Below are 55,304 nucleotides of genomic sequence, written 5' to 3'. Positions count from 1 at the left end.
GGCGTCTCGGCCGCGATCGCGCTCAGGGAAAAGCCGTTTCGAAAACCGCAGGAAGTCGCCGTTTCGACGCCGAAAGTGACTGCGGCGGCCGAGCCGACCGCGTCGTCTCCCGCATTGGCCCCGGCGGCGATGCCAAAAGTGGAGACGCCGGCGAAGACGGGCGGTCCGCAGATCATCCATGTGCAGACGCAAGAAGGCGACGGCCCGCCCAAGGCCGCAATCGTCATTCGCGATCCGTCGACCGTCGGCCAGAACCTCAAGATCGCGCATATTCCCGACAGGGCGCTGATAGAAACCAGTGAAACCGGACCCTTGCCGATGCGCTCCGCCGATGGCCGGCGGCCGTTCGACGTTTATGCGCGGCCATGGTCCGGCACACGCGGCGCACGTGTAGCAATCGTCATCGGCGGCCTCGCGGTTTCACAGACCGGCACCCAGGCGGCCATTGCCAAGCTGCCGGCGGAAGTGACGCTGGCCTTCGCGCCACAGGGCAACAGCATCGGCCGCTGGATGCAGGCAGCGAGGCAGAGCGGCCATGAGATCGTCATGCAGGTGCCGCTCGAACCGTTCGATTATCCCAACGTCAACCCCGGCCGCAACACGCTGACGGTGGCGGCGACTCCCGACGAGAATCTGAAAAACCTGCACTGGGCGCTGTCGCGGATGACGAACTATACCGGCGTCATGAACTATATGGGCGCGCGGTTTTCCTCCGACGCGGCGGCGATGCAGCCGTTCATGGCCGAGCTCGGCAAAAGGGGCCTCGCCTATATCGACGATGGCTCGTCGGCGCGCAGCCTGGCGCCAGACGTGGCGCTGAAGGATGGCGTGCCTTTCGTCGCCGGCGACACGGTGATCGACGCGGTGCAGGATCGCGGCGCCATCCTGAAGAAGCTCGACAGTCTCGAAGCGACCGCGCGTGCCAAGGGCACGGCCGTCGGCATCGGCTCGGCTTTCGACCTGACGGTCGACACGGTGTCGTCATGGGTGGCCGAGGCCAAGAAGCGCGGCATCGAGATCGTGCCGATTTCAGCGGTGGCCGTCGATCCACAAAAAGGCTAACAGCCGTCTTGATAATTCCACTCCGGCGGGCATCTGGCGGCGCTTTCTGCGCTTCCGGTGCTCGCGTACTTTAAGTACGCTCCGCTCCGGTTCTCGAAATCACTCGCCACCTGCCTCATCAGAGCGAATTCTCAAAACGGCTGGAACCTCACCTATGGCCAAAAAAGTCGACCGCGAAACGCTGCCCTATCGCCCGTGTGTCGGGTTGATGATCGTCAATGGCGAGGGGCTGGTCTGGGTCGGGCATCGCATTGCCGAACCCGACAGCGAATTCGCCGGTACGACGCAGCTCTGGCAGATGCCGCAAGGCGGCATCGACATGGGCGAGGAGCCGCTGCAGGCGGCGGAGCGGGAGCTCTATGAGGAGACCGGCATGCGCAGCGTCTCGATGCTGGCCGAAGCGCCGGACTGGATCAACTATGATCTGCCGGACCACCTCGTCGGCATCGCCTTCAAGGGCAGGTATCGCGGCCAGACGCAAAAATGGTTCGCCTTCCGCTTCCATGGCGATACCAGCGAGATCCAGATCAACCCGCCGCCGGGCGGCCACACCGCTGAATTCGACAAGTGGTCGTGGCGGCCGATGCAGGACCTTCCCGACCTTATCGTGCCGTTCAAGCGTCAGGTCTATGAAGATGTGGTGGCGGCGTTCCGGCATCTGGTTCCCTAGTATGTCGCGCGTCGGCCGTGGTTCGAGGGCCGCTGTTGCCGTGTCGGCCCAGCGGTCCTATTGATATCTTATCCGCTACAAGGAGGGTCGCCATGAACGACGCCCCCACAAGATTGCTGCCCGATGATGGCCCTGCCGTAAGCGAGGCGGCGGCCGGGGCCATTCTCACCATCGATCTCAGTGCGATCCGCGAAAACCACCGGCGGCTGAAGGCAAGGCTGGGCGGCGTGCGCTGCGCCGGCGTGGTCAAGGCCGATGGCTACGGTCTCGGCGCGAGCCAAGTGGCATCGGCGCTGGCGGAAGAAGGCTGCGACGTCTTCTTCGTCGCGCTGCTGGCCGAAGCCATCGCGCTCCGGAAGGCAATCGGGGCCGGACCTGAGATCTACGTGCTGAACGGACTGCCGCCGGGCTCCGAGCCGGAAGCGGTCGCGTCCGATCTCTGCGCGGTCGTCAACAGTGGCGCGCAGTTGAAAGCCTGGCGCGCGGCGGCACATCGCGTTGGCCGAAAACTTCCGGCCGCCATCCAGGTCGACAGCGGCATGTCGCGGCTTGGCATGGCACCAGCCGAAGTCGAGGCGATGGCCAGTGATGCCACCGCGTTTGACGGCATCGACGTCAGATATGTGATGAGCCACCTGGCCTGCGCCGACGAGCCTGACCATCCCGCCAATGAACAGCAGCGGTTAGCCTTTGAGCGGCTGCGCGCCATGCTGCCCGAGGCGCCCGCCTCGCTCGCCAATTCCTCCGGCATCTTTCTCGGGCCGTCCTACCATTATGATCTCGCCCGCCCTGGCGCCGCGTTCTACGGCATCAATCCGACGCCTGCCGAACCCAACCCGATGCTGCCCGTGGTGCGGCTGCAGGCCAAGGTGGCGCAGACGCGCAGCGTCGAACAGGGCACCGGCATCGGCTATAGCCACACCTATCACGCGGAAGGGCCGCTCAGCCTGGCGACGATCTCGTTCGGCTATGCTGATGGCTGGTTGCGGCGATCAGCGTCCGCCGCCTGGTTCGAGGGAGCGCGCCTGCCCTTCCTCGGGCGCGTGTCGATGGATTCGATCATTCTCGACATTTCCGCCCTGCCGCCCGGCAAGCTTCGCGAAGGAGATCTCGTCGAACTGCTCGGCCCTTCGCAAAGCGTCGACGACGCCGCCGGCCATGCCGGCACCATCGGCTATGAAATCCTGGCCAGTCTCGGCACGCGCTTCCACCGGCGCTATGTTGGCGGTTGAGCGGTTTGGCCGCGCTTGACAAGCGGACGCCTGTCGGCAAGGTTCGGCGCATGAGCAACCTCGCTTATATCAGAACCTTGTTCAGGGTCTGCCCGATCGCGGGATCGTAGCCCCGGCGCGGCCGCCTTCCGGCGTTCGTCCGTCCCGGGGCATCCATACATCCACCCATCGCCATCAAGCCGCACCGCTTTCCGCGGCTGCCGGCTTTCATCAGGCCGCCGTCAGCGCGGCGGCAAGCGCGCATCTGTTCGATGCGCCGATCCATGAGGTTTGTCATGCAACATGCAACGGGACTGCGTCCATCCGCACAGATTCTGATCAGCGACACCGACCATGACAGGTTGACCGGTCTGGCGAGCACCGTGCTCGACCGCGCCCCCGAGACGGCTGAAGAGTTGCTCGCGGAGCTGGACCGGGCGGTGATCACGGAAGCGGAGGCAATGCCGGCCGACGTAGTACGAATGGGATCGACGGTCACGGTTCGCGGCGAAAGCGGTGATATCAAGCACATCACGCTGGTCTATCCAGGCGACGCCGATATTGCCGAAAACCGGATTTCGGTGCTGACGCCGATGGGAACGGCGCTGGTCGGCGCCAGCATCGGGCAGGTGGTGTGCTGGAGCGGTCGAGGCGACCGCAAACTGTCGGCGACCGTGGAGGCCGTCGATACGCCCGTCTGCGGCGGCGAGCACTGATCGTGGAGGCGGTGATGAAAAACGGAAGCTGCCGCCTGACGACGAAGGATTACGCCGTCCTAGAAGTGATGCTTGAGCGCCGACGGGCCTTCGCGGATCCGATGGTCCGGATGATCGAAGAAAAGCTTTCCAATGCCGGCGTCGTGCCCATCGAGTCGATCGAAGCCGATATCGTGACGCTGAACAGCCGGGTGGTGTTTTGCGTCGATGCCGGTGTGGCCGAGACGCGCACCCTGGTGCAGAGCGAAATACGTGGACCAGTCGGCTCCAGCCTGTCGGTGGCAACCAGGCGCGGGCTGTGCATGCTTGGCATGGCGCAAGGCCAGACGGCTTCGCTCGAGCACCCCGACGGCAGGCGCGAATCGATCCGGATCAAGGCGGTGCTCTATCAGCCGGAAGCCGCGCGGCGGGCAGCCCGGGAAAGAGCCGCCGCTGGCGGACCGCGGCCGCACGGACTGACGCTCGTCTACAGCGCCGACATTTCTATCCGGCCTCTTGGCGGGACGGCAGGAATGCGGCAGACAGAGAGAGATGACGATCCCGGGCCGTCGGCGGCGTGAAAGCCAGGCGCAAGGTCGGGAAGATCGGCATCGATTTTCGCCGGCGATCGTGCGCGAATCGCAGGTGCGGCCGTGTTCATCGGCATGAAGGACATGGCGTAAGGAGTGAATGAATGAAGATCATGGTGCTGGGCAGTGGCGTCATCGGGGTGACCACGGCCTATTATCTCGCCGAGGCCGGCCACGAGGTGACGGTGATCGACCGCCAGAAAGGCCCGGCGCTGGAGACCAGCTTTGCCAATGCCGGCGAGATTTCTCCCGGCTATGCTTCGCCCTGGGCCGGCCCCGGCATTCCGCTCAAGGCGATCAAGTGGCTCTTGATGAAGCATGGCCCGCTGGTGGTGCGGCCGGCCTTCGACCCGCATATGTGGACATGGCTGGTCAAGATGCTGCGCAACTGCACCGCCGAGCGCTACGCCATCAACAAATCGCGCATGGTGCCGCTGGCGGAATACAGTCGCGACACGCTGAAGGCGCTACGCGAAGCAACGGGCATTGCCTATGACGAGCGGACCCAGGGCACGCTGCAGCTGTTTCGCACGCAAAAGCAGCTCGACGGCACGTCAGGCGATGTCGAGGTGCTGAAGAAATATGGCGTGCCCTATGAGATCCTCGATCCGAACGGCTGTATCGCGGCCGAGCCGGCGCTGGCCGGGGTGCGCGATAAGTTCATCGGCGGGTTGAGGCTGCCGCATGACGAGACCGGCGACTGCAAGATGTTCACCGACAGGCTGACCGAGCTCTGCGTGGCGCGCGGCGTCAAGTTCGAATACGACGTGACGATCTGGCGTGTCATCCGCAGCCGCAATCGCGTCGCCAATCTCAGCACGAGCAAGGGTTTCAAGACCGCCGATGCCTATGTGATGGCGCTGGGCAGCTACTCGGCGGACTTCATGCGCCGGATGAAGCGGCCGATCCCGGTCTATCCGGTCAAGGGCTATTCGATCACCGTGCCGATCAAGGACGCCGCCGCCGCACCGGTGTCGACGGTGATGGACGAAACCTACAAGGTCGCGATCACCCGGCTCGGCGACCGCATCCGCGTCGGCGGCACGGCCGAGATTTCCGGCTTCGATCTCAGGCTGCACGAATCGCGGCGCCGCACCCTCGAGCACTCGGTCGGCGATCTCTTTCCCGGCGCCGGCGCCATGCGCGAAGCGACGTTCTGGTGCGGGCTGCGGCCGATGACGCCGGACGGACCGCCGCTGATCGGCCGCACCGAACTGTCGAACCTCTTTCTCAACACCGGCCATGGCACGCTCGGCTGGACCATGGCCTGCGGCTCGGCCAAGGTGCTGGCCGACATCATGTCGAACCGGGTACCCGACATCGACGTGCGTGCCCTGGCGCAGGAGCGCTATCTGAAATAGCGGCCCGCGCGTCTGCCGACGCGCTTTGTTCTTTGCTTTGATGCATGTCGTTGCCCCAAAACCGGAGCCGCTTTTGGGCGACATGCATCAGAACGCCTGCCTGACCCACGCCTCGTCGAACAGCAGCCGGTAGGCCCACGGGATCGTCACCTTGGTGGAAACCGGGTTCGAGTGCGCGAGGTAGTCGTCATAGACCGGCTTCATTCTGGCGTAGAAGGCGGGGTCGAGCACCATCATGCCGTTCTCCGAATCGTGGAAGAAGCTGCGGTTGTTGAGGTTGACCGAGGAAATGGCGACCAGCCTTTCGTCGATCATCATGATCTTGGAATGCAGCACCACGTCAGGCGCCTTGAACTCGCGGATGTCGATGCGGTCGCCATATTTCTCGACGAACAGCTTGTTCAGCGCGGTGAGGAATTTGCCGCCGATGTCGCCCTTGAGGTCGATGCGGCCGACAATGTCGATCCTGACGCCGCGGGCGAGTGCCCGGTCAAAGGCCTCGGCGAGACTGGGGGTCAGATTAAGGTAAGGATTGACGATCTGGATACGGTGCTGGGCGGCATCGACAAGCTCGACGAAATAGGCCTCCAGCGCATGATCATCCTCATAGGGCACCGAGATGAAATGCCGGGCATTGCCCTGGGGGCGGCCATCTCCTTGGACCGGGACGGAGAAGGGGCGCGCCAGGTTGGTGTCGGCGTCGCGCAGCCATATCGTCGACAGATGGGCGGCCAGCGTCTCGACCGTCGCCCGGTCGGCGAACTCGATGTCGAAGTCGCTCCAGTTCGAATAGTAGTTCAGCGAAAATCCATCGGTCTTGCCATATTGCTCGAGGTCCGGATAGCGCGACAGGTCGATGGGCTGGCGGAACAGGAAGCCGTCATGGATGTTGCGGCCGCCGATGATGACGCGCGAACGCGCGGGGTCCTGCGCCAGCGTCGCCAGCATTTTGATATGATGGACCTTGTGCAATTGTGAAATCTGCTCGTCGATCGGCGCGCCATGGTCCGCCTGCCAGCGATATTCCTGCAATTCGACATTGGGGAATTCGGCCGCCAGGCCGTGCAGCACGGCGTCGTCCTTGTCGCGTTCCAGCACGTCGGTGATCATGATGCGCACCTTGGTGCCAAGCGCTGCATGATGGCGGATCAATCGTTCGACGATACGGCCGGAAAAGTCCGCCTTGAACTCGAGCGAGGACAGATAGATCAGCTTCAGCGTTGGCGCCTTCGAGAAATCGAGCGGCAGTTCGGGGTCACCCTTGTCTATTGCCGCATCGGACAGCGGCGCGCCCATCAGCGCCTCGACCTTGGCGTTGAAGCCGTCGCGCGACTTGCGCAGCAGTCTGGGCTCGCCGATCGGCATGGCGCAGGTCTGCGAGAGCCAGCGGCTGGCATAGAAAGCGCGCTCGAGGGCGTCGACGCCGGCGCCGCTGGGGGCCGGGCAGCGCTGGTAGCGGCTGTCCAAGCTGGCGAGCGCCGGATCGGCGATCTCTTCGCGCCGGATGGTGAGGGGCGCGCCGGTGGGCGCAAGGCTGGAGCGGATCCTTGCCGTGCACCGGTTCAGGCTGTCACCCGGAAACAGGCTTACCGTGTCGTCCTCGCCGGACAGGCGAAAGCCGAATGCCGCGCCGGCGGCGATGATGCGTGAGGCTCCGGCGGCGCGGATCGCCAATCCACCGTCGCAAGTGCCCTCGATGTCGGCCGGCTGCTTGCCTGCCTGCCGCACGACGATCTCGGTGCTGCGCGCCTGCAGGCCGGAGAAATCGAAGGTCTTGGGCGCCGAAGGACGCGCCGCCGCATCGATGTAGAGCGTCTGCCGCGACACCCGCCAGCGGCCGTCGAAACGGCCGTCGCCGCTGCCTATGCCGGCTGGGGGCAGATGTATGTTGGCGACCGGTCCGGCCAGTCGCCGTAGCGTCGAATATGTCGCCTGGAAATCGCGGTTCTGGACATCGCGGCGGTTGCGCCCGAAGGGGCCGGTGCCGTTGGCACGGTCCATGGCACCGAGCTGGTTGTTGGCAAGTAGCGCCAGGAACCGTCGTTCGTAGTCGCTGTCGCCGGTATCTCCGAGAAACTGCGCCGCCGCGACCTGCGCGCCGGGCGTGCTGGCCGATAGCGAGGGCCGCGCGCAAGCCTCCTGTCCCGCCAGGAGGTCGCAGGCATTGCCGCCTGCGCCGGCACAGCCGGCAAGGGCGGCCAGTCCGAACAGGACGAGGATGACGGCCCTGCGGACGTTCACCCGGCGGCTCCGGCCTTCATGGCGCTCAACTGCGCGGGGTCGCGCGGCGGCATGAAACCTTGCGGAAAAATCTTGCAGACAGGGATGGTGAAGGTGGCGATCAGCAGTTCCGCCTCGCTGCGCATCTTGCGGGGCGCCGTCTTGTCGTCGCGGATTGCGCTCGCCGAGGCAACAAGGGCGCCATCGCAGTCGCAATGGTTGCGGCGAGCGATGTAGCAGGCGTCATGGGTTCGGCAAACGGCGTCGAGACGGTCGACCGGCCGGGCCGACAGATCGCCGGTGCGGGTGCCGGGACCGCAGTAATTGCCGATGACGAAAGGCGAGGGGCGCGCCATGACGTAGCGGATCGGTTTGGGCAATTCGGCTTCCGGCACTTTTGTCCATGGGTTGGCACATGCGGTGACGAACAGCAGCAGCAGGATGGCAAGAACGGCTCGCATGTCTATCCGCGCCAGCTTTCTGAAAGATTTCCCCACCCGACACCCACCCCATGGCCGGCGACCGGTGATGCCACACTGTGCGGTTTTGTGGCAAGGAAAAGGCGGCGTGTGGAAACCTGGCTGTTTTGCCGTGACGACGCTTCTACAGGAAGAGGCCCCGCTCGCGCTCGACCGCCTTGGTGATGAAGCTGGCGACGATCTGGACGCGGCGCAGCGGCCTGACCGATTCGTGATAGACCAGCCAGTAGGCGCGGCGGATAGGCGCGACCACATCGACGGCCACCAACTCCGGCATCGAGCGGGCGACGAAGGTGTGCAGGATGCCGATGCCGGCGCCCGAGCGCACGGCTTCGGCCTGGCCGAGCGCCGAGGAGATGGCGAAGCTGGTGCGCCAGTCCGCGCTGAATTCTGCGGCATAGTCGAGCGAAGGGCTGACGATGAGATCAGGCACATAGCCGATCAGTGTATGCTGGCCGAGTTCGGCGGCGGTTTTGGGCAGGCCATGCACGTCGACATAGCCGCGGGAGGCGAACAGGCCGAGCGAATAGTCGACCAATTTTCCCGCCACCAGCCGGCCTTCGGTCGGCCGTTCGACGGTGATCGCGATATCGGCTTCGCGCCGCGACAGCGAGAAGGAGCGCGGCACCGGCACGAGCTGGATGGTGAGTTCGCGGTGAAGGGCGGTGAGTTCGCCCAGCCGCTTGGCCAGGAAGGCGACGCCGAAGCCGTCGGGTGCGCCGATGCGCACGGTTCCAGACACGTCATCTCCTTCGCCTGATATGGTCGAGCGCGCGGCGATCATGTCGCCCTCCATGCGCTCGGCGATATCGAGGAAGCGCTCGCCGGCCGGCGTCAACTCGCTGCCGGTGGTAAGCCGGCGAAAGAGTTTCGTCCTCAATGCTTCCTCAAGGGCCGCGATGCGGCGCGAGACGGTGGCATGGTTGAGCTCCAGCCGGCGCGCGGCGCCAAGTATCTGGCCGGCGCGCGCCACGGCGAGGAAGATGCGGACGTCATCCCAGTTCATGGGAATGCTCCGGGGGGCAATCGTCAACGCCGCGTTCCACAGAATTCAATATAACCATGCCAGTGATGTCGAGCACATCTTATCATTTGCGGCAATTGATGCACAGGTCTCGTTTGTTATCTATTTCCTGCACAACGGTTGCGTTCTCCCTCGCGTTGCCTTCACCGCCGCAAAGGCGGACAATGCGGCATCACAAACAAAGGGAGAGAAATCATGATCGATTACGGTCATTTCATCGGCGGCAAGCGTGTCGCCGGCACCAGCGGCCGCAAGCAGGACGTCATGCAGCCGATGGACGGTACGGTGCGCGGCACGGTGGCGCTGGCCTCGCAGGCGGAACTGCGCATGGCGGTCGAGAATGCCAAGGTGGCGCAGCCCAAATGGGCGGCGACCAATCCGCAGCGCCGCGTGCGCGTGCTGATGAAATTCCTCGAGCTGGTCGCCCGCGACTATGACGAACTGGCCGAAATCCTGGCGCGCGAACACGGCAAGACCATCGCCGACGCCAAGGGCGACATCCAGCGCGGCCTCGAAGTGGTCGAGGTCTGCATCGGCGCGCCGCATATGATGAAGGGCGAGTTCACCGACGGCGCCGGCCCCGGCATCGATGTCTATTCAATGCGCCAGCCGCTCGGCGTCGTCGCCGGCATCACGCCGTTCAATTTCCCGGCGATGATCCCGCTTTGGAAGATCGCACCGGCGATCGCCTGCGGCAACGCCTTCATCCTGAAGCCTTCGGAGCGTGATCCGGGCGTGCCGATGCGCATTGCCGAGCTGTTCATCGAGGCCGGCCTGCCGGCCGGTATCCTCAACGTCGTCAACGGCGACAAGGATGTCGTCGACGCTATCCTCGACGATCCCGACATCAAGGCCATCGGCTTTGTCGGCTCGACGCCGATCGCCCACTACATCTATTCGCGCGGCACGGCGGCCGGCAAGCGCGTGCAGTGCTTCGGCGGCGCCAAGAACCACATGATCATCATGCCCGACGCGGACATGGACCAGACCGTCGACGCGCTGATCGGCGCCGGTTACGGCTCGGCCGGCGAGCGCTGCATGGCGATCTCGGTGGCCGTGCCGGTCGGCAACGACACCGCCAACCGGCTGATGGAAAGGCTGATCCCGCGCGTCGAGAGCCTGAAGGTCGGCCCGTCGACGGACTCGGCCGCCGATTTCGGCCCGCTGGTCACCGCCCAGGCGCTGGAGCGCGTCAAGGGTTACGTCGATACCGGTGTCAAGGAAGGCGCCAAGCTCGTCGTCGACGGCCGCGGCTTCAAGATGCAGGGCTATGAGGACGGCTACTATATGGGCGGTTGCCTGTTCGACAACGTGACGGCGGACATGCGCATCTACAAGGAAGAGATCTTTGGACCGGTGCTCTCGGTGGTGCGCGCACCGACCTATGAGAACGCCATCAAGCTCGCCAACGATCACGAGATGGGCAACGGCGTCGCCATCTTCACCCGCGACGGCGACGCGGCGCGCGACTTCGCTAGCCGTGTTCAGGTCGGCATGGTCGGCGTCAACGTGCCGATCCCGGTGCCGATCGCCTACTACACTTTCGGCGGCTGGAAGGCGTCTTCCTTCGGCGACCTGAACCAGCACGGCCCGGACGCGTTCCGCTTCTATACCAAGACCAAGACGGTGACCTCGCGCTGGCCGTCCGGCATCAAGGATGGCGCCGAATTCGTCATCCCGACGATGAACTGACCGGACGAGAAGACGCGATTTTTACTCAAGGCCTAAGTCCCCGGACTTAGGCCTTTTGTTTTTGCAAACGCTAATGTGATGGAACCGGCGGGGGCTCGCGGGACTTAGGGCTGCAATCCTGCCGTGGAGGAGGCGCGGCAGACAACCAGGGCGCCGCACGGCGGGCCGGTGGCATTGCATCGTCCGGCGCAAGGAGGTGTCAGATGACACGACGACTTACGGCGACACTGTTCGTTGCGGCGATGGCGATGTGCACCGGCGCTGCTCAGGCAAATGCGGCCGGGCAATGCGCGGCACGCGCCGATATCGTGAAAGCGCTCGGTGAGAACTTCCACGAAAGCGAAGCCGGGCGCGGCCTGATCAATCCCAATGTGGTCCTCGAAGTGTTCGTTTCCGATCAAGGCAGCTGGACGGTTCTGGCTTCCGACACGAAGGGCCAGAGTTGCATCCTGTCGGTCGGCGAGGGCTGGGACAGCCCAACCATCAAGGCGGCCTTGCCGGGCGCTTGAACTATTTCTGCAGTTAGCGCGTCGCGGCCACCTCGGCATGGCCGCGCAGCAGAGCCATCAGTTTCTTGGCGTCCTTGGCGGCGCCTTCCTCGTCGCCGTCCAGGATGGAGCGGATCAACGCGACATGGTGCTCGGCGGATTCCGCTAGCCCGGTGTCCGCCTTGTAGCGGAACCAGAAGCGGCGGCTGTGGGTCTGCAGGGGGGCGGCCAGCCGGGCGGCGAACGGGTTGTCGGCGGCCAGCGCCAGCGCCTCGTCGAGCGCCTTGTCGGCCTGGATGAAGGCGAGCACGTTGCCTGATATCACTGCCTTCTGCATGGCGAGCGCCGCCTCGTGGAACAGGTCGGCGGCCTCGCGGGTGACGAAACGGGCGGCTGATCGTGCGAGCACCACCTCGACGCCGCGCCGGGCATCGAGCACACGCAGCCAGTCGCCGGGATGCAGCGGCGCGATCGCGATGCCGGCGCGAGGCCTGACGTCAAGCAGCCCTTCCCAGGCCAGCCGCTGGATCGCCTCGCGCACCGGCGTGCGGCCGAGCGCCAGCCGCTCGATCAAGGAACCCTCGGTGACAAAACTCGCCGGGGCCAGTTCGAGCGTGACGACCATGTGCTCAAGGACACGGTAAGCCTTGGTCGCCGCGGGCTCGGACAGGGTGGTTGCTTCCATGGATATCAAAGCCGGTCTCCTGATATATCTAGAATATATCATACCGAATTCTGCATTGACAGCGGCTTTCCTAACAGATATACGGCTGATATATCAGATGGAGAAATAGCCATGTGGACCGGAGTTTTCCCCGCCGTCACGACCAAATTCACCGCCGACGACCGGCTCGACCACGCCGAAATGGAGCGTTGCTTCAGCTTGCAGATGGAGGCCGGCTGCGACGGCATCATCGTCTGCGGCTCGCTCGGCGAAGGGCCGATGCTGTCGCCTGACGAGAAGATCGAGGTGCTGAAGACCGCGCAGAAGATCGCAGGCAAGAAGCCGGTGCTGCTGACCGTCAACGAGGCCGGCACCCGCGAGGCGACCAGCATCGCCAGGCGCGCCGCCAAGGAAGGCGCCAACGGACTGATGGTGGTGCCGAGCCCGATTTACCACACCAACGCGGAAGAGACGGTGGCGGCCCTGCGCGCCGTGGCCGAGGCCGGCGACCTGCCGGTCATGATCTATTCCAACCGGCTTGCCTACCGCGTCGACGTCACCGTCGACCAGATGGAGGAGCTGGCATCCGACAAGCGCTTCGTCGCCATCAAGGAATCTTCCGACGACATCCGCCGCTCGACCGAGATCATCAACCGCCTGGGCAGCCGCTACGACCTGTTCACCGGTGTCGACAACCTCGCCTTCGAGGCACTGTCCGTCGGTGCTATCGGCTGGGTGGCCGGCCTGGTCACCGCTTTCCCGCGCGAGACCGTCGCCATCTACCAGCTGATGAAGCACGGCCGCCGCGAAGAGGCGCTCGCCATCTACCGCTGGTTCCGGCCGCTGCTCGACCTCGATGTCTCGACCTATCTGGTGCAGAACATCAAGCTTGCCGAAGTGTTCGCCATCAACACCAACGATCGCGTCCGCATGCCCCGCATGCCGCTGTCGGGCGAACGCCGCAAGACCGTCGAGAAGATCGTCAAGGATGCGCTGGCGGTACGGCCGACACTGCCACAGTTCTAAGGAGAAGGTGCCGGCAGCCAGGTGAAGGGCAGCGCCCACGTGACAGGAAGTACCAAATCGACAGAAGCGGGGCGCCGCCCCGCCCTTCGGGCGCCTTCTAACCGTGAACGGGGAGAAGGGAAAGACATTGCCATCGTCGGTGGCGGCATCATCGGCATTTGCGCGGCTGCCTTCCTCGCCGAGGCCGGGCTGGATGTCACGGTCTTCGATCGCACCGGCATCTGCGAGGAGACGAGCTCAGGCAATGCCGCCGCCTTTGCTTTTTCCGACGTGCTGCCGCTGGCGCACAAGGGCATGATCAGGCAGCTGCCGAAATGGCTGGCCGATCCACTCGGCCCGCTCAGCATCCCGCCCGCCTACTTGCCCAAGCTGCTGCCCTGGCTGATCCGGTTCTGGCGCGCCGGCGCGCCGGGGAAATACGAGGCGAGCCTGATGGCCCAGGCCGGCATGATGAAGCTTGCCGAGGCCGAATGGATGGGTCTGCTCGATCGGTCCGGCACGCGGCCGATGCTGCGCGAGGACGGTTCGCTCGAGCTCTACGAAAGCGAAGCCGAGTTCCGCGCCTCACTGTCGGGCTGGGCGGCGCGCGAGCGCTTCGGCATCGGCTTCCGCCATGTCGAGGGCGAGAACCTCGCGGGCTTGCAGCCTGGGTTGTCACCGCGCTTCGTCAAGGGCACCTTCGTGCCGGGATGGAAGACGGTCGCCGATCCAAAACTGCTCGGCAAGGCGGTGTGGGCTTACGCGCAATCCAAAGGCGCCCGCTTCGAGATGGCCCGCATCGACCGCGTCGCCGCGAATCAGGATGGTGCGACACTGACGCTGGCCGATGGCTCGACAAGACAAGCCAGGCGCATCGTCATTGCCGCGGGCGCCTGGTCGCACCTGCTGGCGCGGCAACTCGGCGATCGCATTCCGCTGGAGACCGAGCGCGGCTACAACACGACGCTGCCGACGAGCGCTTTCGACGTGACGCGGCAGCTGATCTTTTCCGGTCATGGCTTCGTCATCACCCCGCTCGAAACGGGCCTGCGCGTCGGGGGTGCCGTGGAACTTGGCGGCATCGAGCGGCCACCCAATTTCAACAGGTCGAAAGCGCTCCTGCAGAAGGCGCAGAAATTCCTTCCGGGGCTCGATCCCTCGGGCGGACGCGAATGGATGGGGTTCCGGCCATCGCTGCCGGATTCGGTGCCCGTCATCGGCAGGGCGACGCGAAGCCGGTCGGTGATCTACGCCTTCGGTCACGGCCATCTCGGCCTGACCCAGGCCGCGGCAACCGGGCGGTTGATCAGGGAATTCGTTCTGGGGCAGACTTCGTCCGTTGATCTGGCCCCCTTCAGCCCACAACGGTTTTGATCTTGAGGAGCGACATGGCCAAGAAATCCTTCTTCTGCATCGACGGCCACACCTGCGGCAACCCGGTGCGGCTGGTCGCCGGCGGCGGGCCGCTGCTGCAGGGCTCGACGATGATGGAACGGCGCGCGCATTTCCTCGCCGAATATGACTGGATCCGCACCGGCCTGATGTTCGAGCCGCGCGGCCATGACGTGATGTCCGGCTCGATCCTCTATCCGCCGACACGCGAGGATTGCGACATCGCCATCCTGTTCATCGAGACGTCCGGTTGCCTGCCCATGTGCGGCCACGGCACCATCGGCACGGTGACGATGGCCATCGAGCACGGCTTGATCAAGCCGAAGACGCCGGGTGTGCTCAGGCTCGACACGCCGGCCGGCCTGGTCATCGCCGAATACAAGCAGGTTGGCGAGTATGTCGAGGAGGTGCGCATCACCAATGTGTCGTCCTTCCTCCATGCCGAAGGGCTGACAGTCGAATGTCCAGGGCTGGGTGAAATAATCGTCGATGTCGCCTATGGCGGCAATTTCTATGCCATCGTCGAACCGCAGGCGAACTATCGCGATATGGCCGACCATTCCGCCGGCGACTTCATCGCCTGGAGCCCGGTGGTGCGGCAGCGGCTCAACGAGAAGTATTCCTTCGTGCATCCGGAGAACCCCGGCATCGCCGGGTTGTCGCACATGCTGTGGACCGGCAAGCCGACGGTCGAGGGCGCCGATGCCCGCAATGCCGTTTTCTACGGCGACAAGGCGATCGATCGCTCGCCCTGCGGCACCGGCACATCGGCGCGCATGGCGCAGCTTCATGCCAAGGGCAAGCTCAAGGCCGGCGACGCCTTCGTCCATGAATCGATCATCGGCTCGCTGTTCAAGGGCAAGGTCGAAAAAGAGGTCACCGTGGCTGGCAAGCCGGCGATCATCCCCTCGATCGGCGGCTGGGCGCGCATGACCGGACTGAACACCATCTTCATCGACGACCGCGACCCGTTCGCGCATGGTTTCGTGGTCAAGTAGGAGAATCCTGACCTTGCGGAAAGGAGTGTGACGAAAAACGAACCATGTCAGGAGCGCAACGATTCTTCTCATCACCTAATCTTGACGGTGATTTCTTCGAAACGGAGCGCATGATGCGGCGCAATCGTCAAAGACATTGCGTTATGCCAATGATAGGGTCCGCGATAGTCCAGGGGCTGGGTGCGAAAAACGAGCGATCGGGAAGACGTGACTTGGAACCACGCGGAGCGGTCAAAAAAATCACGTTGCAATCCGGGCTCGAAACTTTACGACTAGGGGAAATACGAAAAGGAATGCGTCTGCATGGGCGACATTCCAGGGGAGCCATGTACACATGCAGTATTTTGTCCAGCAGCTTATCAATGGGCTGACGCTGGGATCGATCTATGGGCTGATCGCAATCGGCTACACGATGGTCTACGGCATCATCGGCATGATCAATTTCGCCCATGGCGATATCTTCATGGTGGGCGCCTTCACGGCACTGATCGTCTTCCTCATCCTCGGCGCGCTGTTTTATTCGGTGCCCGTGGTCATCGCGCTGCTGGTCATGATGATCGTGGCGATGCTGCTCACCAGCCTCTACAACTGGACGATCGAGAAGGTGGCCTACCGGCCGCTGCGCGGTTCGTTCCGGCTGGCCCCGCTGATCACCGCCATCGGCATGTCGATCGCGCTGTCGAACTTCGTCCAGGTGACGCAAGGCCCGCGCAACAAGCCGATCCCGCCGATGGTCAGCCAGGTCTACAACATCAACGGCGTCAGCGTGTCGCTGAAGCAGATCATCATCGTCATCGTCACCGCTTTGCTTCTGGCGCTGTTCTGGTACCTGGTCAACAAGACCTCGCTCGGCCGGGCGCAACGCGCCTGCGAGCAGGACCGCAAGATGGCCGCACTGCTCGGCATCGACGTCGATCGCACCATCTCGATCACCTTCATCATGGGCGCAGCCCTTGCCGCCGTCGCCGGCACGCTGTTCCTGATGTATTACGGCGTCATCGCCTTCTCGGACGGCTTTACGCCCGGGGTAAAAGCTTTCACGGCGGCAGTTCTTGGCGGCATCGGCTCATTGCCAGGTGCCGTGCTGGGCGGTCTCCTCATCGGCTTCATCGAGAGCATGTGGTCGGCCTATTTCTCGATCGACTACAAGGACGTCGCCGCCTTCTCAATCCTGGCGATCGTGCTGATCTTCCTGCCTTCCGGCATCTTGGGCCGGCCAGAAGTCGAAAAGGTCTGAGACAATGGCCGTGACCGTATCTCCAGAGCGCGACCTCGTCGCCAGCCCCATGCAGCGCGCGCTGCGCGAGGCCTTCTATGCCGGCGCGATAGCGCTTGGCCTGTTCGTGCTGTTCATCGGCCTCAGGACCGACCAGAACATTTCCAACGAACTGGTCGTGGTGCAGCGCTGGGGCCTGCTTGCCGCGGTGGTGATCGCCACGGCCGTCGGGCGTTTCCTCTATGTCGCCTACGGCCAGCCCTTCATGGCTAACCAGAAGATCGCCGATGTCGCCACGGGGCTCATGCCGGCAAGTGTGGCATCCCGCTTCTTCACCCTGCCGACCTTCATCGGAGCGGTCGTCGCCATGGTGCTGCTGTTCGTGTTCAACAGCTCTCTTGCCGGATGGGTTGGGGCAGAACCGGCCGGCTACCTGCAATTCCTGCGTGCCCTGACGGTCATCTATGTGCTGGCCTGCGTGATCTATTACTTCCGCGCCTTCATCCATGCCAACTTCACCAAATTGGGCATCTCGGCATTGGTGCTGTACCCGATCCTCGTCGTCGCGGTGCTGTCACTCAACGCCTGGTCGGTCGCCACCGGGTTGCAGGGTTCGTTGAAATGGGTCGATAATTTCGGCATCCAGATCTTGATCTATGTGATGCTGGCCTGGGGACTGAACATCGTCGTCGGCCTCGCCGGTCTGCTCGATCTCGGCTACGTCGCTTTTTATGCGCTTGGCGCCTATGCCTATGCGCTTCTCGCCACGCATTTCGGCCTGTCGTTCTGGATACTGTTGCCCGCCGCGGGCGCCATGGCCGCGCTCTGGGGGGTGCTGCTCGGTTTTCCCGTGCTGCGCCTGCGCGGCGACTATCTGGCGATCGTGACGCTCGCCTTCGGCGAGATTATCCGCCTCGTGCTGATCAACTGGCGCGAGGTCACCAATGGGTCGGCCGGCATCTCCGGCATTCCCAAGGTCAGCTTCTTCGGCTTGATGTCGTTCAACGTGTCGGACCCGAATTACATCGCCAAGGTGCTGAACATCGCCACGTCCAGCGCCTACTACAAGATCTTCCTCTACTACCTGATCCTTGGGCTCTGCCTGCTAACCGCCTTCGTCACCATCCGGCTGCGGCGCCTGCCGGTCGGCCGCGCCTGGGAAGCCTTGCGTGAGGACGAGATCGCCTGCCGCTCGCTCGGTATCAACACCACCACCACCAAGCTGACGGCCTTTGCCACCGGCGCCATGTTCGGCGGCTTCGCCGGTTCGTTCTTCGCCGCGCGGCAAGGTTTCGTCAGCCCCGAATCCTTCGTCTTCCTGGAATCGGCCATTATCCTCGCCATCGTCGTGCTCGGCGGCATGGGCTCGCTGGTCGGCATCGCCGTCGCCGCGATGGTGATGATCGGCGGCACCGAGGCGCTGCGCGAACTCGACTTCCTCAAGCAGGTCTTCGGGCCCGATTTCACACCGGAACTCTACCGCATGCTTCTGTTCGGCATGGCCATGGTCATCGTCATGCTGTGGAAGCCCCGCGGCTTCGTCGGCAGCCGTGAACCGACAGCCTTCCTCAAGGAACGAAGAGCTGTCTCAGGCTCCTTCACCAAGGAGGGCCACGGCTGATGAATGCGACCACGCAAATGAACGATGCCATCCTGCAGGTCGATCACCTGTCGATGAAGTTCGGCGGCTTGGTCGCCATCGGCGACCTGTCCTTCACCGCCAGGCGCGGCGAAATCACCGCGCTGATCGGCCCCAACGGCGCCGGCAAGACCACCGTGTTCAACTGCATCACCGGCTTTTACAAACCGTCGGAGGGCATGATCACGCTCAACCGGGCCGATGGTTCCAGCTACTTGCTGGAACGGCTGCCCAACCATGAGATCCCGGCGCGCGCCAAGGTGGCGCGGACCTTCCAGAACATCCGCCTGTTCTCGGGGATGACGCTGCTGGAGAACCTGCTCGTCGCCCAGCATAACAAGCTGATGAAGGCTTCGGGCTACACGATCCTGGGCCTGTTCGGCTTCAGCGGCTACCGCAAGGCCTCGGCCGAATCGGTGGAGCTTGCCAAGCACTGGCTGGAAAAGGCCGATCTCGTCGATCGCGCCGACGATCCGGCCGGCGACTTGCCCTACGGCGCGCAGCGGCGGCTCGAGATTGCGCGCGCCATGTGCACCGGTCCGGAGCTTCTGTGCCTCGACGAACCGGCGGCCGGCCTCAACCCGAAGGAATCGGCGGCGCTGAACGAACTGCTGATGGACATCAAGCACACGACCGGCACCTCGATCCTGCTGATCGAGCACGACATGTCGGTGGTCATGCAGATTTCCGACCACGTCGTGGTGCTCGAATATGGCCGCAAGATCTCCGACGGCAATCCGCAGTCGGTGCGCACCGACCCGCGTGTCATCGCCGCCTATCTCGGCGTCGACGACGAGGAGGTCGAGACCGCGCTCACCGAAGTCGGTGACGAGGACGTCATCGAACAGCTCGATATCGGTCCCGACTCGGCGCATGGCCCGGGGACGTCGTCGTCGTATCTTGCCGGGCCGGTGAGCGACACCGTCGGCCATAGCGAAGGCGAGCGGGTGACCGTGTCGAAGGGCGCTTCGAAGGCAGCGCAGGTCGACGCCCGCGCCGCCACCGTGGCAAGCAGGCCTGTCGCACCGGCGCCAGCCAAGCCCGCGCCGAAGAAAGCGGCACCAAGGAAAACGGCCGCCAAGGCGCCTGCCGCGAAGGCCGAAGGCGTTTCGAACCGGCTCGCTGCCCCCCGTGGCGGCAAGGCAGACAATCTGACGCGCATCAAGGGCATCGGGACGGTCAACGAGAAGAAGCTCAACGAACACGGCATCTTCCACTTCGACCAGATCGGCGCCTGGAAGAAGGCCGATGTCGAGGCGGTCGAGGCCTATCTCGCCTTTGACGGACGCATCGCGCGTGAGGAATGGGTCAAGCAGGCGAAGCTGCTCGGTCAGGGCAAGGATACGCAATTCTCGCGCCGCGTCGATGCGGGCAAGGTGGCGACAAGTCATGCTTCCGGCAAGGCCGCGGGCACAGGCAAGCCCGTTCAGGGCAAGCGTGGAGGGGGCAAGTGATGGGCACGACAACGCTGCTCGATATCAAGGGCGTGGAGACCTATTACGGCAACATCCGTGCGCTGAACGGTGTCAACGTCACCGTCAAGCAAGGTGAAATCGTGGCGCTGATCGGCGCCAACGGCGCCGGCAAGTCGACGCTGATGATGACCATCTTCGGGGCTCCGCGGGCCCGCACGGGCACCATCACCTTCGCCGGAGCCGATATTACCCAGTTGCCGACGCACGAAATCGCACGCATGCGCATCGCACAGTCACCCGAGGGCCGACGCATCTTCCCGCGCATGACGGTGATGGAAAACCTGCAGATGGGCGCCAGCCTCGATAACCTCAAATACTATGGCGAGGACGTCGAGAAGGTGTTCACGCTGTTCCCCAGACTGAAGGAGCGCATCGCCCAGCGTGGCGGGACCTTGTCGGGCGGCGAACAGCAGATGCTGTCGATCGGACGCGCACTGATGGCGCGGCCGAAACTGCTTCTGCTCGACGAGCCGTCGCTGGGTCTGGCGCCGCTGATCGTCAAGCAGATCTTCGATGCCATCCGCGAATTGAACCGCACCCAAGGGCTGACCGTGTTCCTAGTCGAGCAGAACGCGTTCGGCGCGCTCAAGCTCGCCACGCGCGGCTATGTCATGGTCAACGGCAATGTGACGATGAGCGGCACCGGCAAGGAACTGCTCGCCAATCCGGAAGTGCGCGCCGCCTATCTCGAAGGCGGACATCACTGAGTTCAGGAGACTTCCCATGCAAGGCATTCTCTACGAGGAACCGTCGATCTGGCAGTTCTTCTTCGTCACCTGCCTGCTCGGCGGCTGGGCGGCCTGGATGACCGGCAAGGCCAGTGCCCAGACATGGCGCAGCTTCATCCAGCTGTTCGCCTATATGCTCGGCCTCGGCATCGGTATCCGTTTCATCCATCATGCGCTGTTCGACGGCACGATGTTCTCGCTGCATTACTATATCGTCGATACCATCGTGCTGATGATACTGGGCTTCGTCGGCTATCAATACACACGAACCAACCAGATGGTCACCCAGTATAATTGGCTCTATGAAAGAGCTTCCATCTTGAGCTGGAAACCGAAAGGTTGACGTTCATCATTAGCGCCGCGTCAGGGATGAATCGGCGTGACAAGTGCCTGAAAATCGGCAAACTATGCTTTCTGCGATAAGGGTGGGCATCGCATGAAAGCTTCATTCACGCCCACTCCGTTAATGGGAGCGTTTAAATGAAAAAGTCACTTTTGTCCGCCGTGGCCCTGACCGCGCTCGTCGCGTTCGGCGGCAACGCGTGGGCTGATGTAATGTTCGGCGTTGCCGGTCCGATCACCGGTCCGAACGCGGCCTTCGGCGCACAGCTGCAGAAGGGCGCCGAAGCGGCGGTCGCCGATATCAATGCCAAGGGCGGCATCAATGGCGAGCAGATCAAGCTCGAAGTCGGCGACGACGTCTCCGATCCGAAGCAGGGCATCTCGGTCGCCAACAAGTTCGTCGGCGACGGCGTCAAGTTTGTGATCGGCCACTTCAACTCGGGCGTGTCGATCCCGGCCTCGGAAGTCTACGCTGAAAACAACATCGTCGAAATCACGCCGGCCGCAACCAACCCGAAATTCACCGAGCGCGGCCTGTGGAATGTGTTCCGTACCTGCGGACGCGACGACCAGCAGGGCAGCATCGCCGGCGCCTATATCGCGGCGAACTTCAAGGATGCCAAGGTTGCCGTGATCCATGACAAGACCCCTTATGGCCAGGGCCTCGCGGACGAAACCAAGAAGGCGATGAACGCCGCGGGCGTCAAGGAAGTGATGTATGAAGGCGTCAATGTCGGCGATAAGGACTTCTCGGCGCTGATCGCCAAGATGAAGGAAGCCGGCGTCACCCTGATCTACTGGGGTGGCCTGCACACCGAAGCCGGCCTGATCATCCGTCAGTCCGCGGACCAGGGCCTCAAGGCGCCGATGATGTCGGGTGACGGCATTGTGACGGACGAACTCGCCGCCATCGCGGGCGACGCCGTGGCCGGCACGCTCAACACGTTCGGCCCCGACCCGCGGCTGATCCCGGCCAACAAGGAACTCGTCGAGAAATTCCGCGCGCAGGGTTTCGAGCCGGAAGCCTACACGCTCTACGCCTATGCCGCCGTGCAGGTGGTCGCCGAGGCGGCCGCCGCCGCCAAGACGAACGATCCGCAGGCCGTCGCCAAGGCGATGCATGAAAACGGGCCGTTCCCCTCCGTTCTGGGCGACCTCGCCTATGACGCCAAGGGCGATCCGAAGCTGCCAGGCTACATCATGTACGAATGGAAGAAGAAGGACGACGGGAAGTATTCCTGGTTCCCGAAGTCGTAATTCATTCGGATCCGAAACCAACGATGCCCGGCGCCTCGCGCCGGGCATTTTCTTTGACGCGCCGGCAACGGTGACATCCCCGTCGGTTCTCCTTGGTTGGGAACATCGCATCCAGGATCGAAATTGTCGCCATTGTTCCGTCCGTTCGAACGAATGCGTGCGAGTGTTGGCCGGATAATTGATTTAAATCGGTTTAAACCGGCGTCGATTTTGTTTGCACTGCAGCATTTTCACGTTAATCATTGCCTCGATTTCCCGTCCCTTCCGCTGCTGGAGCCCAGGCCTTGGCCATCACGAAGATCCTCGTCGCCAACCGGTCAGAAATCGCGATCCGCGTCTTTCGCGCGGCCAATGAGTTGGGCCTCAAAACCGTGGCGATCTGGGCCGAGGAGGACAAATATTCGCTGCACCGCTTCAAGGCCGATGAAAGTTACCAGGTCGGGCGCGGACCGCACCTCAGCAAGGACATGGGGCCGATCGAGAGCTATCTGTCGATCGAGGAGGTGATCCGCGTCGCCAGGCTTTCGGGCGCCGATGCCATCCACCCCGGCTACGGGCTGCTGTCGGAAAGCCCCGAATTCGCTGAGGCCTGCGCGCAAGCAGGCATCACCTTCATCGGACCGAAGCCCGACACGATGCGCCGGCTGGGCAACAAGGTCGCCGCGCGCAACCTCGCCATCGAGGTCGGCGTGCCGGTGGTGCCGGCCACCGATCCGTTGCCGGACGATTTGGAGGCGGTCAAGGAACTCGCCAAGACGGTCGGCTATCCGGTCATGCTGAAGGCTTCGTGGGGTGGCGGTGGCCGTGGCATGCGCGCCATCCGTTCCGAGGCCGATCTCGCTCGCGAGGTCATGGAAGGCAAGCGCGAGGCGAAAGCCGCCTTCGGCAAGGACGAGGTCTATCTCGAAAAGCTGATCGAGCGCGCTCGCCATGTCGAAGTGCAAGTGCTTGGCGACACACACGGCAATGCCGTGCACCTGTTCGAGCGCGACTGCTCGATCCAGCGCCGCAACCAGAAGGTCGTCGAGCGCGCGCCGGCGCCCTATCTCAGCGAGGACCTGCGCCAGGAGCTTTGCGGCTACGCGCTGAAAATCGCGCGCGAGACCAGCTATATCGGCGCCGGCACCGTCGAATTCCTGCAGGACGCCGATACCGGCAAATTCTACTTCATCGAGGTCAATCCGCGCATCCAGGTCGAGCACACCGTCACCGAGATGGTGACCGGCATCGACATCGTGAAGGCGCAGATCCATATCCTCGACGGCTTCGCCATCGGCACGCCGGAATCGGGCGTACCGGCGCAGAGGGACATCCGGCTGAACGGCCATGCCTTGCAGTGCCGCATCACCACCGAAGACCCCGAACACAATTTCATTCCGGACTACGGCCGCATCACCGCCTATCGCGGCGCCACCGGCTTCGGCATCCGCCTCGACGGCGGCACGGCCTATTCCGGCGCGGTCATCACCCGCTTCTACGATCCGCTGCTGGAGAAGGTCACGGCCTGGGCGCCGACGCCGGCAGAGACGATCGCCCGCATGAACCGCGCCTTGCGCGAGTTCCGCATCCGCGGCGTCGCCACCAACCTCACTTTCCTCGAAGCGATCATCAATCATCCGAGCTTCGCCGACAATTCCTATACGACGAGGTTCATCGACACGACGCCGGAGCTGTTCCAGCAGGTCAAGCGCCAGGACCGCGCCACCAAGCTGCTCAACTATCTGGCCGACGTCAGCGTCAACGGCCATCCCGAGACGCGCGGGCGGCCGACGCCAAAGGCCGACGCGGCGCCGCCCGTAGTGCCCTATCTCAACGGCAATGTGCCGAGCGGCAGCAAGCAGAAGCTCGACGTGCTCGGGCCGGAGAAGTTCGCCGCCTGGATGCGTGAGCAGAAGGAAGTGCTGGTCACCGACACGACGATGCGCGACGGCCACCAGTCGCTGCTCGCCACCCGCGTGCGCACGCATGACATTGCCGGGATCGCCGGCACCTATGCGCGCGCCCTGCCGCAGCTTTTGTCGCTCGAATGCTGGGGCGGCGCCACTTTCGACGTCGCCATGCGCTTCCTCACCGAGGATCCGTGGGAGCGGCTGTCGCTGGTGCGGGAAGCAGCCCCCAACCTGTTGCTGCAGATGCTGCTGCGCGGCGCCAACGGCGTCGGCTACACCAATTATGCCGACAATGTCGTGCAGCATTTCGTCAAGCAGGCGGCAAGCGGCGGCATCGACCTCTTCCGTGTCTTCGACTGCTTGAACTGGGTCGAGAACATGCGCGTCGCCATGGACGCCGTGGGCGCCGAGGGCAAGCTGATCGAAGCGGCGATGTGCTATACCGGCGACATCCTCGATCCGGCGCGGGCCAAGTACGACCTCAAATATTATGTTGGGCTCGCCAGCGAATTGCAGGCAGCCGGCGCCCATATCATCGCGGTCAAGGACATGGCCGGCCTGTTGAAGCCGAGTGCCGCCCGCGTGCTGTTCAAGGCGCTGCGCGAGGCGACCGACCTGCCGATCCATTTTCACACCCACGACACATCGGGTCTGTCGGCGGCAACCGTGCTGGCGGCGGTGGAAAGCGGTGTCGACGCCATCGACGCGGCGATGGACGCCTTCTCCGGCAATACGTCGCAGCCATGTCTCGGTTCGATCGTGGAAGCACTGAAGGGCACAGAACGTGATCCGGGCCTCGACCCGCAGTGGATCCGCAAGATCTCGTTCTACTGGGAAGCCGTTCGCAACCAATATGCTGCCTTCGAGAGCGACCTGAAAGGTCCGGCTTCCGAGGTCTACCTGCACGAAATGCCGGGCGGGCAGTTTACCAATTTGAAGGAACAGGCCCGTTCGCTGGGGCTGGAGACACGCTGGCACGAAGTGGCGCAGACCTATCACGACGTCAATCTGATGTTCGGCGACATCGTCAAGGTGACGCCGTCCTCGAAGGTCGTCGGCGACATGGCGCTGATGATGGTGAGCCAGGACCTGACCGTTGCCGATGTCGAGAACCCGGCCCGCGACATCGCCTTCCCGGACTCGGTCGTCTCGATGCTGCGCGGCGACCTCGGCCAGTCCCCGGGCGGTTGGCCGCGGGTGCTGCAGAAGAAGGCACTGAAAGGCGACAAGCCGATCACGGCGCGGCCTGGTTCGTTGCTGAAGCCGGCCGACCTCGAGAAGAGCCGCAAGGAGATCGAGGACAAGCTCGAGCGCAAGCTGTCGGAATACGAGTTCGCCTCGTGGCTGATGTATCCGAAAGTGTTTTCCGACTTCGTCGCCGCGCAGGAAACCTACGGCCCGGTCAGCGTTCTGCCGACGCCGACCTATTTCTATGGCATGAAATCGGAAGACGAGATTTTCGTCGATATCGAAAGGGGCAAGACCTTGGTCGTGCGCTGCCAGGCGTTCGGCGATGTCGATGAGAAGGGCATGGTCACCGTGTTCTTCGAGCTCAACGGCCAGCCGCGGCGTGTGAAGGTGCCCGACCGTGCGCATGGTGCCTCGGCAGCCAAGGCGCGCCGCAAGGCGGAGCCCGGCAACGAGGCGCATGTCGGGGCGCCGATGCCGGGTGTGGTTTCGGCGCTTGCGGTCGCCGCCGGCCAGGCGGTCAAGGCCGGCGACGTGCTGCTCTCCATCGAAGCGATGAAGATGGAGACGGCGTTGCACGCCGAGCGCGACGGTACGGTTGCCGAGGTGCTGGTCAAGGCCGGCGACCAGATCGATGCGAAGGATCTGCTGATCGCGTTCAACTGAGAGCTCGCAAGGAACGAGCAGGCTGTCGGCTTCTGGCGGAGGCTTGGCGAGCTGTTCGATAACGGCTTGACCCGCCGGCCTGGGTCGGGCATCGAACCGCTGAAATTCGCCGCGGCACGTTCCCCGAGTCGCGGCGCGGAACCGATTTTGGAGAAAACATGGCCGACGATATCACCGAGACCAGCCAGACTGTTGCCGCCGGCCAGCTGCGTGCCTTGATCGAACGCATCGAGCGGCTCGAGGAAGAAAAGAAGACGATTTCCGACGACATCAAGGAAGTTTTCGCCGAGGCCAAGGGCACCGGTTTCGACACCAAGGCAATCCGCACCATCATCCGGTTGCGCAAGAAGGACCAGGCCGAGCGCCAGGAGGAGGATGCCATTCTCGATCTGTACATGGCCGCGCTTGGCATGGTCTAAGAGCCTGTTTGGAAATTCTACTCTGGCGGCCATCCGATGGCGTTTTCTGCGCTTCCGTTGCTCACGGACCAATGTCCGCTGCGCTACGGCTCTCGAAACCACCATCACATGACTCACCAGAGCGAATTTCGAAACAGGCTCTAGCCAAGGCTCAGCAACGGTCTTAACCCGGGTGATGCTGGAGCGGCATCTAACCATGAGCGAATTCGACTTCGGCGGCCGTCGCGCCTCGGAATTCCGCCATCGCGGCTTCTGGTCGCTGTTTGCCGAACGGCATCCGGAAGAAAGGGCCCGGCTGGCGCGGCGCGGACCCTGGTTCTGGCAGCGCGGGCTGCCCGACTTCGCACTGGTCCTTTCCATGTATGTCGCGCCGGCGCAGAACCATGTCGGCGTCTTCTTCGGCCGCAACGAGAAGTTCGGCGCCACGCAAAGCTGGTCGCGGCTGGAGCCGTTCCGGCCGGCGATCGAAGACAGGCTGAAACTCAGGCCGGAACAAAGCTGCGAAGGCCTCGGCATCAATTCGATGTGGCGGGTCAATTGCTTTCCCGAGGACAACTGGCCTGCCATGACCGACTGGCTGGTCACGGAATGCTCACGGGTCGAGCGCGCCGTAACCGAAGTGCTTGGGCAGGGTAAGTGATCGCGGATTTCTTCCGCTCGCGTTGGCTTGGCGAGGTGCCGGTCGACCGGCTGTTCTGGCGTGACATGATGCTTGTCGGGACCGTGATCAATATTGCGTCGTCTGCTGCGGCGCTGATCCTGCTTGGGTTGAAGATGCCGCTCGGTCTTGTCCTGGCGGTGCATTTTGCACCGGTGCCCTACAACGTCTTCCTGACTTTGGCGGTCTGGCGCACGGCTGAGAAGGCCGGCGGTGCCAGGGCTTCGCTCTTCATGCTGGGATCAGCGCTCTGGCTGATCGCCACGATCGTCGTCTGACGAGGCGACCCGTACGAAAAGGGCGGCCAGAGCCGCCCTTCGCGAGAAATGATGACGCCTGTTCAGGCCGCGGGCTCGAATTTCAGCGCCACGCCATTGATGCAGTAGCGCAGGCCGGTCGGCGGCGGGCCGTCCTCGAAGACATGGCCGAGATGGCTGCCGCAACGAGAGCAGTGGCATTCGGTACGGACCATGCCGTAGCTGCGGTCGACCGTGTTCTCGACCGAGCCCGGAACAGGATCGTTGAAGCTCGGCCAGCCGGTGCCGCTCTCGAACTTCAGCGTGGATTGGAACAGCGGCTGGTCGCAGCCAACGCAGGAAAAAGTGCCGGCACGCTTCTCATAGAGCAGGGCGCAGCTCCCCGGCCGCTCGGTGCCATGGTTGCGCATGACCGCGTATTGCTCCGGCGTCAGCCGGGCGCGCCATTCGGCGTCGGTGCGGGTTACGGGGTAGATGTGGGTGTCCATTTGATCTCCTCAGCCTTGGCGGCTCGTTCTTGGTTGCAACCGGATATTCGCAACAAGATAGGCGTTTGTTACGGCATTTGCCCGCATTTTCGAGCGGACCACCTGGAATTCCTCAGGCGATCGCCGCGAGATAGCGCGTGACGGAGGCGGCCAGCGCCGTCTTCGCATCGCTGATGATGTTCTGGTTCCACCATGCGCCGTAGATGTCGTCGAAGGCGAACGGCGCAAGGGCTGCCGCGATGCGGTGTATGGCGGCAGCATTGAGCGGGATCTGGTTCGGATAGCTGTACATGAAGCTGACATGGCGGCGTGTCGGCGTCACCTGCAGGATGTCGCCGGTCAGCAGGGCATCGGCACCGTCGCGTTTCCAGTGCAGCACCTGGCCGCCGGCAAAGTGGCCGCCGCAGCGGATGAGTGTCAGCGACGGGTTGATGGCCAGCGTCTCGCCTTGCCAACTGACGATCGAGCGATGCGGCCGCATGATCCATTGCCGGTCGTCGGCATGGAGATAGATCGGCACGCCGCCAAACGCCTCGCTCCATTCGACCATCACCGAATAGTAATGGCAGTGCGAGATGGCGATCGCGGCAAGGCCGCCGCGGCGGTTGATCTCCGCCACCGCCTCGTCGCTTACCATCGAGATGCAGTCCCATAGCACATTGCCGTGCGGCGTTTGCGCCAGCAGCGCCCGCTGGCCGATGGCGAACCGCGGCTCGATGCCAAACGCGAGCACGCCGGCGTCGTCCTTCATCACCAGCCGATGCGCGGCGGCGAGTTGTTGCGGCGTGGTCCAGGCCTGGCCCTCCCAGCGCACATACTGCCGTTCGTCCTCGCAAATCGGGCAGTGTCGCGGTGGCGTTTCCGTCGCCGCGAACTGGACGCCGCACTGCAAGCAGAGGAAGCAGGTCATCTGATCTCCCGTGGTCCTTCAGTGCTTTCTTGAAAGCTGCTTCGTAGCACCTTCGAGGCCGGCCAGTGTCAGCGGAAACATGCGGCCGCCGAAGATGTCACGGATCATCGCGATCGAATGGGTAAAGCCCCAGTTCTTTTCGCTCTCGGGGTTAAGCCACACCGCGTTCGGCCATTGCCGCAGCAGCCGGCCGAGCCAAACGGTTCCGGCCTCGTGGTTCCAGTGTTCCACCGAGCCGCCGGGGTGGGCGATCTCGTATGGGCTCATCGAGGCATCGCCGACGACGATGACCTTATAGTCCGGACCATATTTGTGGAGGAGGTCGAAGGTCGGAATCACCTCGGCATGGCGGCGGCGATTGTCCTTCCACACGCCTTCGTAGATGCAGTTGTGGAAATAGAAATATTCGAGCTGGCGGAATTCGGCGCGGGCGGCCGAAAACAGTTCCTCGACGCTTTTGATATGGTCGTCCATCGAGCCGCCGACATCGAAGAACATCAGGAGCTTCACGGCATTGCGGCGCTCGGGACGCGTCTTGACGTCGAGATAGCCATGCTCGGCGGTGGCGTGGATGGTGCCGGGCAGGTCGAACTCCTCCTCAGCGCCTTCGCGCACCCAGCGGCGCAGCCGCTTCAGCGCGACCTTGATGTTGCGGGTGCCGAGTTCGATGGCATCGTCGAAATTCCTGAACTCGCGCTTGTCCCAGACCTTCACCGCCCGGCGGTTGCGGCTTTCATGCTGGCCGATGCGGACGCCTTCGGGGTTGTAGCCATAGGCGCCGAAGGGCGAGGTGCCGCCGGTGCCGATCCATTTCGAACCGCCCTGGTGGCGGCCTTTTTGTTCCTCGAGCCGCTGCTTCAGCGTCTCCATCAGCTTGTCGAAGCCGCCAAGCGCCTCGACCAGTTTTTTCTCCTCTTCGGTCAGGTGTTTCTCGGCGAGCCGGCGCAGCCATTCCTCGGGAATGTCGGCGACATTGACGGCATCCGGGCCACCCAGCGCCTCGATGCCCTTGAAGACATGCGCGAACACCTGGTCGAAGCGGTCGATATGGCGCTCGTCCTTCACCAGGGCGGCGCGGGCAAGATAGTAAAATCCCTCGACATCATAGTCGACCAGTCCGGCTTTCAGCCCTTCCAGCAGAGAGAGGTATTCCCTGAGCGAAACGGGAACACGCGCTGCCTTCAGTTCGAGGAAGAAGGGGATGAACATGGCCGGTTACAGCAAATCATACTCGATAAAGCCGGTGCGGCGCGCGACGCGGTCGTAGAGCTTGCGCGCGGTGGTGTTGGTCTCGTGCGTCATCCAATAGACGTTCTTCACGCCAATCTTGGCTGCCTCATCCTTGACGGCCTTGATCAGGGCGGCACCGATGCCCTTGCCGCGCACTTGCGGGTCGGCGAACAGGTCCTGCAGGTAGCAGTTGTTTTTTTCCGACCAGCCGGAGCGGTGGTAGAGATAATGGGTGAGGCCGACCGCCTTGCCGTCGAGGGTAGCGATAAAACCCTTCGGCTCGAACTCGCCTTCGGTGAACAGCCGTTTCCAGGTGACGGCGTAGACCTCTTCCGGCAGCGTGGTTTCGTAGAAGGTCAGATAGTCGGTCCACAAGCGGCGCCAGTCGGCGTGGTCGGATTGCGCGAGCGGGCGGACAACAATCTCAGACATTTTATCTCCTCCGAAGGGTTCCGGCCGAAGCTGACGTGCTCTTCGGCCGGCGGCAACGGTCCACAGCCGAGGAAAGCGCTATCGCTGCGGTCCTATTGCTGCCGTCTGGCCATGAAGGCCAGCCGCTCGAACAGGTGCACGTCCTGTTCGTTCTTCAGCAGGGCGCCGTGCAGCTTGGGCAGCGCGTTCTTGGCGTCGGCGCGCAAGTCCTCTGGCGCGATGTCGTCAGCGACCAGCAGGCGGATCCAGTCCAACGCCTCCGATGTCGACGGCTTTTTCTTCAGCCCCGGCACGTCACGGATTTCGTAGAATTGGGTGAGCGCCGCGCGCACCAGGTTCTGCTTGATGCCTGGGTAGTGGACATCAACGATCCTGTGCAGCGTGTCGACATCGGGAAAGCGGATATAGTGGAAGAAGCAGCGGCGCAGGAAGGCGTCCGGCAGTTCCTTCTCGTTGTTGGAAGTGATGATGACGATCGGCCGCACCGCAGCGCGGATGGTCTCACCGGTCTCGTAGACGAAGAACTCCATCCGGTCGAGTTCCTGCAGCAGGTCGTTGGGGAACTCGATGTCGGCCTTGTCGATCTCGTCGATCAGAAGCACGACCTTCTTGCCGGCCGCGAATGCCTCCCAAAGCTTGCCGCGCTTGATGTAGTTCTTGATGTGGTTGAACCTGAGATCGCCGAGCTGGCTGTCGCGCAGCCGCGACACGGCATCGTACTCGTAAAGACCTTGCTGCGCCCGTGTCGTCGATTTGACATGCCATTCGATGAGGTCGAGGCCGATTGCCGCCGCCACCTGGCGGGCAAGTTCCGTCTTGCCGGTGCCGGGCTCGCCCTTGACCAGCAACGGCCGCTCCAGCGCGATCGCCGCGTTGACCGCCACCATCAGATCCTTGTCGGCGACGTAGGCCGCCGTGCCTTCGAAACGCATTTTTGCTCCTTGGTTCGTTCCGGGGACCGTAAGGAGGCCCTCTGGTCCGCGCAAGGGCGGGTTTGCAACGGCGATGATGCCAAATCGGCGCGGAAAGAGCACCGTCTCTCTGGCGCATGGGCCACCATCGGCCTATATTGGCGGAGGCGGTCTGCGCTTCCCGGCAGGAGACACTTTTCCCCGGGGCCTTAATGATCCTTAGGGAGCTGTCCCTGGGAAGACCCGTGGGTTTTCTCATACGGCGCCCACCTACTTTGTAGGCACCCGGGATCGACCTCTCCACCGGTTGTGTGGATCGCCACTTGTCGCAAGGCGTCCACGCATCGCGGTGGATGATGCGGTGGAAAACGTCGCTCTTGAGACCTCACACAGTTCTGACCTTTTCTACCTTGGCCGCATGACCTCTCCCAAAGACCTTAAAAAACGGCTGCGCCTCGAGGCACTCGCCCGCCGCGACGCGCTTGATGAATTCTGGCGGGTCGAGGCCGCGCTCGAAATGGCGGAGACGGCGCGCGACCGTCTGGAGGTCGGGTCCGGTCAGATCGTCTCCGGTTTCTGGCCAATGCGCTCGGAGGTGGATGTCAGGCCATTGATGTTCGCCTTGCGCGAGAAGGGCGCACGGCTCTGCCTGCCCGCCATTCTCGACAAGACCACCATCGTCTTTCGCGAGCTGGTGCGTGGCGCGCCGATGGTCGACATGGGCTTTGGCACGGTCGGACCGCACGCGGAGGCCGAAGTTCTCGACCCCTCGGTCATGCTGGTGCCGCTCGCCGCCTTCGACTCGCGCGGCCACCGCATCGGTTATGGCGCGGGCTATTACGATCGCGCGATCGGGAAGCTCGTCGACAAGGGGCATGCGCCCCGGCTGGTCGGCATCGCCTTCGACTGCCAAGAAGTTTCGCAAGTTCCGGACGAACCCCATGACGTGGTCATCGCGGAAATACTCACCGAGAGCGGGTTGCGCCGCTTTGCACCAAAATTGTAGATAGTTCTTTGAAACGCATGATCTTTGCCGAAAAGTCATGCAACTTTTCGGGATCAGGCATAGATGAGACTTCTCTTCCTGGGGGACATGGTCGGTAAGACGGGCCGCACCGCGGTGTGGGAACAACTGCCTGGCCTGATCTCCGACTTCAAACTCGATTTCGTCATCGTCAACGGCGAGAACGCCGCCGGCGGCTTCGGCATCACCGAAGAGATTTTTCGCGAGACGATCGCGGCGGGCTGCGATGTCGTGACCACCGGCAACCATGTCTGGGACCAGCGCGACGCGCTGGCCTTCGCGCCGCGCGAGCAGCGTTTCCTGCGGCCCTCCAATTTTCCCAAAGGCACGCCAGGGCGCGGCTCCGGCGTCTATATCGCCAGGAGCGGCGCGCGTGTGCTGGTCGCCAACATCATGGGCCGGGTATTCATGCATCCCGAGCTCGATGATCCGTTCCAGGCCGGCGAACGCGAGCTTGCGGCCTGTCCGCTCGGCGAGCAGGCGGATGCGGTGGTGATCGACTTCCACGCCGAGGCAACCTCGGAAAAGATGTGCTTCGCGCATTTTGTCGACGGCCGTGCCAGCCTGGTCGTCGGCACCCACACGCACCAGCCCACCGCCGATCACCAGATACTCAATGGCGGCACCGGCTACCTGTCGGATGCCGGCATGTGCGGTGACTACGATTCCTCGCTTGGCATGGACAAGGAAGAACCGCTCAACCGGTTCCTGTCGAAGGTGCCGAAAGGCCGTTTCGAAGCGGCGATCGGCCCGGCGACATTGTGCGGGGTCGGCGTGAATATTTCCGACCGCACCGGGCTGACCGAGAAGATCGCGCCGTTTCGTCGCGGCCCCCGGCTGGAGGAAACGGCCCCCTCCTTCTGGTCGTGACATTGATATAAGCGTTCGCAATACCCAATTGCCGGCGACACTGCTCTAGATCGTAGGGGACGACCTCCATGCAGCTTATCGAATTCCTGGCGCCGCATTTTCAATTCGTTTCCGACCCGACCGCCTGGGTCGCGTTGCTGACGCTGGTGGTGCTCGAGATCGTGCTCGGCATCGACAATCTGATCTTCATCTCCATCCTGACCAACAAGCTGCCGGTGGAGCAGAGGGCTCGTGCGCGCCGCCTTGGCATCTCGGCCGCGCTGATCATGCGCCTGGTGCTGCTTGCCACCATTTCCATCATCGTCCAGCTGACGACGCCGGTGTTCACGGCCTTAGGCCACGGCTTCTCCTGGCGCGACCTGATCCTGATCGCAGGCGGCCTGTTCCTGGTGTGGAAGGCGACCAAGGAAATCCACCACACGGTCGATCCCGACGACCATCAGGACACGATGCTGGGCGAAACGCTCAAGATCTCGCTTGCCGGCGCGATCTTCCAGATCCTGCTGCTCGACCTCGTCTTCTCTATCGATTCCATCATCACCGCCGTCGGCATGACCGACGAGATCGCCATCATGTACATCGCGGTCATCGTGGCCGTCACGGCGATGATGCTTGCCGCCGGACCGCTGGCGGACTTCATCGCCAAGAACCCGAGCATCGTCATGCTGGCGCTGGGCTTCCTGCTGATGATCGGCATGACACTGATCGCCGACGGCATGGGCTACCATGTGCCCAAGGGCTACATCTACGCCGCGATGGGTTTTTCGGCGCTGGTCGAGGGACTCAACATGCTGGCGCGACGGCGCAAGAAAGCGAAATCCGGCGACGGGCACTGAGACCGACCGGATCGGGCGAGCCTCGGCATTTCCGGCGAGAACAGGATCGCCTCCAATGCGCTATCTCTTTGCTTTACGCAATTCCGAACGCAAAAGCGCTTCGCACTTTTGCGTTCGGAATTGATTTAATGCCCCGGAGCGCCCTTCGGGTGGCGGTCGGCGATCAGGCCCAGCGTCAGGCCCTGTTCCAGCCAGGCCTTGGCGCCGGCGAGGACAAGTGCAAAGCCGCCGGTTGAGCCGACCGCTTGTTTCACCTGCTCGTCGCCCTTGCCGGCAAAGCCGAAATTGTGGACTTCGAGGAAGGTCGCCTCCCCAGGCATTTCGGTGAAGGTCCAGACCACCGTGGTCGGCGGATCGCTCCACGTCATGACGATCTTCTTGTCCCTGACGATCTCGCTGACATCGACGGTCGTCGAGACGCCATACATGCGCCACTCCCACTGAACCGGCTTGCCGCCATCAAGCCGGCCGCTGCCGTGGGTGAACCAGAATTGGGTCGATCGCCGGGTCGACGATGGCTTCGAAAACATCAGCGACCGGCCGCCGGATCAGCATGGCGGCTTCGGCGGTCGGTGTTTCACGGATTTCCATGGCGATCTCCTTTTCGAATACGCGCTCACCAGGCGTCGGGTTCGCGTACCATGTGAATGATGTTGGCCGGATTGGTGATCCAGCCACCTCGGAAACCCAAGCCCAATGGCTCAATGGCATCGCAACGCACAACGCCCGCCTTGGCCAGATGATCCGCGGCGCCCGGAAAATCCTGCGTGAAAAGCTCCAGCCAGATCTCGGCTTGGCTCATCATCGGCGCTTCGTCGATCCACAGCCTGACAGGCCCAAGTTCGAAGCCGATGGCCGGCGCCTTGGTGGTGAACGGCTTGAGGCCGACGACGTTAGAAGGCGACCGTCGCTTCGTACTGGTGCGATGGCACCTTCATGGCGATGTTGATGCCGCCGGTGATCTTCGCGGTCATGGCTGGGTTCCGTTTTTTAAATGTTGTTTTCGCTGGCGGGCTCGCCCTTCATCTCGCTGCGGTAATAACCGTCGCGCAGATTGATGCCGTATTCGACATAGGCCTTCATACAGGCCAGCATCTGCGACCAGCCCTCGCAATTCAGGTAGGACTTCTTCAGGCCGACCGCGCCTTCCTGCCAGCCGCTCTCGGCGATGGTGACGAAGGTGCCGCCATCGTCGAGCGGCTCGAAATTCATCTCGATGCGGGTCTTGTAGGCGGGCTTGCCGTCGGCGTCGGTAGCATCCCAGCGCAACACGATGTGGCTGTCCTTGGCCACTTCGTCGACCTCGACCGGCACCTTGCCCCACCAGACGACACGCGAACCGGCAACCAATGGCGCGCTGGCGCCGCCGATGGTGGTGAAATAACCGCTGAGCTTCTTCGGATTGACGACCGCGTCGAAGACTTCGGCGACCGGTTTACCGATGCGCCCTGAAACCCTGAATCCAAGAGACATATCCACAGCTCCTTGCTTGATCGCAACAACGATATGTTATATAAACATAACATGTCAAGCCGATCGCAGGACGACGATGTTTTCAAGGCGCTGGCGCATCCGCGCCGGCGCGAAATGCTGGATCGGCTGAAAGACGAGCCCAGGACCACCGGGATGCTGTGCAATGCCTTTCCCGACATCGACCGCTGCACCGTCATGCTCCATCTCAAGGTGCTGGAGGAGGCAGATCTGATCGTTGCGCGTCGTGATGGGCGCGAGCGCTGGAACCATCTCAACGCGCTGCCGATCAAGCAAATCCACGACCGCTGGATCAGCCAGTATGCCGGTCATGCGCTCAGCATCATCGACCGGCTGAAGTCCGATCTAGAAGCATAGGCACGGCCGGGATCGCCGCAGCACGGCGCGGCTGGACGAATTGAGCCGATTTATCTATAAGCCGGCCATTCCGACAAAGAGCGCCGCGCGTCCATTGACGCATGAGGACGTTCTGAAATTTTGAATTCGAGCCTTTTGCAAAGGCGAGGTGACGCACCTCGCGGCAAGACGCTCTAGCCGAACACGACAGGGGTGCCATGGCTGGCCATTCACAGTTCAAGAACATCATGCACCGCAAGGGCCGTCAGGACGCGGTGCGGTCGAAAATGTTTTCCAAGCTGGCGCGCGAAATCACCGTTGCGGCCAAGAGCGGGACGCCCGATCCATCGATGAACCCGCGCCTGCGCCTGGCGATCCAGAACGCCAAGGCGGTGTCGATGCCGAAGGACAACATCCAGCGCGCCATCAACAAGGCGTCGATGGGCGATGCCGAGAATTACGAAGCCGTGCGTTACGAAGGTTATGGGCCGGGTGGCGTCGCCGTGATCGTCGAGGCGCTGACCGACAACCGCAACCGGTCGGCGTCCAATGTCCGTGCCGCCTTCACCAAGGCAGGCGGCGCGCTCGGCGAAACCGGATCGGTATCGTTCATGTGGGACCGCGCCGGCGAAATCTACTATCCGGCCTCGGCAGGCAGTGCCGACAAGATCATGGACGCGGCCATCGAAGCCGGTGCCGACGATGTCGAATCGGACGAGGAAGGCCACACGATCTATTGCGCCTTCGAGACTCTCGGCGAAGTGTCCAAGGCGCTTGAAGCCTCGCTCGGCGAGGCCGAATCGGTCAAGGCGATCTGGAAGCCGCAGACCAATGTCCCGGTCGACGAAGAGCGGGCGCAGTCGCTGATGAAGCTGGTTGCGACGCTCGAGGACGATGACGACGTGCAAAGCGTGTACGCCAACTTCGAAGTCGACGACGAAACCTTGGCCAAGCTCAGCGCGGCGTGAGTGAAGCCCGATCCGACATGAGCAAAGCTCGGTTGCCCGCCATCCGCATCACCTACTGCACGCAATGCCAATGGCTGCTACGTGCCGGCTGGATGGCGCAGGAGCTGCTCTCCACCTTCGGCACCGATCTCGGTGAGGTGACGCTGGTGCCGGGCACCGGCGGCATCTTCACCATCTCGTGCAACGATGTACTGGTCTGGGACCGCAAGCGCGACGGCGGCTTTCCGGACGCGGCGAAACTCAAGCAGTTGGTCCGCGACGTGATCGATCCGGATCGTGATCTCGGTCACGCCGACCGCAAGGCGAAGAGCTGATATCTTCCCGCGCAAGCGGGACGATCACTTGCGCCTCTTTCCGAAAACAGCACCGATACCGGCGCCGATCGCTATGCCCATGCCGATGCCGACGGCGAGGTCATCCATCGCCACGCCGAGGGCAGCGCCGAGGCCGACGCCGATCGAAATGCCGACGGCTATGGTCGAATACGGATCGTTCACGGCTCTTTTCTCGACAATGCTTATGGCCGCCACAACGCCCGGCTGCGGCGGTCCGTCAACATGTCAACGCGCGGCGAACCAGAAGGATGCCATGGCAACGATGGCGGTGACGGTGCGAACGTGGTTCCACATCACCCAGTTCCGGAGAAAGCTGGTCCATACGGCGGCGCCATTGCTGCTGGCCGGATCGACGGCGGCCAGCGCATCGTTGAGTGGCACGTTGAAGACCATGGTCACGATCGGGTTGCCGACGAGATAGATCAGCGCGCCGGCCAGAAGCCAGAACGAACCCGGCTGGTTCCAGCCGATGAGGGCGCCGGCGATGAGCACGATGCAGACCAGCCCGGTGCCGAAGAGTGCCGTCATGAACATCGGCGTGATGACAGTGACGTTGATCGAATTCATGGCGGCGATGCCGCCCGCCGCCGGCAGGCGAACGAACGCCGGCATGACGAAGTTGGAGAAGGCGAAGAACACGCCGCCGACCACGCCTGCGCCCAGGGCCGCGATGAAAGTGAGCATGGGAAGAAGTTTGACAATCATGTCGGTTGCTCCAAGTGCCGGTTGCGGCGGGTTCCTCTGTTTACAAATGTGATTAATCCTCACATTTGCAAAATGTGATAAACCCTCGTATTCTGCGAGTCAAGTCATTCGAGGCGATTGCCGGGCGCGTTTGTTGGAGACAGTCATGGAAGGCACGCCGGCCAACGAGCAGATCGCTTCGCCGCGCCGGGCACCAAGCCAGCAGCGCAGCCGCGAGCGGGTCGAGCGCATGCTGGCCGCCGCCTCGGCGCTGATCGCCGAGCAAGGCAGCGATGCCATGCGCATGGGTGAAGTCGCTGAACGGGCAGGGGTGTCGATCGGATCGCTCTACCAGTTCTTTCCGGACAAGCGGGCGATCGTCTGGGCGCTGGCAGAGCGCCACACGGTGGAGAGCCAAGCCTGCATCTCGGCGGCGCTCAAGGATGTTACGGATGCAGAGGGGCTGGGCGAAGCGTTTTCGGAGCTGGTCGATATCTACTACCGACTGTTCCTCGCCGAACCGGTGATGCGCGACATCTGGTCGGGCACGCAGGCCGACAAGGCGCTGCGCCGCCTCGAGCTCGCCGACAGCCGGGCCAATGCCGAATTCCTCGGTGCGGTGCTGAAGCGGCTACGTCCCGGCGCCGATCCCGTTTCCCTGGAGACCACGGCCTTTCTCGTCTGGCAGATGGGCGAGGCGGCCATGCGGCTGGCGATCTCGGTCGAGCGGCAGGAGGGCGACAGGCTGGTCGCAGCCTATAAGCGTATGGCGCTCAGGGAACTGCTGGCGGAATAGAGAGCCGAAAACTCAGCCTTCGGCCAAGCAACAAAAAACCCGCCACGAGGGCGGGCTTTTGACCTGCGAAAAAGCTCTTGCCTTAGAGGCCGAAACCTTCGAAGCGCTTCTTGAACTTCGACAGGCGCCCGCCGCGGTCGAGCAGAGTCTGCTGGCCGCCGGTCCAGGCCGGGTGGGTGGTCGGGTCGATGTCGAGGTTCATCGTATCGCCTTCCTTGCCCCAGGTCGAACGGGTCGTGTATTCGGTGCCGTCGGTCATGACGACCTTGATGGTGTGGTAGTCGGGATGAATAGCGCTCTTCATGGCTCGGTTCCTGGCTTGCTGGCGCGGCTGACTGGCATAAGCCTGCGTCGATGCGCCCCTTTTTTAAACTCGAAGCCGCAGCTATTGAGGAGCCACGGCTTCTAAAACGGTCGGCGTGGCTATACATCAGCCGAAATTGAATCACAAGGCCGTGGCTCGCATATTGAGGCGCATACAACAAGGCGGCTAGAGGAAACACCGGGATGGCGCAATCCAGCAGCGCAGACGAGCGCCGCCGCTCGCTCAAGCCGCTCAGGCGCCTGTTCCCTTACATCGGCCGCTACCGGAAAATGGTGGCGGGCGCCGTCGTCTCGCTGACAGTCGCGGCGATGACGACGCTGGCGCTGCCGCTGGCGGTGCGGCGCATGATCGATCATGGCTTCACGCCGGCGGGATCCACCATCATCGCTGAATATTTCGCCGCGCTGGTGGCCATGGCGGCGCTTTTGGCGGCCGCCTCGGCCGGCCGCTACTATTTCGTCATCACGCTCGGCGAGCGCGTCGTCGCCGACATCAGGCGCGACGTTTTCGCTCATGTGACGACGCTGTCGCCGGCCTTCTTCGACACTGCCCAGTCGGGCGAGATCGTGTCGCGGCTCGCCGCCGACACCACGCAGGTCAAGTCGGCGGTAGGCGCCACGGCTTCGGTCGCGCTGCGCAACGTCATCCTTGGGCTCGGCGCCGTGGCGATGATGGTTGTCACCAGCCCAAAACTGTCCAGCCTGGTCATAGCGGCCATTCCAATTATCGTGCTGCCGCTGGTCGCCTTCGGCCGCTCCGTGAGGCGCAAATCCCGGCAGGCACAGGACACCCTCGCCGAGGCGACAGCCTATGCCAGCGAGCAGATCGGCGCAGTGCGCACGCTGCAGGCCTTTACCAATGAGAAACTGGTCACCGGTCGTTTTTCGGGCGCGGTGGAAGCCGCCTTCGAGGCGGCACGTGCCTCGATCTTCGCGCGGTCCTTCCTCACCTTCTTCGCCATCTTCACCATTTTCTCGTCGGTCGTTGCGGTGTTGTGGTTCGGCTCGCGCGACGTGCTCGACGGCAATCTGTCACCCGGCACGCTTGGCCAGTTCCTGCTCTATTCGGTGTTCGCCGCCGGCGCGCTCGGCGCGCTGTCGGAAGTCTGGGGCGAACTCGCGCAAGCAGCGGGTGCGGCCGAACGGTTGACCGAGATCCTGGCCGAGACGCCGGCGATCCAGGCGCCGGCCGAGCCGAAGCCGATGCCGGCAATCGTGAAGGGCGCGATCATCTTCGACGACGTCTCGTTCTCTTATCCGGCGAGGCCCGACCGCGCCGCCGTCCATGGCTTGAGTTTTTCGGTCAAACCCGGCGAGACGGTGGCGATCGTCGGTCCCTCGGGTGCCGGCAAGAGCACTGTCTTTTCGCTGATCCTGCGCTTCTATGATCCCGAAACCGGCAAGATCCTGATCGACGGCATCGACGTGCGTGAGGCTGACCCCGTCGCGGTCAGGCAGCACATCGCCATCGTGCCGCAAGATGTCACCATCTTCGCGACGAGCGCGCGCGACAATATCGGCTTTGGCCGGCCAGGCGCCAGCGAGGCCGAGATCGAGGCGGCGGCGAAGGATGCGTTGGCCGACGAATTCATCCTCAAGCTTGAGAAAGGTTACGACAGCCAGGTCGGCGAACGCGGCGTGACGCTGTCAGGCGGCCAGCGCCAGCGGGTAGCGATCGCCCGCGCCATCCTGCGCGACGCGCCGGTCCTGTTGCTCGACGAGGCGACCTCGGCCCTCGACGCCGAAAGCGAGACGCTGGTGCAGACGGCGCTCGAGCGGCTGATGCAGGGCCGCACCACCATCGTCATCGCCCACCGGCTGGCGACCGTGCTCAAGGCCGACAGGATCCTGGTCATGGATGGCGGCCGCATCGTCGAGGAAGGCACGCATCAGAGCCTAGTCGTCAAGGGCGGCATCTATGCGCGCCTGGCCAAGCTGCAATTCGAGACCGGCGCCAGCGCCTTCAGGGGCGCGGCGGAATAGCGGGGCTCGATATGGCCGGTCTCATCCACCGTAGCGCTGCTTCAGGTGATTGACGAAATAAACGGCGTTGAGTTTTTCGCCGGTGGCGCGTTCGAGCAGGTCCGGCGTCGTCCAGCGCGATCCCTGTGACCATATCTTCTTGCGGCGCCAGTCGTTGATGGCCGCGAAATTCCCTTTCACCAGGTCGTCGTCGGCGGAAGGATGTTCGCGCATCAGCGCGGCCCATTGCTGCGCCGCCATCATCGCGCCCAGCGTGTAGGAGGGGAAATAGCCGAAGGCGGCACCCGGCCAGTGCACGTCCTGCATCGGCCCATCGGCCGGATTGTCGATGGTGGAGAGGCCGAGATAGTCGCGCATCTTGGCGTCCCAGGCTTCGGGTAGATCAGCCACCTCCAGCCTGCCCGAGACGAGTTCCTGCTCCAGTTCGTAGCGCAGGATGACATGCAGCGGATAGGTTACTTCGTCGGCATCCACGCGGATCAGGCCGCGCTCGACACGATGCACATGCGGCAAGAGATCATCGAGCGACCAGGTTTCGCCGAGATGCTTTTCCACCACCGGCAGCGCCCAGTGCCAGAAAGCAGGATTGCGGCCGATCTGCTTTTCGACGAACAGGCTCTGGCTTTCATGCACGGCCATGCCGCGGGCCTTGCCGAGCGGCCAGTGCGACCATGCCCTCGGCAGGTTCTGCTCATAGAGCGCATGGCCGGTCTCGTGCAGCACGCCCATCAGCGCCGACAGGAAGTCCGATGTCTTGTAGCGGGTGGTGATGCGCACGTCGCTGGGCACGCCGCCGCAGAACGGATGGTGCGACACCGACAGCGAGCCGTGTGTCAGGTCGAAGCCGACCGCCGCCATCATGGCGAGACCGAGTTCGCGTTGCCGGTCGATGGCATAGGTGCCCGAAAGCGGCTTCAGCGGATGCCTGCGCAGCCGCGCTTCCTGGATCGCCAGCGCCTCCGGCACGAAGCCTCTAAGGAAGGCCTTCAGGTCGGCGAAGACGGGAGTGATATCCGCCGTGCGGTTGCCGGGATCGTATTGTTCCATCAGCGCGTCATAGGGCGCGAGGCCGAGCACGTCGGAGCGCAGGGCCGCCTCTTCGCGCACCAGCGCCACCACGCCCTCGAGCGCCGGCTGGAAGCCAGCCCAGTTGTTCTTGGCGCGCAGGTCGCGCCATAGCTGCTCGCAACGCATGCGCGCCGTTGTCTGGCGTTCGACGAATTCGACCGGCAGGCAGGTCAGGCTGGTGTACTGCCGCCGCAGCTCGGTTAGGGCCGCGCGCTGCTCATCGTCCAATGCCTCGGCTTCGGCGGCGGCGATCCAGTCCGATATTTCCGGCGCGGTCGCCCTGGTGTGATACATGCCGGCCAGTGCCGCCATCGCCTCGGCGCGCTTCTCGCCACCGCCAACGGCCATATGGGTCGCTTCATCGGCGCCGAGGATGGCCAGCGCATGCTCAAGCGCTTCGAGCTTGTGGCCGAGGTCGTCGAGTTTGTGAAAGGACATGGCGGCTTCCGTGATTGAGGACGGCGCGAAAAGACACCAACGCAAAAGCCTTGGCAACCCTCAGATCCCATTCAGCAGATGCAGCTTGCGCAGGCGAGGTCGAGCATGAAATGCTGCCGGCGACGCATGCAGGGGGAGCAGAATGATCGGCAACATCCTGGTCGGGCTGGTGGCCTTGATCCATGTCTACATCGTCTATCTCGAGATGGTTCTTTGGGACACGCCGCGCGGGCACAAGACATTCCGCCTGACGCCGGAATTCGCCGGTGCCTCGAAGGTGCTCGCCGCCAATCAGGGCCTCTACAACGGATTTCTCGCCGCCGGCCTGATCTGGGGGCTTTACCTCGGCGCCGGCGGGTTCCAGGTCAAGGTCTTCTTCCTGTTGTGCGTGGCCATTGCCGGTCTCTATGGCGCGGCAACGGTCGGCCGCAAGATCCTTTACATCCAGACCGTGCCGGCGGCGGCCGCCCTGATCGCGGTCTGGCTTGGTCGGTAGGCAGGATGGGCTGGTAAGGAAAAGGACGCCTGCGGGATTGGGTCCCGAAGGCGCCAGTTGATCCCTTCCTCCTGGAACTTTCAGGCAGGATCGCCTCAGCCGTTCGGATAGTTTCCGCCGTCGGCGCCATCGCCCATCAGGAAACCGCTGCCGGTGTTGACCATCAGACGCTGGTCGACAGTGTCGAGCTGGCGCAGCAGGTCATGGTATTGCGCGGCCGGTATCCTGCCGTGATCCGACGCGGCTATCTTCTCGGCGGCCCGACCGATACGGGCGGTGCGCATTTCCAGGCGCTCCGCGACGGCCGGGGTGATGTTGTTAGCTCGCCTGGCGTCGACGATGCCCTGATGGACACCCCGAGCCTGTTCAACGAGCGCTGCGACACGCGGGCCTGTCATGGCGGTCGGATCGGTCGCATCGAGTGCACCCTTGTGGTGGCCCGCGGCATAGGCGCCGGCAAGCGGGGCCGCGATCAGAATCGCGGCAAGGGTTGCAGTCTTGAGAGATGCTGAAGTGCTCATAGGGAGGTTCCTCCTGCCGGGAAGGGAGAGCGGCCGCGCCGCTTCGCCTTCCGACCAGTTTGGGTCGTCCAGTTCCGTCGCGTCGCGATGGGAGGCATCGCCGGCGGTTCTCGACCCTGCGCGGCAAGCTAGGAGCGCTTCCGCGCGAAGTGTAATTAAAAAAAGATAATCTTTTCAGGCCTTGCTGGCCGCCGCTTGCGCCCTAGAGTTGAGTCGGCGAACAAATTCGCGTGAGCTCGCGTGATGATGGATCACCGTTCGGTGAGCTTCAGTTCAATGCGGCGGTTCTTGTTACGCGCTTCGTCGGTGTCGGCGGGGTCGAGCGGCTGGAACTCGCCGAAGCCGGCGGCGACGAGCCGGTTGGCCGGCACGCCGTTCTCGATCAGGAACTTGACCACCGAGGTCGAGCGCGCCGTCGACAACTCCCAATTGTCGCGGTAACGGCCATTGCCGGACAGCGGCTTGTTGTCGGTGTGACCATCGACGCGCAGCACCCAGTTGATCTCCGGCGGGATCTCTTTCTGCAATTCAATGATGGCATCGGCGAGCTTCTTCATCTCGACCTTGCCGGCGTCGTTGATCACTTCGGAGCCGGTCGGGAACAGCACTTCCGACTGGAACACGAAGCGGTCGCCGACGATGCGGATGTTCTCGCGATCGGCGAGGATTTCGCGCAGGCGCCCGAAGAAATCGGAGCGGTAGCGGTTCAATTCCTGCACACGCTGCGCCAGTGCCACGTTCAGGCGACGGCCGAGATCGGCGATCTTGGTGTTGGAATCGCGGTCGCGCGTTTCGGAGACGTTGAGGGCATCCTCGAGCGCGCCGATCTGCTTGCGCAAGGCCGCGATCTGCTGGTTGAGGATCTCTACCTGGCTCAGCGCCTGCTGGCTGATCTGGCGCTGGTTGTCGAGTTCACCACCCAACTGCGCGGCACGCTGGTTGGCGGCGTCGCCGGCGCCGGCACCTTGCGCCAGCAACTGTTCGAGCCGGCTCTTTTCCGCCTGCGCCGCCGACAGGGACGCCTGCAGATTGGCGAGCGAATCCTCCTTGTCCTGCGCCGTCGAGCGCTCCAGCGCCAGAAGCTGGGTCAGTTCGTTGATCTGCGAGTTGAGGCGCGACAGTGCCGTGTCCTTGCCGGAGATTTCGCGGCCGAGCAGGAACTGCGCCAACACGAAAACGGTGAGCAGGAACATGATGGCGAGCAGCAGCGTCGACAACGCGTCGACGAAGCCAGGCCAATAGTCGATACGGCGATCGGTACGCCGGCCCCTGGCAAGCGCCATGCTAGTGCACCCCGGGCTTCTTCAGCGCGTCGGCGATCTTCTCCAGCGTGTTGCGCATCGCCTTCTGCTCGTCGGACTGGGCCTCGACCCAATCGCGCATGATCTGCTGCTCGGAACGCATGTTCTTGACCAGGCCGGAAATGCCGTCGGCGAGATTGGCCATGGCGGTGGCGACGCGCGGATTGGAGCCGCCGCCGTTCTCCTGCATGCTGCGCAGCCGTTCCGACAGGACGCGGATCTCGTCGGAAGATTCGGCCTTGGCCGGGTCGGAAACGACGATGTCGGACGACAGATCGGTGACCGAGGACAGCCAGTTCTCGAGCTCGGTGTAGAAGCGCGTCTGGGCGCGGCCGGCCTGCAGGTCGAGGAAGCCGAGCACGAGTGAGCCGGAGAGGCCGAACAGCGAGGACGAGAAGGCGGTGCCCATGCCGGCCAGCGGCGCCGACAGGCCCTGCTTCAGCGAATCGAGCACCGCCGCCGCATCGCCCGTGCCGGGATCGAGCGATTCGATTGTCTCGCGGATCGAGCCGATCGTATTCAACAGGCCCCAGAAAGTGCCAAGCAGGCCGAGGAACACCAGAAGGCCAACCAGGTAGCGCGAGGTGTCGCGGCTTTCGTCGAGGCGCGTGGCGATGGAATCGAGCATTGTGCGCATCGAGGAGGTCGAAAAGGCCATGGACGACGAGCGTCCGATCATCGCCTTCATCGGCGCCAGCAGCACCGGTTCGGTGGTCTCGGAGCCGGCGCGGAAGGAGTTGACCCAGCGCACCTCGCGAAACAGCCGTCCGACCTGCGTGAAGGCCAGCAGGATACCGACGACGAGCACGCCGACGATCAGGCCGTTGAGGCCGGGATTGGTGACGAATGCCGTCGTGACCTGGCGGGTCAGGATGGCGGCGATGAAGGCGACGATGGCCAGGAAGATGACCATGGTCAGCAGAAAGACCTGAGGGCTCGACAATTTGTGCGGATCGTAGATGAGCACGTCAGAGCGCCTGCCCATGCCGAAGGATCTGAGAAAAGCCATCCGTGCCCCGTTTCCGATGCCGCTGCCGCCGATCACGTAGTTGGCGACTCTAAACGGAATTGTGACCAAATTGAATGGTGCTTGGCAATATTGCCACAGGTGGCTTTTGGAGCCGGCGCTTCAAAGGCGGTTGATGACCAGGCAATCGACCATGGCCGCCAGATGAAGGCCGGCGCCGGTGACGACGAAGCCGTGCCACAGGGCGTTGTGGAAGCGCAGCGCCTTCCAGGCGAAGAAAATCACGCCGCAGGAATAGACGACGCCACCGGCGACGATGAGCACGATCGACGTGGTCGGCAGCGTCTCGACAAGCGGTTTGACAAGGACGACGCCGCTCCAGCCGATGGCAAGGTAGAAGACGATCGCCAGCCTGTCGAAGCGGCCGGGGAAAAACACCTTGACGGCAATGCCCGTTGCGGCCGCGGCCCAGACCAGAACGATCATCCAGCGCGCCAGCGGCGAGTTTCCCAACTGAGCGAGAAAGGGTGTGTAGGTGGCGGCGATCAACAGATAGATCGCGGCATGATCGAAACGCCGCAAAATCCATTTCGCGGGCGAGGTCACCGGCCACAGATTATAAGTCAGCGACACAGAAAGCACCGTGAGCAGCGAGACGACATAAAAGGCGGCTGCGATGTATTCGCCGGGCCCGACCCGGGAGGCGGCGAGCGCCAGCAGCGCCGAACCGGCCGCTATCGCCAGCACGATCCCAACAGCATGGACGATCCCGTCGGCGATCGTCTCGGCGCGCGAATAGTGCCAGCGTCCGATGAACGGGATGTCGATCTGTGGCTGGGTGTCGGTCATCTATCGTCCTGCATCACCCTTAATCTGGGCGACCGACGGACAGTATTTCAAGCTTTGTTTGCGGTTTTACGACTGCGGCGGTTCAGCGCGGCGGGAGCGGCTTTTTCACCGTCTTCAGCAATGCGCGCTGGATGATCTCGTTGCCGGCGACGACCGTGCCGGTGTCCAGCATGTCCTGTCCGCCATTCATGTCGGAGGCGAAGCCGCCTGCCTCGCGGATCAAGAGCAGGCCGGCGGCGATGTCCCAGGCCGACAGGCCGACTTCCCAGAACCCGTCCATGCGTCCGGCGGCGACATAGGCAAGATCGAGCGAGGCGGAGCCCATGCGGCGTACGCCGGAGACCTCGGCCATGACATTGCGCAGTTCGACCAGGAAATTGCCGTGATGGCCGCGGCCGAGATGCGGCACGCCGCAGCCGATCACCGTGTCGACAAGCTTGGTGCGGCCGGCGACGCGCAGGCGGCGATCATTCATGAAGGCACCGCCGCCGCGCTCGGTCGTATAGAGCTCGTCCATGGCCGGATTGTAGATGACGCCGGCAACGATCTGACCCTGGCGCTCAAGCGCGATGGAGACGGCGAAAAGCGGAATGCCGTGCAGGAAATTGGTGGTGCCGTCGAGCGGATCGACGATCCAGCGGTGCTGGCTGTCATCGCCAATGACCGTGCCGCGCTCTTCCATCAGGAAACCGTAGCCCGGGCGCGCTTTCGACAATTCGGCAAACACGATGTCCTCGGCCTTGCGGTCGGCCTGGCTGACATAGTCGCCGGGGCCCTTCATCGAGACCTGCAGGTTCTGGACCTCGCCGAAGTCGCGCGACAGCGAGCGGCCGGCCTTCATTGCGGCCTGAACCATGACGTTGAGGAGGGCGGAGCGTGCCATAGTGCTTCTTCCTGGTGCGGCGCTTTAAACTCTGTCTCGATGCATGCCGGTGACCCAAAACCAGGGCCACCTTTGGGCGACATGCATCAGTCGGCGCGGCGCACGTAAGTGATTTCGTTGGTGTCGACGATGATGCGTTCGCCGGCGCCGATGAAGGGCGGGACCAGCACCCGAATGCCGTTTTCCAGCACAGCCGGCTTGTAGGAGGACGCTGCCGTCTGGCCCTTCACCACGGGATCCGCCTCGGTGATGGTCAACGTCACATAGTCGGGCAGCGAAATGCCGATCGGCCGCTCCTCGTAGAGCTGAACCGTCACCATCATGCCGTCCTGCAGGAACGCGGCGCGGTCGCCGACGAAATCCTTGTTCAGTTCGAGCTGCTCGTAGCTTTGAGTATCCATGAATACCAGCGCGTCTTCCTGCTCGTACAGGAAGGAAAAATCCTTCAGGTCGAGCCGGATCTGCTCGACCGTCTCGGCCGAACGGAAGCGTTCGTTGAGCTTGGTGCCGTTGATGAGGTTCTTCAGTTCGACCTGGTTATACGCGCCGCCCTTGCCGGGCTTTACGGTGTTGGTCCTGACCGCCACCCAGAGGCCGCCATCGTGTTCGATGACATAGCCGGGACGGATTTCGTTGCCATTGATCTTGGCCATGATGATGGGATCCGGGATGCTGCCAACGGCCAGACCGTTGGTTGGGATGTTCGCCGTGACAAGCGATTTAGGGCTCCAAGACCACAAATCGCCCGGAGAGGCAAGGGAGGACGGGTCGGCTCCAGCCGGCAAGGCGGCATCAGGTCTCGATATCGAGGACGTCGCCGACGGTCGTTGCAATGGCCTGCGCGGCCTTCGCCAGGCGGTTGAGGTGAGGAGAGCGCAGTGCCACGACCTGCAATGAAAGGTCCAAATCTCCAGTATCGACAAGCGCGAGGTCGTCGGGAAGTCCGCGCGCGGCGAGCCGCGACGGCATGAGGCCGAGGCCGTGTCCCCGACGTACCCATTCCATCTGCATCGCCGGGTCCTGAATTTCCGCTGCCACAACGAGCCGATGCCGTTCGCCGCCCAAAATGGCGAGGAGTCTCTGACGTGCGTCGCAAGGCTCGGGACTGAGCACCCAAGGCATGGAAGCCCAGGCGGCGTCCGTAAGACGGGATTTGGTAGCGCCGGCCTGCGCTATGACGGCGAGACGTTCGGTGCCGAGCACGTCCGGGCCTTGATGACTGGCGGGTCGTAGAACAATCGCCATGTCGAGCAGGCCGCGCTCGAACTGCTCGATCAGATCCGCGCTCCAACCGGTCTTGAGCCGCAAGGATATTTTTGGAAACGTCGCAGCCGCGCGAGCTATACCGCCCGCAACGCTCCCGTCGGACAAGCCATGTGCCAAGCCGACACGCAGCACGCCTTGCGGTTCGGTGTCGGCGGCGAAGGCTTTCAGAGCCTCGATTGACGCCAGTATGTCTTTCGCGCGCTCCAACACCTCCAGTCCCGCCGTGGTCAGGCGCGGCGGCTTCTGCCGGCGATCAAGAAGCGTTGTCCCGAGCATATCCTCCAGTCGCTGCACCTGACGGGTGACGGCAGGCTGCGTCAAAGGCAGGCGCCGGGCCACATTCTGAATAGAGCCTTCCTCGGCGAACAGAACGAGCGTGCGCAGTTCCTCCAGCATTCTAGCGGTGCTCCAAATGCATAATCATACTGATTATTATGAATTTGAAATCATAAGCAAGGCAAGCGATTTTCCTTTCCAGGACCTCCAAACGGAAAGAAGACAATGAAGGCCATCGAATTGCAGCACCCGGGCGGCATCGACAATCTCAGGCTGGTCGAGCGGCTGATGCCGGAACCGGGCCGCCAGGAGATGATTATCAAGGTCAAGGCCACGGCACTGAATTACCGCGATGTGGAAATCGCCCGTGGCAGTTACCACACTGCCTTTGCGCTGCCATTGGTTCCGCTTTCGGACGGCGTCGGCGAAGTGGTTGCCGTTGGCGCCGAAGTGACCCGCTTCAAGGTCGGCGACCGCGTCTGCGCTACATTCTGGCAGCGTTGGATCGGCGGCAGTTTCGCCATGGCCGAACCCTCCTATCAACGGGGCGGTCCCATCGACGGGTTGCTCAGCGAGTTCGCGAGGCTGGATGAACAGGCGGCCGTCCTTGCGCCAGAGCACCTGAGCGACGTCGAGGCCGCGACCCTGCCTTGCGCCGCCGTGACGGCCTGGCATGCGCTGTTCACCGAAGGCCGGTTGAAACCCGGCGAGACGGTGCTGAGCCTGGGCACAGGCGGTGTCTCGCTGTTTGCGGTGCAGTTTGCCGCCGCCGCCGGCGCACGCGTCATCGTCACGTCAAGCAGCGACGACAAGCTCACGCGCGCAAAAGCGCTTGGCGCCCATGATGGCATCAACTACCGCAGCGACCCGGATTGGGCGTCAGCCGTGCTGGCGCTCACCGGTGGGCTGGGCGCCGATCACATCATCGAAGTCGGCGGGCCGCAAAGCTTCGCCCAGTCGCTGAGGGCTTCGGCGCGGGGTGCCCTCAACGTAATTGGCTATCTCGGCGGCAGTGAAGGGGCAGTCAACCCGCTCGACATCTTCCGCCGCCAGGTCCGGGCACGCGGGATACCGGTTGGTTCACGCGAATCCTTCGAGGCGATGAACCGGGCTCTTGCCGTCAACCGGTTGACGCCGGTGATCGACAAGGTCTTGCCGTGGCGTGAGGCAGCCAGCGCCTTCCGCCATCTCGAACACGGCTCGCCCTTCGGCAAAGTCGTCCTGGATCACATGCAATAAGCGTGCGCGCTGTCCTCAGGGCAGGCGGTTCGCCTTCTGCAGGGCCTGCTTGGTCTGGTCGTCGCTCAACCCTTGCAGGAAATCGTCCATCTCCTGATCGATGAGGCCGGCGCGGCGGGCGACGATGTACCAGGCGCCGGCGAGCACGAGGTCCGGATCGGTGCCGATGCCTTGCATATAGAGTTTTGCCAGGCGGTTCTGGGCCGCGACGTTGCCGCCTTCGGCGGCCTGCTTCGTCCAGCCGAACGCCGATTTCAGGTCGCGCGCGCCGCCGCGGCCCTCGATCATCCAGGCGGCGAGATCGATCTGCGCGGTGTCATAGTTCTGACGGGCGGCCTGCGCCAGCAGCCGCCGTGCCTGTGCGTCGTCGCGCGGCTTGCCGCCGACGCCATTGGCATAGATCTGAGACATGGCGTATTGCGCATCGGCGAGACCGGTCGCCGCAGCGCGCTCATAGTAGGAAACCGCCTTGGCCAGGCCGGCGTCGCCGGGATCCTGCTGGACCAGCATCTGCGCGAAATTGAATTGCGCCAACTGGTTGCCGGCTTCGGCGGCGGCCTGCATCAGGGCATAGGCCCCCTTCACGTCCTTCTTGACGTAGCGGCCGTCGAGCAGCATCAGCGCATATTGAAACTGCGATTCCGGCACGCCCTGCTCGGCGGCAAGCGCGTACCATTTCGCGGCCTCGGCCGAGTTCAACGGGACACCCAACCCGCGCGACAGGATCTCGGCCACCAGCGTCTGCGCGGCCGGGTCGCCATTCTGCGCACGGACCAGCGCCAGATTGTAGGCGGTCTTGTAGAGCCCGCGCTGGAAGGCACCATAGGCGGCGTCGGCCGGCTTGGCGCCGAAACGATCGGGATTGACGGTGTCGACCGAGGGCAGCGGTGCAGGCTCCGCCGTGGTGGCAGGCTGGGGCAGCTGGTTTTCGATCGGCTTGTCGGTGTGCACGCCGGTTTGAGGCTTGGGCTGCGGCAAGGGTATGGTTTCGGCGGCTGCGGCCTGGATCATCACCGCCGCAAGCAGGGCCTGAAGGGAAAGCCTTGCCAGGGACACGTCAATCCTCGAAGCGCGGCGCTGTTTCGTCGAGCAGCGCATTGGCGCGAGTGATCGCCGCCTTCGGATCGACGCCGTCGGCGAACACGGCGCTGGACAGCGCTACGAACTCGGCGCCGGTGGCGGCCACCGTCTCGACGGAGGCAAGATCGCAACCGGCCTCGATGATGCAGGGGATCTGGATCATCTGCGCCCACCATTGCCCCAATGACAGGTTGCGCGGATGCGGCTCGGGCTTGTTGTCGTAGCCGAAGCGGCCGAAGAAAATGTAATCGGGCCTGGCTTCGCCAAGCTCCAGCGCGTCGTCGCGGGTCTTGACACCGCCGGCGCCGACCATCATTTTCGCCTGGAAATGCTCGATCGTCTCCGCGAGTTCGGCCTTGGAGACCTCGACATGGATGCCGTCGGCCTGGACCCGGCCCGCGATGCGGGTGTCGCCAGCGATGATGACGGCCACGCCCGCGGCCTGCGCGGCCGGCACGACCTGTTCGGCAAAGGCCTGGAAGGAGGCCTCGTCCATGCCGTTCTCGGGCAGGATCAGCGAGGCGATGTCGCCGCCGTCGAACGCGGCCGCGATGCGGGTGGCCAGCACGCCGGGCGGCGCGATCAGTACGATGCGGCAGCGGTTGGGGGGCGTTGCGTCATTCATGGTTCTTCGATCCCGGGTTTCGCCTATGCCGGGCGAAGATGGTTGGATTGCGGCATAGAGCAAACTGCCCGCTTTGAACAGGCGGGCAGCCAGGATCGCAATTTTTGACCGGCCGGGTAGCCGGCATGCCGCGTTACTTGATCGGCTGCGGGCTCGCGGCGGACGGTCTGGATTTCCACAATGTCCAGCCGAGGTTCATGCCCGCGGCAGCGGTCAGGATGGCGGCGGCGCCGACGACCTGACTGAGATGCAGCCGATGGCCGAAGGCCGTGACATCGACCAGGATGGCAACGACCGGATAGATGAAGGACAGCGACCCCTGCAGATGCGTCGGCAGCCTCTGGATGGCGCCGTACATCAGGATATACATCAGGCCGGTGTGGACCACGCCGAGCGTCGCCAGCATAGCCCAGCTCCATGGATCGGCGGGAAGATGCGAGAGATTGGCGAAGGGCGCCAGCATGACCACGCCGACGCAAACCTGGATGAGTGCGATCAGATGCGGCGGCGTGCCCTTGAGCTTCTTGGTGACGATGGCCGCGACCGCCCAGAAGAAGGCGGCGGCCAGGGCCATGAGAATGCCGGCGAAATAGTTCGTGCCGACATCGCCGGCGTCAGGGGCGGCCCCGACGATCAGCACCATGCCGGCGAAGGCGATTGCCAGCCAGCTCAGCTTGGTCAATGTCAGCCGCTCGGCGAACAACAGCGCGCCGAAGCCGACCAGCATGAAGGGCTGCGTGTTGTAGACCGCGGTGGCGATCGAGATGGAGGCGCGTGAGAAGGCGCTGAACAGGAGCAGCCAGTTGATGACGATCGCCGCACCCCCAAGTGCCGCGAGGCCGACGATGCGCAACGACAGTCTCTTGCGCAACAATCCAAGCGAAGCACAGATGACGAGCAGCGTCAGCGCGCCGAACGCGCAGCGCCAGAACACCACATCCATGATCGGCTGGCCGGACATGATGACGAACCATCCGATCGTTCCCAAGATCGCCATTGCGGCCGACATTTCGACCGTGCCACGTACAGTATCGTTCATGATAAGCCTCTGAACCCGTTGAGGCGGCATAATCTCATGCGATGCCGAGGCTTTCCATCTCCATGAAAAGGAGATATGACAGCTTTGCCTAATTATCTTAGGCTGGAACCTTGGAACCCACGAGAAAAATAAATGCTGGATGATCTCGACCGAAATCTGCTGGAAATCCTGGTCAGGGATGCGCGGACCTCGCTGAAGGATCTCGCGGCCCAGGTCGGGCTGTCGTCGCCGAGCGTCTCGGAGCGGCTGCGGCGGCTCGAGGAACGGGGCGTCATCCGGGCGTTCACCGTCGAGATCGACCCGCTGGCGCTCGGCTATACGCTCCAGGCGATCGTGCGGATCAAACCTTTGCCGGGCAAGCTGCACATCGTCCAGAAACTGATCGAGGAGATTGCCGAGTTTGGCGAATGCGACAAGGTGACGGGCGATGACTGTTTCGTCGCCCGGCTTTACGTACGCTCGATCGGCGACCTCGATGGTGTTCTCGACCGTATCGCCGACAAGGCCGAGACCAGCACCGCCATCATCAAGGCACAGCCGATCCGGCGGCGGCCGCCGCCCCTGGGGTTGCCGTCGGGCTCACAGGCTTGACACCACATGGCCATGGTGGAAAGGCGCGGCCAGTTCACCAAATGTCAGTCTTCCGCCAGATGGCTGTCCTAGGAGCGAGAAAAACATGGCGCAGAACATTTACGATCAGCCGGATTTCTTCGCTGGCTACAGCCAGCTTGGCCGCTCTGTCGAAGGCCTGGACGGCGCTGCCGAGTGGCCGGCGCTGCGTGCGATGCTGCCTGACGTCGCAGGCCTCAGGATCGTCGACCTCGGCTGCGGCTTCGGCTGGTTTTGCCGCTGGGCGCACGAGCAAGGGGCGAGGCAAGTCCTTGGGCTTGACCTGTCGGAGAAGATGCTTGCCCGTGCGAGAGCGGCCGGCCCGGACGCCGGCGTCACCTACGAGAGAGCCGACCTCGACCAGCTAAGCCTGCCGCAAGGAGGCTTCGATCTCGCCTACAGTTCGCTCGCCTTGCACTATATCGAGGATATTGAGCGCCTGTTCAGGACCGTGCACCAGGCCCTGTCGCCCGGCGGCCATTTTGTCTTCTCGACGGAACATCCGATCTACATGGCCCCAACCAAACCGGGCTGGTCGATCGATGGGGAAGGGAAAAGGACGTGGCCCGTCGACCGGTATCTGGTGGAAGGGCCGCGCAAGACCGACTGGCTGGCCAAGGGGGTGGTCAAACATCACCGCACCGTCGGCACAACGCTCAACACGCTGATCCGCACGGGTTTCACAATCGAGTATGTCGACGAATTCCGTCCGACGGGTGCGCAGATCGCGGCCAGGCCGGATCTTGCGGAAGAGCTCGATCGGCCGATGTTCCTGCTGGTTTCGGCGCGCCGATAAGGGTTCGAAGCCCGTTGGCCCGATATGTCGCGGCCAGCCCATATTTGCGGTCGCCGAGCAGGCGATTCCAGGCTATTCAGACGTTGATCCGCTTTCCCTCCAGACCAGCCCCTCCCCATGTCAGGCCTGCTTCTCGATCCGTGGTTCTACGCGGCCGCCGTCCCGGCGGTCATTCTGGTCGGCCTGTCCAAGGGCGGTTTTGGCGGCGCCGTCGGCTTTGTCGGCGTGCCGCTGATGGCGCTGACCATGCCGCCGGTGCAGGCGGCCGCCATCCTGCTGCCGATCCTGTGCCTGATGGACATCGTCTCGGTGTGGACATGGTGGGGCGTCTATAACAGAAAGATGCTGGCCGACATGATGCCGGGCGCCATCATCGGCATCGGGCTTGGCTGGCTGACGGCAGCACTCGTCACCGAGGAAGCGGTGCGGCTCATCGTCGGCGCCGTCGCCATCATCTTCGTCCTGCGCTGGCTTTACTTGCAATTTCGTCATGGTTCCGACCATGCGGCCGCACCCAATCGCGTGGCCGCGGCCATATGGGGCACGGTCGCAGGCTTCACCAGCTTCGTTGCCCATGTCGGCGGCCCGCCCTTCCAAGTCTATGCCTTGCCGATCCGACTCGATCCCAAGGTGCTGTCGGGCACGGCAGCGATCTTCTTTGCCGCCACCAACGCACTGAAGCTCATTCCCTATTTCGCGCTCGGCCAATTCGACACCGCCAATCTGACGGCATCGGCGGTGCTGATGCCGCTGGCGCCGTTGTCGACCATCGCCGGTGCATGGCTGGTGCGGCGAATGCGGCCGGAGGTTTTTTATCCCTTCACCTATGCGACCGTGGCGGTCGTGGCTGTGAAGCTTCTGTGGGACGGGATTGCCGGCTTGATGTAGACCAGCGCCCGTTCAGGCGATCCGCTCTGGTCAGGCGGCGTTGGGCACCATGCGCCGTGT

General features: G+C 63.4%; 59 protein-coding genes, 1 other RNA gene and 2 pseudogenes (2 of these 62 cut by a window edge). 35 read left to right on the top strand and 27 right to left on the bottom strand.

Annotation, left to right across the window (positions count from 1 at the left end):
• The 6 genes from FJ960_RS08670 to FJ960_RS08645 all read left to right on the top strand — a co-directional run.
• Positions 1–1,062, top strand: the 3' portion of a protein-coding gene (locus tag FJ960_RS08670; RefSeq protein ID WP_140713137.1) for a divergent polysaccharide deacetylase family protein. It extends 120 nt beyond the left edge of the window; the window shows 1,062 of its 1,182 coding nt (coding positions 121–1,182); the start codon falls outside the window, past its left edge; its stop codon occupies positions 1,060–1,062.
• Positions 1,063–1,216: 154 nt separating this feature from the next.
• The gene (locus FJ960_RS08665) at positions 1,217–1,732 is read left to right on the top strand and encodes an RNA pyrophosphohydrolase (protein ID WP_140713136.1); all 516 of its coding nucleotides are present in this window, start codon (positions 1,217–1,219) and stop codon (positions 1,730–1,732) included.
• A 92-nt stretch (positions 1,733–1,824) separates the two neighbouring features.
• Positions 1,825–2,964 (top strand): alanine racemase, encoded by a 1,140-nt coding sequence (alr, locus tag FJ960_RS08660; RefSeq protein WP_140713134.1) that lies wholly within the window; start codon positions 1,825–1,827, stop codon positions 2,962–2,964.
• Between the two features lie 275 nt (positions 2,965–3,239).
• On the top strand, positions 3,240–3,659 hold the full coding sequence (gene rnk, locus FJ960_RS08655; protein ID WP_140713132.1) for a nucleoside diphosphate kinase regulator: 420 nt from the start codon (positions 3,240–3,242) through the stop codon (positions 3,657–3,659).
• Between the two features lie 14 nt (positions 3,660–3,673).
• Positions 3,674–4,219 carry a GreA/GreB family elongation factor gene (locus FJ960_RS08650; protein ID WP_140713130.1) on the top strand — a complete coding sequence of 182 codons (546 nt, stop codon included), beginning with the start codon at positions 3,674–3,676 and terminating at the stop codon, positions 4,217–4,219.
• A 113-nt stretch (positions 4,220–4,332) separates the two neighbouring features.
• Positions 4,333–5,589 carry a D-amino acid dehydrogenase gene (locus FJ960_RS08645; RefSeq protein ID WP_140509939.1) on the top strand — a complete coding sequence of 419 codons (1,257 nt, stop codon included), beginning with the start codon at positions 4,333–4,335 and terminating at the stop codon, positions 5,587–5,589.
• An 87-nt stretch (positions 5,590–5,676) separates the two neighbouring features.
• Here FJ960_RS08645 and FJ960_RS08635 read toward each other — a convergent pair whose 3' ends face one another.
• The 3 genes from FJ960_RS08635 to FJ960_RS08625 form a co-directional block, all read right to left on the bottom strand.
• Positions 5,677–7,830 (bottom strand): phosphatidylserine/phosphatidylglycerophosphate/cardiolipin synthase family protein, encoded by a 2,154-nt coding sequence (locus FJ960_RS08635; RefSeq protein ID WP_140713126.1) that lies wholly within the window; start codon positions 7,828–7,830, stop codon positions 5,677–5,679.
• Positions 7,827–8,270, bottom strand: a complete 444-nt coding sequence (locus tag FJ960_RS08630; protein ID WP_140713124.1) for a hypothetical protein — start codon at positions 8,268–8,270, stop codon at positions 7,827–7,829. The genes FJ960_RS08635 and FJ960_RS08630 overlap by 4 nt, the downstream gene beginning before the upstream one ends.
• 142 nt (positions 8,271–8,412) lie before the next feature.
• The gene (locus tag FJ960_RS08625; RefSeq protein WP_140713122.1) at positions 8,413–9,294 is read right to left on the bottom strand and encodes a LysR family transcriptional regulator; all 882 of its coding nucleotides are present in this window, start codon (positions 9,292–9,294) and stop codon (positions 8,413–8,415) included.
• A 213-nt stretch (positions 9,295–9,507) separates the two neighbouring features.
• On the opposite strand from FJ960_RS08625, the gene FJ960_RS08620 reads away from it, so the two are divergent.
• Positions 9,508–11,004, top strand: coding sequence for a CoA-acylating methylmalonate-semialdehyde dehydrogenase (locus tag FJ960_RS08620; RefSeq protein WP_140713120.1), 1,497 nt, complete (start codon positions 9,508–9,510; stop codon positions 11,002–11,004).
• 203 nt (positions 11,005–11,207) lie between these two features.
• Entirely contained in the window at positions 11,208–11,513 is a 306-nt protein-coding gene (locus FJ960_RS08615) for a hypothetical protein (RefSeq protein WP_027141741.1), read from the top strand.
• A gap of 13 nt (positions 11,514–11,526) precedes the next feature.
• On the opposite strand, the gene FJ960_RS08610 is transcribed toward FJ960_RS08615, so the two are convergent.
• Positions 11,527–12,177 (bottom strand): GntR family transcriptional regulator, encoded by a 651-nt coding sequence (locus FJ960_RS08610; RefSeq protein WP_246672656.1) that lies wholly within the window; start codon positions 12,175–12,177, stop codon positions 11,527–11,529.
• A gap of 111 nt (positions 12,178–12,288) precedes the next feature.
• Between FJ960_RS08610 and FJ960_RS08605 the strand changes: the two genes are divergently transcribed.
• From FJ960_RS08605 to FJ960_RS08545, 13 genes are all read left to right on the top strand, one after another.
• On the top strand, positions 12,289–13,182 hold the full coding sequence (locus FJ960_RS08605) for a dihydrodipicolinate synthase family protein (RefSeq protein ID WP_140509925.1): 894 nt from the start codon (positions 12,289–12,291) through the stop codon (positions 13,180–13,182).
• Positions 13,183–13,221: 39 nt separating this feature from the next.
• Entirely contained in the window at positions 13,222–14,535 is a 1,314-nt protein-coding gene (locus FJ960_RS08600; RefSeq protein WP_181174181.1) for an FAD-dependent oxidoreductase, read from the top strand.
• Positions 14,536–14,549: 14 nt separating this feature from the next.
• On the top strand, positions 14,550–15,551 hold the full coding sequence (locus tag FJ960_RS08595; RefSeq protein WP_140713118.1) for a 4-hydroxyproline epimerase: 1,002 nt from the start codon (positions 14,550–14,552) through the stop codon (positions 15,549–15,551).
• Positions 15,552–15,885: 334 nt separating this feature from the next.
• Positions 15,886–16,788 (top strand): branched-chain amino acid ABC transporter permease, encoded by a 903-nt coding sequence (locus FJ960_RS08590; protein WP_015315217.1) that lies wholly within the window; start codon positions 15,886–15,888, stop codon positions 16,786–16,788.
• A 4-nt stretch (positions 16,789–16,792) separates the two neighbouring features.
• Positions 16,793–18,388, top strand: a complete 1,596-nt coding sequence (gene livM, locus FJ960_RS08585; protein WP_140713116.1) for a high-affinity branched-chain amino acid ABC transporter permease LivM — start codon at positions 16,793–16,795, stop codon at positions 18,386–18,388.
• A complete protein-coding gene (locus FJ960_RS08580) occupies positions 18,388–19,860 on the top strand; it encodes an ATP-binding cassette domain-containing protein (protein WP_140713114.1) in 1,473 nt (490 codons plus the stop codon). Before livM ends, FJ960_RS08580 begins: the two co-directional genes overlap by 1 nt.
• A complete protein-coding gene (locus FJ960_RS08575) occupies positions 19,860–20,588 on the top strand; it encodes an ABC transporter ATP-binding protein (protein ID WP_140713256.1) in 729 nt (242 codons plus the stop codon). The genes FJ960_RS08580 and FJ960_RS08575 overlap by 1 nt, the downstream gene beginning before the upstream one ends.
• Positions 20,589–20,604: 16 nt before the next feature.
• Positions 20,605–20,952, top strand: coding sequence for a DUF6867 family protein (locus tag FJ960_RS08570; RefSeq protein ID WP_140509916.1), 348 nt, complete (start codon positions 20,605–20,607; stop codon positions 20,950–20,952).
• A 137-nt stretch (positions 20,953–21,089) separates the two neighbouring features.
• On the top strand, positions 21,090–22,208 hold the full coding sequence (locus FJ960_RS08565; protein WP_140713112.1) for a branched-chain amino acid ABC transporter substrate-binding protein: 1,119 nt from the start codon (positions 21,090–21,092) through the stop codon (positions 22,206–22,208).
• 284 nt (positions 22,209–22,492) lie between these two features.
• Positions 22,493–25,951, top strand: a complete 3,459-nt coding sequence (gene pyc, locus FJ960_RS08560) for a pyruvate carboxylase (RefSeq protein WP_140713110.1) — start codon at positions 22,493–22,495, stop codon at positions 25,949–25,951.
• A 158-nt stretch (positions 25,952–26,109) separates the two neighbouring features.
• Positions 26,110–26,370: a DUF2312 domain-containing protein gene (locus FJ960_RS08555; protein WP_015315223.1), complete on the top strand. Its 261-nt coding sequence runs from the start codon at positions 26,110–26,112 to the stop codon at positions 26,368–26,370.
• Positions 26,371–26,566: 196 nt separating this feature from the next.
• The gene (locus FJ960_RS08550) at positions 26,567–27,010 is read left to right on the top strand and encodes a hypothetical protein (protein ID WP_140509910.1); all 444 of its coding nucleotides are present in this window, start codon (positions 26,567–26,569) and stop codon (positions 27,008–27,010) included.
• Positions 27,007–27,306, top strand: coding sequence for a hypothetical protein (locus FJ960_RS08545; RefSeq protein ID WP_140713108.1), 300 nt, complete (start codon positions 27,007–27,009; stop codon positions 27,304–27,306). Before FJ960_RS08550 ends, FJ960_RS08545 begins: the two co-directional genes overlap by 4 nt.
• 62 nt (positions 27,307–27,368) lie before the next feature.
• On the opposite strand, the gene msrB is transcribed toward FJ960_RS08545, so the two are convergent.
• The 5 genes from msrB to FJ960_RS08520 all read right to left on the bottom strand — a co-directional run bounded on the left by msrB (position 27,369) and on the right by FJ960_RS08520 (position 31,277).
• Positions 27,369–27,773 (bottom strand): peptide-methionine (R)-S-oxide reductase MsrB, encoded by a 405-nt coding sequence (gene msrB / locus FJ960_RS08540; RefSeq protein WP_140713106.1) that lies wholly within the window; start codon positions 27,771–27,773, stop codon positions 27,369–27,371.
• A 112-nt stretch (positions 27,774–27,885) separates the two neighbouring features.
• Positions 27,886–28,683 (bottom strand): MBL fold metallo-hydrolase, encoded by a 798-nt coding sequence (locus FJ960_RS08535; protein WP_140713104.1) that lies wholly within the window; start codon positions 28,681–28,683, stop codon positions 27,886–27,888.
• Between the two features lie 18 nt (positions 28,684–28,701).
• Positions 28,702–29,892 (bottom strand): VWA domain-containing protein, encoded by a 1,191-nt coding sequence (locus tag FJ960_RS08530; protein ID WP_140713102.1) that lies wholly within the window; start codon positions 29,890–29,892, stop codon positions 28,702–28,704.
• Between the two features lie 6 nt (positions 29,893–29,898).
• Entirely contained in the window at positions 29,899–30,345 is a 447-nt protein-coding gene (locus tag FJ960_RS08525; protein ID WP_140713100.1) for a GNAT family N-acetyltransferase, read from the bottom strand.
• A 92-nt stretch (positions 30,346–30,437) separates the two neighbouring features.
• Positions 30,438–31,277, bottom strand: a complete 840-nt coding sequence (locus FJ960_RS08520; RefSeq protein ID WP_140713098.1) for a MoxR family ATPase — start codon at positions 31,275–31,277, stop codon at positions 30,438–30,440.
• A 145-nt stretch (positions 31,278–31,422) separates the two neighbouring features.
• On the opposite strand from FJ960_RS08520, the gene ssrS reads away from it, so the two are divergent.
• The 4 genes from ssrS (at position 31,423) to FJ960_RS08500 (ending at position 33,986) form a co-directional block, all read left to right on the top strand.
• Positions 31,423–31,578, top strand: a non-coding RNA gene (ssrS, locus tag FJ960_RS08515) — 6S RNA.
• 96 nt (positions 31,579–31,674) lie between these two features.
• A complete protein-coding gene (locus tag FJ960_RS08510) occupies positions 31,675–32,262 on the top strand; it encodes a 5-formyltetrahydrofolate cyclo-ligase (RefSeq protein ID WP_140713254.1) in 588 nt (195 codons plus the stop codon).
• A gap of 63 nt (positions 32,263–32,325) precedes the next feature.
• The gene (locus FJ960_RS08505; RefSeq protein ID WP_140713096.1) at positions 32,326–33,150 is read left to right on the top strand and encodes a YmdB family metallophosphoesterase; all 825 of its coding nucleotides are present in this window, start codon (positions 32,326–32,328) and stop codon (positions 33,148–33,150) included.
• 68 nt (positions 33,151–33,218) lie between these two features.
• Positions 33,219–33,986 (top strand): TerC family protein, encoded by a 768-nt coding sequence (locus FJ960_RS08500; protein ID WP_027141763.1) that lies wholly within the window; start codon positions 33,219–33,221, stop codon positions 33,984–33,986.
• A gap of 125 nt (positions 33,987–34,111) precedes the next feature.
• Here the strand turns inward: FJ960_RS08500 and FJ960_RS08495 are convergent.
• From FJ960_RS08495 to FJ960_RS08485, 3 genes and pseudogenes are all read right to left on the bottom strand, one after another.
• Positions 34,112–34,577, bottom strand: a pseudogene (locus tag FJ960_RS08495) (SRPBCC family protein).
• Between the two features lie 25 nt (positions 34,578–34,602).
• Positions 34,603–34,960: pseudogene (locus FJ960_RS08490) on the bottom strand (hypothetical protein).
• A 16-nt stretch (positions 34,961–34,976) separates the two neighbouring features.
• Positions 34,977–35,459 (bottom strand): SRPBCC domain-containing protein, encoded by a 483-nt coding sequence (locus FJ960_RS08485; protein WP_140713094.1) that lies wholly within the window; start codon positions 35,457–35,459, stop codon positions 34,977–34,979.
• Positions 35,460–35,510: 51 nt separating this feature from the next.
• Here FJ960_RS08485 and FJ960_RS08480 point away from each other — a divergent pair, with 51 nt between their 5' ends.
• The 3 genes from FJ960_RS08480 to FJ960_RS08470 all read left to right on the top strand — a co-directional run bounded on the left by FJ960_RS08480 (position 35,511) and on the right by FJ960_RS08470 (position 37,095).
• A complete protein-coding gene (locus tag FJ960_RS08480; RefSeq protein ID WP_140713252.1) occupies positions 35,511–35,834 on the top strand; it encodes a helix-turn-helix domain-containing protein in 324 nt (107 codons plus the stop codon).
• A 197-nt stretch (positions 35,835–36,031) separates the two neighbouring features.
• Positions 36,032–36,781: a YebC/PmpR family DNA-binding transcriptional regulator gene (locus FJ960_RS08475; RefSeq protein WP_140713092.1), complete on the top strand. Its 750-nt coding sequence runs from the start codon at positions 36,032–36,034 to the stop codon at positions 36,779–36,781.
• A gap of 17 nt (positions 36,782–36,798) precedes the next feature.
• Positions 36,799–37,095 carry a SelT/SelW/SelH family protein gene (locus FJ960_RS08470; protein WP_032934919.1) on the top strand — a complete coding sequence of 99 codons (297 nt, stop codon included), beginning with the start codon at positions 36,799–36,801 and terminating at the stop codon, positions 37,093–37,095.
• A gap of 24 nt (positions 37,096–37,119) precedes the next feature.
• On the opposite strand, the gene FJ960_RS29440 is transcribed toward FJ960_RS08470, so the two are convergent.
• Together FJ960_RS29440 and FJ960_RS08465 are read right to left on the bottom strand one after the other, a co-directional pair.
• On the bottom strand, positions 37,120–37,278 hold the full coding sequence (locus FJ960_RS29440) for a hypothetical protein (RefSeq protein WP_181174186.1): 159 nt from the start codon (positions 37,276–37,278) through the stop codon (positions 37,120–37,122).
• Positions 37,279–37,341: 63 nt separating this feature from the next.
• Positions 37,342–37,821, bottom strand: a complete 480-nt coding sequence (locus FJ960_RS08465) for a DUF1772 domain-containing protein (RefSeq protein ID WP_181174180.1) — start codon at positions 37,819–37,821, stop codon at positions 37,342–37,344.
• Between the two features lie 145 nt (positions 37,822–37,966).
• Between FJ960_RS08465 and FJ960_RS08460 the strand changes: the two genes are divergently transcribed.
• Entirely contained in the window at positions 37,967–38,596 is a 630-nt protein-coding gene (locus tag FJ960_RS08460; RefSeq protein ID WP_140713090.1) for a TetR/AcrR family transcriptional regulator, read from the top strand.
• An 82-nt stretch (positions 38,597–38,678) separates the two neighbouring features.
• Here FJ960_RS08460 and rpmE read toward each other — a convergent pair whose 3' ends face one another.
• Positions 38,679–38,900, bottom strand: a complete 222-nt coding sequence (gene rpmE, locus FJ960_RS08455) for a 50S ribosomal protein L31 (protein ID WP_010912060.1) — start codon at positions 38,898–38,900, stop codon at positions 38,679–38,681.
• Between the two features lie 203 nt (positions 38,901–39,103).
• Here rpmE and FJ960_RS08450 point away from each other — a divergent pair, with 203 nt between their 5' ends.
• Positions 39,104–40,903 (top strand): ABC transporter transmembrane domain-containing protein, encoded by a 1,800-nt coding sequence (locus FJ960_RS08450; RefSeq protein WP_140713088.1) that lies wholly within the window; start codon positions 39,104–39,106, stop codon positions 40,901–40,903.
• Positions 40,904–40,924: 21 nt separating this feature from the next.
• On the opposite strand, the gene FJ960_RS08445 is transcribed toward FJ960_RS08450, so the two are convergent.
• Positions 40,925–42,409, bottom strand: coding sequence for a carboxypeptidase M32 (locus tag FJ960_RS08445; protein WP_140713086.1), 1,485 nt, complete (start codon positions 42,407–42,409; stop codon positions 40,925–40,927).
• Positions 42,410–42,551: 142 nt separating this feature from the next.
• Here FJ960_RS08445 and FJ960_RS08440 point away from each other — a divergent pair, with 142 nt between their 5' ends.
• Complete coding sequence (locus tag FJ960_RS08440; RefSeq protein WP_140713084.1) at positions 42,552–42,905, top strand: DUF1304 domain-containing protein; 354 nt, start codon at positions 42,552–42,554, stop codon at positions 42,903–42,905.
• Between the two features lie 95 nt (positions 42,906–43,000).
• Here FJ960_RS08440 and FJ960_RS08435 read toward each other — a convergent pair whose 3' ends face one another.
• From FJ960_RS08435 to FJ960_RS08405, 7 genes are all read right to left on the bottom strand, one after another.
• Positions 43,001–43,426 carry a hypothetical protein gene (locus FJ960_RS08435; protein ID WP_140508936.1) on the bottom strand — a complete coding sequence of 142 codons (426 nt, stop codon included), beginning with the start codon at positions 43,424–43,426 and terminating at the stop codon, positions 43,001–43,003.
• A gap of 251 nt (positions 43,427–43,677) precedes the next feature.
• Positions 43,678–44,709 carry a peptidoglycan -binding protein gene (locus tag FJ960_RS08430; protein ID WP_140508938.1) on the bottom strand — a complete coding sequence of 344 codons (1,032 nt, stop codon included), beginning with the start codon at positions 44,707–44,709 and terminating at the stop codon, positions 43,678–43,680.
• Between the two features lies 1 nt (position 44,710).
• Positions 44,711–45,736, bottom strand: a complete 1,026-nt coding sequence (locus FJ960_RS08425; RefSeq protein WP_140508940.1) for a MotA/TolQ/ExbB proton channel family protein — start codon at positions 45,734–45,736, stop codon at positions 44,711–44,713.
• Between the two features lie 120 nt (positions 45,737–45,856).
• Positions 45,857–46,543, bottom strand: a complete 687-nt coding sequence (locus tag FJ960_RS08420) for a hemolysin III family protein (protein WP_140508942.1) — start codon at positions 46,541–46,543, stop codon at positions 45,857–45,859.
• 82 nt (positions 46,544–46,625) lie between these two features.
• Positions 46,626–47,426 carry an inositol monophosphatase family protein gene (locus tag FJ960_RS08415; protein ID WP_140508944.1) on the bottom strand — a complete coding sequence of 267 codons (801 nt, stop codon included), beginning with the start codon at positions 47,424–47,426 and terminating at the stop codon, positions 46,626–46,628.
• Positions 47,427–47,512: 86 nt separating this feature from the next.
• A complete protein-coding gene (efp, locus tag FJ960_RS08410; protein ID WP_027141779.1) occupies positions 47,513–48,079 on the bottom strand; it encodes an elongation factor P in 567 nt (188 codons plus the stop codon).
• A gap of 139 nt (positions 48,080–48,218) precedes the next feature.
• Positions 48,219–49,088, bottom strand: a complete 870-nt coding sequence (locus tag FJ960_RS08405) for a LysR family transcriptional regulator (protein WP_140713082.1) — start codon at positions 49,086–49,088, stop codon at positions 48,219–48,221.
• 105 nt (positions 49,089–49,193) lie between these two features.
• Between FJ960_RS08405 and FJ960_RS08400 the strand changes: the two genes are divergently transcribed.
• A complete protein-coding gene (locus FJ960_RS08400; RefSeq protein WP_140713080.1) occupies positions 49,194–50,207 on the top strand; it encodes an NAD(P)-dependent alcohol dehydrogenase in 1,014 nt (337 codons plus the stop codon).
• 15 nt (positions 50,208–50,222) lie between these two features.
• On the opposite strand, the gene FJ960_RS08395 is transcribed toward FJ960_RS08400, so the two are convergent.
• The 3 genes from FJ960_RS08395 to FJ960_RS08385 form a co-directional block, all read right to left on the bottom strand.
• Positions 50,223–51,263, bottom strand: coding sequence for a tetratricopeptide repeat protein (locus FJ960_RS08395; protein ID WP_140713078.1), 1,041 nt, complete (start codon positions 51,261–51,263; stop codon positions 50,223–50,225).
• Position 51,264: 1 nt separating this feature from the next.
• On the bottom strand, positions 51,265–51,912 hold the full coding sequence (locus FJ960_RS08390; protein WP_140713076.1) for a thiamine phosphate synthase: 648 nt from the start codon (positions 51,910–51,912) through the stop codon (positions 51,265–51,267).
• Positions 51,913–52,045: 133 nt separating this feature from the next.
• Positions 52,046–52,951, bottom strand: coding sequence for a DMT family transporter (locus FJ960_RS08385; RefSeq protein WP_140713074.1), 906 nt, complete (start codon positions 52,949–52,951; stop codon positions 52,046–52,048).
• Between the two features lie 132 nt (positions 52,952–53,083).
• Between FJ960_RS08385 and FJ960_RS08380 the strand changes: the two genes are divergently transcribed.
• The 3 genes from FJ960_RS08380 (at position 53,084) to FJ960_RS08370 (ending at position 55,244) form a co-directional block, all read left to right on the top strand.
• Positions 53,084–53,542, top strand: coding sequence for an Lrp/AsnC family transcriptional regulator (locus tag FJ960_RS08380; RefSeq protein WP_140713072.1), 459 nt, complete (start codon positions 53,084–53,086; stop codon positions 53,540–53,542).
• 85 nt (positions 53,543–53,627) lie between these two features.
• The gene (locus tag FJ960_RS08375) at positions 53,628–54,356 is read left to right on the top strand and encodes a class I SAM-dependent methyltransferase (RefSeq protein WP_140713070.1); all 729 of its coding nucleotides are present in this window, start codon (positions 53,628–53,630) and stop codon (positions 54,354–54,356) included.
• A 117-nt stretch (positions 54,357–54,473) separates the two neighbouring features.
• On the top strand, positions 54,474–55,244 hold the full coding sequence (locus tag FJ960_RS08370) for a sulfite exporter TauE/SafE family protein (protein ID WP_027141786.1): 771 nt from the start codon (positions 54,474–54,476) through the stop codon (positions 55,242–55,244).
• 30 nt (positions 55,245–55,274) lie between these two features.
• Here the strand turns inward: FJ960_RS08370 and FJ960_RS08365 are convergent, their stop codons facing one another.
• Positions 55,275–55,304, bottom strand: partial view of a DUF2269 family protein gene (locus FJ960_RS08365; protein WP_140713068.1) — the final stretch only. 522 nt of this gene lie beyond the right edge of the window; 30 of the gene's 552 nt are visible here — the last part of the coding sequence; its start codon lies beyond the right edge, outside the window; it ends in the stop codon at positions 55,275–55,277.

It is taken from the genome of Mesorhizobium sp. B2-3-11 (assembly GCF_006442215.1).
GTDB lineage: Bacteria > Pseudomonadota > Alphaproteobacteria > Rhizobiales > Rhizobiaceae > Mesorhizobium > Mesorhizobium salmacidum.
This window is presented reverse-complemented; position numbering and strand designations above follow the sequence as displayed.

Coding starts and splice junctions, on each gene's coding strand:
- FJ960_RS08465 (WP_181174180.1), bottom strand. CDS start 37,821: ATGATTGTCAAACTTCTTCCCATGCTCACTTTCATCGCGGCCCTGGGC.
- FJ960_RS08665 (WP_140713136.1), top strand. CDS start 1,217: ATGGCCAAAAAAGTCGACCGCGAAACGCTGCCCTATCGCCCGTGTGTC.
- FJ960_RS08605 (WP_140509925.1), top strand. CDS start 12,289: ATGTGGACCGGAGTTTTCCCCGCCGTCACGACCAAATTCACCGCCGAC.
- FJ960_RS08520 (WP_140713098.1), bottom strand. CDS start 31,277: ATGCGTTTCGAAGGCACGGCGGCCTACGTCGCCGACAAGGATCTGATG.
- FJ960_RS08570 (WP_140509916.1), top strand. CDS start 20,605: ATGCAAGGCATTCTCTACGAGGAACCGTCGATCTGGCAGTTCTTCTTC.
- rpmE (WP_010912060.1), bottom strand. CDS start 38,900: ATGAAGAGCGCTATTCATCCCGACTACCACACCATCAAGGTCGTCATG.
- FJ960_RS08425 (WP_140508940.1), bottom strand. CDS start 45,736: ATGGCTTTTCTCAGATCCTTCGGCATGGGCAGGCGCTCTGACGTGCTC.
- FJ960_RS08645 (WP_140509939.1), top strand. CDS start 4,333: ATGAAGATCATGGTGCTGGGCAGTGGCGTCATCGGGGTGACCACGGCC.
- FJ960_RS08475 (WP_140713092.1), top strand. CDS start 36,032: ATGGCTGGCCATTCACAGTTCAAGAACATCATGCACCGCAAGGGCCGT.
- msrB (WP_140713106.1), bottom strand. CDS start 27,773: ATGGACACCCACATCTACCCCGTAACCCGCACCGACGCCGAATGGCGC.
- FJ960_RS08435 (WP_140508936.1), bottom strand. CDS start 43,426: ATGAGCACTTCAGCATCTCTCAAGACTGCAACCCTTGCCGCGATTCTG.
- livM (WP_140713116.1), top strand. CDS start 16,793: ATGGCCGTGACCGTATCTCCAGAGCGCGACCTCGTCGCCAGCCCCATG.
- FJ960_RS08405 (WP_140713082.1), bottom strand. CDS start 49,088: ATGCTGGAGGAACTGCGCACGCTCGTTCTGTTCGCCGAGGAAGGCTCT.
- FJ960_RS08510 (WP_140713254.1), top strand. CDS start 31,675: ATGACCTCTCCCAAAGACCTTAAAAAACGGCTGCGCCTCGAGGCACTC.
- FJ960_RS08440 (WP_140713084.1), top strand. CDS start 42,552: ATGATCGGCAACATCCTGGTCGGGCTGGTGGCCTTGATCCATGTCTAC.
- FJ960_RS08590 (WP_015315217.1), top strand. CDS start 15,886: ATGCAGTATTTTGTCCAGCAGCTTATCAATGGGCTGACGCTGGGATCG.
- rnk (WP_140713132.1), top strand. CDS start 3,240: ATGCAACATGCAACGGGACTGCGTCCATCCGCACAGATTCTGATCAGC.
- FJ960_RS08550 (WP_140509910.1), top strand. CDS start 26,567: ATGAGCGAATTCGACTTCGGCGGCCGTCGCGCCTCGGAATTCCGCCAT.
- FJ960_RS08630 (WP_140713124.1), bottom strand. CDS start 8,270: ATGCGAGCCGTTCTTGCCATCCTGCTGCTGCTGTTCGTCACCGCATGT.
- FJ960_RS08380 (WP_140713072.1), top strand. CDS start 53,084: ATGCTGGATGATCTCGACCGAAATCTGCTGGAAATCCTGGTCAGGGAT.
- FJ960_RS08555 (WP_015315223.1), top strand. CDS start 26,110: ATGGCCGACGATATCACCGAGACCAGCCAGACTGTTGCCGCCGGCCAG.
- FJ960_RS08505 (WP_140713096.1), top strand. CDS start 32,326: ATGAGACTTCTCTTCCTGGGGGACATGGTCGGTAAGACGGGCCGCACC.
- FJ960_RS08450 (WP_140713088.1), top strand. CDS start 39,104: ATGGCGCAATCCAGCAGCGCAGACGAGCGCCGCCGCTCGCTCAAGCCG.
- FJ960_RS08415 (WP_140508944.1), bottom strand. CDS start 47,426: ATGGCACGCTCCGCCCTCCTCAACGTCATGGTTCAGGCCGCAATGAAG.
- FJ960_RS08525 (WP_140713100.1), bottom strand. CDS start 30,345: ATGTCTGAGATTGTTGTCCGCCCGCTCGCGCAATCCGACCACGCCGAC.
- FJ960_RS08530 (WP_140713102.1), bottom strand. CDS start 29,892: ATGTTCATCCCCTTCTTCCTCGAACTGAAGGCAGCGCGTGTTCCCGTT.
- alr (WP_140713134.1), top strand. CDS start 1,825: ATGAACGACGCCCCCACAAGATTGCTGCCCGATGATGGCCCTGCCGTA.
- FJ960_RS08485 (WP_140713094.1), bottom strand. CDS start 35,459: ATGTCTCTTGGATTCAGGGTTTCAGGGCGCATCGGTAAACCGGTCGCC.
- FJ960_RS08390 (WP_140713076.1), bottom strand. CDS start 51,912: ATGAATGACGCAACGCCCCCCAACCGCTGCCGCATCGTACTGATCGCG.
- FJ960_RS08460 (WP_140713090.1), top strand. CDS start 37,967: ATGGAAGGCACGCCGGCCAACGAGCAGATCGCTTCGCCGCGCCGGGCA.
- FJ960_RS08565 (WP_140713112.1), top strand. CDS start 21,090: ATGAAAAAGTCACTTTTGTCCGCCGTGGCCCTGACCGCGCTCGTCGCG.
- FJ960_RS08375 (WP_140713070.1), top strand. CDS start 53,628: ATGGCGCAGAACATTTACGATCAGCCGGATTTCTTCGCTGGCTACAGC.
- FJ960_RS08535 (WP_140713104.1), bottom strand. CDS start 28,683: ATGACCTGCTTCCTCTGCTTGCAGTGCGGCGTCCAGTTCGCGGCGACG.
- FJ960_RS08470 (WP_032934919.1), top strand. CDS start 36,799: ATGAGCAAAGCTCGGTTGCCCGCCATCCGCATCACCTACTGCACGCAA.
- FJ960_RS08625 (WP_140713122.1), bottom strand. CDS start 9,294: ATGAACTGGGATGACGTCCGCATCTTCCTCGCCGTGGCGCGCGCCGGC.
- FJ960_RS08610 (WP_246672656.1), bottom strand. CDS start 12,177: ATGGAAGCAACCACCCTGTCCGAGCCCGCGGCGACCAAGGCTTACCGT.
- efp (WP_027141779.1), bottom strand. CDS start 48,079: ATGGCCAAGATCAATGGCAACGAAATCCGTCCCGGCTATGTCATCGAA.
- FJ960_RS08400 (WP_140713080.1), top strand. CDS start 49,194: ATGAAGGCCATCGAATTGCAGCACCCGGGCGGCATCGACAATCTCAGG.
- FJ960_RS08500 (WP_027141763.1), top strand. CDS start 33,219: ATGCAGCTTATCGAATTCCTGGCGCCGCATTTTCAATTCGTTTCCGAC.
- FJ960_RS08370 (WP_027141786.1), top strand. CDS start 54,474: ATGTCAGGCCTGCTTCTCGATCCGTGGTTCTACGCGGCCGCCGTCCCG.
- FJ960_RS08620 (WP_140713120.1), top strand. CDS start 9,508: ATGATCGATTACGGTCATTTCATCGGCGGCAAGCGTGTCGCCGGCACC.
- FJ960_RS08575 (WP_140713256.1), top strand. CDS start 19,860: ATGGGCACGACAACGCTGCTCGATATCAAGGGCGTGGAGACCTATTAC.
- FJ960_RS08420 (WP_140508942.1), bottom strand. CDS start 46,543: ATGACCGACACCCAGCCACAGATCGACATCCCGTTCATCGGACGCTGG.
- FJ960_RS08385 (WP_140713074.1), bottom strand. CDS start 52,951: ATGAACGATACTGTACGTGGCACGGTCGAAATGTCGGCCGCAATGGCG.
- FJ960_RS08580 (WP_140713114.1), top strand. CDS start 18,388: ATGAATGCGACCACGCAAATGAACGATGCCATCCTGCAGGTCGATCAC.
- FJ960_RS08615 (WP_027141741.1), top strand. CDS start 11,208: ATGACACGACGACTTACGGCGACACTGTTCGTTGCGGCGATGGCGATG.
- FJ960_RS08445 (WP_140713086.1), bottom strand. CDS start 42,409: ATGTCCTTTCACAAACTCGACGACCTCGGCCACAAGCTCGAAGCGCTT.
- FJ960_RS08595 (WP_140713118.1), top strand. CDS start 14,550: ATGGCCAAGAAATCCTTCTTCTGCATCGACGGCCACACCTGCGGCAAC.
- FJ960_RS08650 (WP_140713130.1), top strand. CDS start 3,674: ATGAAAAACGGAAGCTGCCGCCTGACGACGAAGGATTACGCCGTCCTA.
- FJ960_RS08480 (WP_140713252.1), top strand. CDS start 35,511: ATGTCAAGCCGATCGCAGGACGACGATGTTTTCAAGGCGCTGGCGCAT.
- FJ960_RS08430 (WP_140508938.1), bottom strand. CDS start 44,709: ATGGCGCTTGCCAGGGGCCGGCGTACCGATCGCCGTATCGACTATTGG.